This window comes from Mesorhizobium silamurunense, assembly GCF_014843905.1.
Taxonomy (GTDB): domain Bacteria; phylum Pseudomonadota; class Alphaproteobacteria; order Rhizobiales; family Rhizobiaceae; genus Mesorhizobium; species Mesorhizobium silamurunense.
Genome location: NZ_LPVS01000041.1, coordinates 1 through 55,851, shown reverse-complemented (window position 1 = coordinate 55,851; position 55,851 = coordinate 1). Strand labels below are relative to the sequence as shown.

Sequence of the window (55,851 nt, the reverse complement as noted above, 5' to 3'; positions counted from 1 at the left end):
CGCGGCAAGCTGAAGCTGGCGCAATTCTCGCGCAACCAGGAACTTCAGGCCGACGCCATCGGCATCAAGTCGATCGGCGAGGCTGGCTACGATCCCTACGCGGCCGGCCGCTTCCTGCAGTCGATGTCGGCTTATACCGATTTCCGCTCGGTCAGCGGCGCCACCGATGCCAGCCTCGACTTCCTGGCCACGCATCCCAACACGCCGCAGCGCATCGAGCTGGCGCAGCGCCTCGCCCGCAATTTCGGCCCGCCCGGTGTCGGCACGCGCGACCGCGACGCCTTCCTCGCTGGCATAGACGGCCTGCTCTACGGCGACACGCCGGAAGAAGGCTATGTGCGCGGGCAGACCTTCCTGCATCCGGGCCTTGGCGTGTCGTTCTCCGTGCCGGACGGCTTCGTCATCGACAATTCGGCGGCCGCCGTGACCGCGACCGGTCCGGGCGACATCGCCATCCGCTTCGACGGCGTGGCGATCAACAAGTCGGTCTCGCTGACCGACTACATCCGCAGCGGCTGGGTCGCCGGACTGGACGACTCGACTGTCCGCCAGGAAATGGTCAACGGCAACGAGGCGGCGATGGCGCATGCAACCGCGCAAGGGTGGCAGTTCGATATCGCGGTGATCCGCGCCGGCGGGCAGGTCTACCGGCTGCTGACCGCCGCACCTTCGGCCAGCACCGCGCTGGAGCCGGTCGCGCGCTCTGTCAGCGGTTCGTTCCGCACGTTGAGCGCAACCGAGAAGGCGGCGCTGAAGCCGCTGCATATCCGGGTGGTCACCGTGCAGCCCGGCCAGAACATGGGCACGCTTGCCGCCCAGATGGTCGGCGTCGACCGCAAGCTCGACCTCTTCCGCGTGCTGAATGCAATGTCGCCCGGCGCGACCGTGTCGGCCGGCGACAAGGTCAAGATCGTCACCGACAAATAGGGCCGGCGGCCGCGTTCGGGCAGCTTGCGCCGGGAAACGGCTCGACGCTGTCTATTCGGTCGGCCCCGCGCAGGCCATCGCTGCTGCTATCCGTCAGAACCCTGTGCTGACGCTGTCGAAACCGCTGGTGCTGCCGATATCAGAGGTGCCGGTGCTGCCGGTATCAGAGGTGCCGGTGCTGCCAGTATCAGAGGTGCCGGTGCTGCCGGTGTCGGAGCTGCCGCTGCTGCTGTCAGAGCTGCCGCTGTCAGAGCCGCCGCTATTGCCGCCGCGGGGTTCGGGATGATCGCCGCCACTGCCGCGCCAGAGCGCCGGTCCGGTATCTTTCTGTATTGGTTTGACCGGTGTCGAGGTGATCGGTGGCGTCGTTGGCGTGGGTATTTGGACCACCTTTATCTTCGTGATTATTTTCCGCACGACCTTGGGCTTGCACACCGCGACCACTAAGGCGCTGCGCGCGGGGAGACCGAGAATGCTCATCGAATACGCGTCTTGCCGCTCGATGCCGGCTCTGAGGAAAGCCAAGGCGCGGGCCGGGTCGGCGGGCACCCCATTGCGGCCCTCCTGGAAGATCACTGCCAGATCGTTCATGGCGTTGATCTGGCCCATCGCCGCTGCCTTGAGCAGCAGGTCCAAGCCCTTGCGTGTATCGCGCTCGACGCCGAGACCGTTGAACAAGGCGCGTCCCCAGGCGGCCATCGCGTAAGGGTCTCCCTTGTCGGACGCTTCCGAGTAGAAGCCGTTTGCTTTCGTGAAATCCACGGCCGTTCCAATTCCGGACGAAGCGACATAGCCGAGCTCGAAGACGGCCCGGACATGTCCCTTGTCGGCAGCATCCTGAATGGCCTTCCTGGCCTCGTCGACCTTGCCGGCTGCCAGCAGCGCCCGTCCGAGTGCGTAGTGGAAGCGGGCGACATCGGGATAGGCCTTCACTGCCGCCTCGCAGGCTTCCACTGCTCCGCCGCCGATCTCGTTCGGCAGCCTGCCGGGGGCGACGCCCTGCAGGTCGAGCGGCTCTCCCGCTGCCTGATCGCAAGGGTCGATGCTTGGCGACAGCTTCATCGTCGCCGGCTTGGACGCGTTGCCGGCGCGGATTTCGAAGCCGACCTCGACGGGAGCTGCCGAGCCGATCTGCGGTTCGTAACGCAAATGGTCGACTTCATCGGCCATCAGGCTTGAATCCGGAGACAAGGTCCGATCCGGCAGGGACAGCGTTCCGGTTGCCGGATAGTTCGCGAGCTTCAGGCTGACGGCGGGATCCTTGGTCGGGAAATCCAGCTTCAGCGGCACCGGCCCGACACCGACAGGGACGCTGACGTCACGGTTCTCGATTGCCTCGGCGACCCCGGTGATGCGGAGGCCGCGCTCCAATCTTTGTTGCTTCTGCTCGGCCTTGAGCGAGGCCATGATCTGCTGGCCCTCGGCATTCTCGCCGTTCTTGACCCGCAACAACAGGATGCCCTGGGATTCGCCGCCCCAGTCGTTATGGGTAATGTAGGCCAGCGTATCCACTTGCTCCGACGCGCCAACCACCTTGGGCGCGTCCATCTTCAGACGCGGCAAATCCTTGCCCTGTATCGGCCTGCCAATTGCGACCGGCTTGCCATCCAGCATCAGGCGTCCGAACGCCGGCGCCTTCTCGATGCTGACAGTCACCGCGGCGCCATCGACATCCAGCGGTTCCGGCAGGCCCAGCGCGACAGGCCCGACGCCCGACGGCACGACTTTCTCCAGCACCGGCGGCAGCGCTGGGCGGCTGGCGCGGCGCATCAGCACCACCTCGTCGATCAGCGAGGAATTCTCCCAGGGGACCTGCCTGCCTTTGGTGGCCGCGACCACGTCGCGACGTACGGCGGCCATCACCGTGCGGATCTCCTGGTTCGGCGCCAGCGCTCGGCGGGAAAAGGCGGACGAAAACGGGCTGAGGTCCCCCGTGCCGTCATAGGCGATCGCACCAGGCCCGGTGGCGAAGGCAATGAGCGTGTTTTGCGAGCTTTTCACCTCAGCGAGCCCTGTGCCGCTGGCAGCGATCAGCTGGTCCCTGAGCCAATAGTCCTTGCGCGGGAACGGATTGTTGCGACAGGCATCCAGGATGACGATCTGGATCTTCGATTTGGATCGCAGTTGCTCCAGTATGTCGTCGAGCTTGATCGCCTGGACTTCGATGTCCGCGGCTTCCTTGAGCGAGGCATCGACCGGGATCAGGAAATTCTCGCCGCCGATCTGCAAGCCGTGGCCGGAATAATAGACGACCGCCAAATCGGCGCCGTCCGCCGCGGCGAGATAGTTGCGGAACCGCTCCTCGAACTGAAGCTTGGTGACGTCCTTGGCGACGAACACCTGGAAACCGGCCAGACGGAACGTCTTCGAGACATCCTCGGCCTCCGTGTCCGGATTCCTGAGGGCCGGAATGTTTCGGTATTCGGAATTGCCGATCACAAAGGCAACCCTGCGATCGGCGTGAGCTTCGAACGCCGTGAAGCTCACGAGGATCAAGGCCGCAAGGAAGGCGCAACATCGCAGCATGGCAAATCCCCCATACACATGATCTGTTGATTCAACAAAGACCAGTTGCGGCACGCGGGTCTGTTAAAGAATTCACAATACGCACATATGGAAAAGAAGAAAACCTGCTGCGACGACGATATATTTTATTTGATAAAATATCTCACAGTAACAACTTGAAGTTGTTACTCAGGCTGCTTCCGCCAGGAATTCAGGGTTCTGTTTGACCAGTGCCGCCCGCAGCTTCTCCATGGCCCGCGCTTCGATCTGGCGGACGCGCTCCTTGGAGATGCCGAGCGCCTCGCCGAGCGATTCCAGGGTGGCGCCGTCGTCGCTCAGCCGGCGCTCCTCGATGATCCGGAGCTCGCGCGCATTGAGCGCGCCGAGCGCGCTCTTCAGCCAGACCGCGCGGCGCTCGATATCGATCGTTTCGCCGACGACCTCGTCGGGGAGCGGATCCTCCGAGACCAGGAAATCCATCCGCTCGGCGGCGCCGTTCTCGTCGGCGAGCGGGGTGTTGAGGGAGCTGTCGGGAGCCGAAAGGCGCGAATCCATCATCGCCACGTCGGCTTCCGGCACGCCGAGCGCGGCCGAGACCTCGCGATAGAGCGAGGCGTTGGAGATCGGCTCGGCGCCGTTGGCGAGCCGCGCGCGCAATCTTCTCAAATTGAAGAACAGCGCCTTCTGCGCCGAGCTCGTCCCGCCACGCACGATCGACCAGTTGCGCAGGATATAGTCCTGCATCGAAGCGCGGATCCACCAGGTGGCATAGGTCGAGAAACGCACTTCGCGGGCGGGCTCGAAGCGGGCCGCGGCTTCCAGCAGGCCGACATGGCCTTCCTGGATCAGGTCGCCGAGCGGCAGGCCGTAATGGCGGAATTTAGAAGCCATCGAAATCACTAGGCGCATATGGGCGACGGTGATCAGATGCAGCGCGTCCTGGTCGTTTTTTTCCCTCCAGCGTATGGCCAGGAGATGCTCCTCGTCGCGCTCGAGATAGGGAGCCTTCATTGCCGCCCGGACCAGTGTCCGCCCTGCCACATCCTCGATCATGCCGGCTCCTCTTGGAGGTCGTTGCGCCGATGGCGGTTGAAAAGACGCTGCCGCGCCCTACAACAGCCTGCAACGTGTCAGGCGCATGGATGGTTCCGTTGCGGCGGAGGCGCGCATGCAGTGCGCCACGCACGGTTTTGTTATCGACCCGGGGCGTTCGCCTGTTGTGATTTGCGTTGATATTGAGGACCAGATTTCTGGCTGAGCCAATTTTTGAAATCTGGTTCCTTATTTCGCGGACATCTATCTGTCAGTTTGCGGCTCTCACAATGCGCCGGGGCACCGGTCAAAACGGGATCACAGAAAAATGAAATGGCTCAAATCGCTCCTCGTCGCCGGAACGCTGCAGGTTCTGGCGGTTACAGCCGGTCACGCCGGCGCCAATCTCGACCAGATCAAGCAGGCAGGGGTCATCAAGGTCGGCACGGAGGGCACCTACGCACCCTTCACCTATCATGACGAATCCGGCGCGCTGGTCGGCTTCGACGTCGAGATCGCCAAAGCGATCGCCGAGAAGCTCGGCGTCAAGGCCCAGTTCCTCGAAGGCAAGTGGGACGGCCTGATCGCCGGTCTCGACGCCAACCGCTACGACGCCGTCATCAATGAGGTCGGCATCACCGACGCGCGCAAGGCCAAGTATGATTTCTCCGATCCCTACATCGCCTCCAAGGCGGTGCTGATTGTGCGCGGCGACGAAACCGAGATAAAGACCTTCGCCGATCTCAAGGGCAAGAAAGCGGCACAGTCGCTGACCTCGAATTTCGGCAAGCTCGCCGAGAAGAACGGCGCCGAGCTGGTCGGCACCGACGGCTTCGACCAGTCGATCCAGCTGCTGCTCACGGGCCGCGCCGACGCCACCATCAACGACAGCCTGTCCTTCCTGGACTTCAAGAAGCATAAGCCCGACGCCAATGTGAAGATCGCCGCTCAGGAAGAGAACGCCGATTATTCCGGCGTCATCGTGCGCAAGGGCGACCCGGAACTGGTGGCGGCGATCAACAAGGCGCTGGCCGACATCAAGGCCGACGGCACCTACAAGAAGATCGCCGACACCTATTTCGGCCAGGACGTCTCGCAGTAAGACACAGCTTCGTTCTTTTGATCCCGGCGGGTCGTCTTTGACGGCCCGCCGGTTTTTGCGTGATAGTCATCCAAATACCGGGCAGACGCTTTCGCATCCGGAAAAGAGAGGGCTTCGTGCCGCATTGGTTGCAATTGATGCTGGAATCATTGCCGACGCTGCTATGGGCGGCATTGATCTTCACCGTGCCGCTGACGCTGCTGTCCTTCGCCTTGGGGCTTATCGCCGGGCTGGCCACGGCGCTGATCAGGCTGTTCGGCCCGAAGCCGCTGGTCGCGCTCGCCCGGTTCTATGTCTGGATCTTTCGCGGCACGCCGCTCTTGGTGCAGCTGTTTTTGATCTTCTACGGCCTGCCGTCGGTCGGCGTCCTGCTCGATGCTTTTCCCGCCGCGCTGATCGGCTTCACGCTCAACATCGGCGCCTACACGTCGGAGATCATCCGCGCCGTCATCGGCTCGGTGCCGAAAGGGCAATGGGAGGCTTCCTACTCGATCGGCATGACCTGGAGCCAGGCGATGCGGCGCACGATCCTCCCACAAGCAGGCCGCGTCGCGGTGCCGCCGCTCTCCAATACCTTCATCTCGCTGGTCAAGGACACCTCGCTCGCGGCGGCAATAACGGTGCCCGAGATGTTCCAGGCGGCGCAACGCGTGGTCGCCACCACCTATGAGCCGCTGATCCTCTATGTCGAGGCGGCTGCGCTCTATCTGGCGATGAGCTCGGTGCTGTCGGCGCTGCAGGCGCGGCTGGAGGTGCGGCTCAACCGCTATGGCGGCTTCCTGGAGGCCAATGCATGATCGGCCTCACCAACATCGAGAAGCGCTTCGGCGACAATCTTGTCCTGAAAGGTGTCACCGTCAGCATCGACGAAGGCAGCGTCACGGCGCTGGTCGGGCCTTCGGGCGGGGGAAAAAGCACGCTTTTGCGCTGCATCAATCTCTTGGAGGTTCCGACCTCCGGCACCTTGCGCATCGGCGACGAGACGCTTGTGTTCCGGCCCGGCGGCAAGGTTCCGGCGGCGGATGTCCAGCGCGTGCGCCTGCAGACCGGCATGGTGTTCCAGAACTTCCAGCTCTTTCCGCATCGCACCGCGATTGAGAACGTCATGGAAGGGCTGGTGACGGTGCTGAAATGGCCGCAGGCGCGGGCGCGCGAGCGGGCGACGGCGCTGCTCGAAAAGGTCGGCATGGCGCACAAGGCCGATGCCTGGCCGGCGACGCTGTCCGGCGGCCAGCAGCAGCGCGTGGCGATCGCCCGGGCGCTGGCGCCATCGCCGCGCGTGCTGCTTTGCGACGAGCCGACCTCGGCGCTCGATCCGGAGCTGGCGCAGGAAGTGGTCGACGTGCTCGGCCAACTGGCCCGCGAAGGCACGACAATGGTGATGGCCACGCATGACCTGAGGCTCGCCTCCAAGATCGCGCAGGAGGTGGTGTTCCTCGATGCCGGTGTCGTCGTCGAGGAAGGTCCGGCCTCGGTCTTGTTCGACAGGCCAGAACGTGAACGGACCAAGCGCTTCATCGCCTCGCTACGGCAGGAGGAGGCGCAGAAGGAAGCCGGTGGCGGGGCGTAGTCTCGATCCTCAAGCCCGCAGAATCAAAAACCCGGCGCGAGGCCGGGTTTTTCGTGTTCGGTAGGCGAAAAAGCTCAGGCAGCTTCTTCCTGCTCGGCTTCCTCGTTGTCGGCCTTGGCGCCGCGCTTCGGGCCCTTGTTGAGGTTGACCTCGATAAGGCGCACCGCCTCGGTCTCCGACATGCGGTTGACGGCGGCGATCTCGCGGGCCATGCGGTCGAGCGCGGCTTCATAAAGCTGGCGCTCGGAATAGGACTGCTCCGGCTGGTTGTCGGCGCGATAGAGGTCGCGCACCACTTCCGAGATCGAGATCAGGTCGCCGGAATTGATCTTGGCGTCATATTCCTGCGCGCGGCGCGACCACATGGTGCGCTTGATGCGGGCGCGGCCCTGAACGACCTTCAGCGCGCGATAGACATAATCCTCTTCCGACAGCTTGCGCATGCCGATCGAGGTCGCCTTGGCGACCGGCACCTTGAGCCGCATCTTGTCTTTCTGGAAATCGATGACGAACAGCTCCAGCTTGTGACCCGCGACTTCCTGCTCGTCGATGGCCACGATCTGGCCGACGCCATGCGCCGGATAGACGATGAACTCACCGGTCTTGAACCCGTGACGGGCCGCGGTGGACTTCTTCTGCGGGGTGATCGTTGCCATTACGCCCTGAACTCCTTAGTTGTAGCGCCGGCATGGCGGCGCCGGCTGAAACTCAGACGATCGGCGGAAGCCGACCTTTAGCCGCACAAACAAGTGAACCCACCGGAATAAGCCGGGACCGGCAAACCGCATAAATGCGACCGCCTGCCCCAGATCGCTCTGGTCCGGATTGAGAAGCTCACCTTTCAGTGATTTGGGGCGTTAGCGCCATAAATCGACGTTGTGTCACCGGCATGTTTTGTAGATGTAACACAAAAAGTCGGAAGAATCAAGGTTTTGCTGCATTCGCTAACGCCAAGCGCCGTCGCTGCCTGTCAAGACAGCAATTGTATCGGCCCCGTTACGCTGCGTCATGCCGGCTAGGCCGGCCCTGCTGTCAGTCGCCTTCGCCAGGCTCGGCTGAGAAATATTTCTCGAACTTTCCGGTCTCGCCGTCAAAGGCCTTGGCGTCGGCCGGCGGCTCTTTCTTGGCGGTGATGTTGGGCCATTTCTCGGCGTATTCGGAATTGACCTGCAACCATTTGTCGAGGCCGGGCTCCGTGTCCGGCTTGATCGCGTCGGCCGGGCATTCAGGCTCGCAGACGCCGCAGTCGATGCACTCATCCGGATGGATGACGAGCATGTTCTCGCCTTCGTAGAAACAGTCGACCGGACAGACCTCGATGCAGTCCATGTATTTGCATTTTATGCAATTGTCGGTCACGACATAGGTCATCGCAGACTCCGGGACGTCCCGTTTTTGCTGGGCTTTTGAAGGTGAGGTAACGCCTTTGCCCGCCGCTGGCAAGGGCATGGCTTGCCGCCTGAGCCGGCGTCGCGGAATGGAATTCCGGCCGGGTGCCGCGACGAGGTTCCGCTTGTATCTTCAGTCGTCGCCGAGCAGCCGGTCGGTCTGCCGCCGCTCCCGCTTGGTCGGGCGGCCGCTGCCGGCCTCGCGCAGTGCCGGAATAGCGTCGGGGACCGCCTCGCCCTTGGGTGTAGGCGGCGGCGACATATCCTCATAAAGCAGCCGCGCCTCGTCGGCAGGACCACGCCGGGTGCCGCAGTTGAGCACCTTCCAGACCAGGATTCGGCGCTCGAGCGTGATGGTCAGCACATCGCCGGCCTTGACCAGATCGGAGGCCTGCGCTGCTTTGTCGCGATTGATGCGGACGCGTCCGGCAACCACCAGCTTCGCCGCCAGCGACCGCGATTTCACCGCACGTGAGAAGAACAGCCATTTGTCGATACGCTGGCGGCCTTCTCCGACCATCGCAACCGGCCGAGGCTATTTCTTCAGCTGGTCGCGCAAGGCGGCGAGCTTGGCGAAGGGCGAATCCGGGTCGAAGCGCTGCGGGCGCTCCTCGCGCGGCTTGCCCTGGAAGGCCGGCTTACCGGCATTGCCCTTGCCATCCTGCCTGTTGCCCTTCCAGTCCGGCCGCCCCTCGCGGCGGTCGGGGCGCTCGCCTTGTGGCTTGCCGTCGCGCCGCTCACCGTCACGTTCCGGGCGCGGCTTGAACTTCGAGCGATCGAAGCGCGGCTTGCCGGCGCCCTCGCGCTGGTCGCGGCGGGCCTCCTGGGCCGGCCGATCGCTGGCCTGGCTGGCTGCCGTCGCAGTTTGGCCGTCGCGCCCCGCCTGGCCGCGCGGGCGATTGTCCCGGCGGTTGTTGTGGCGATGGCGGGGCCGCTGATGATCGAAACGGGCCTGCCGCCACAGAAGGATCGGCTTCGGTTCTTCCTGTTCGACCGGCGTCTCGCCGGTGGCGGCTTCCGGTGCTGCCGTCACTTCGGCCGGCGTGGCTTCACTTGCCGCCGCAGCTTCGGGTTCAGCCTCAGCCTCAGCTTCAGTGGAGGCCTCACTAACCGGTGCCTCGTCTTGCGCCGTCGGCTCACTTACCGCATCGGCTGCGCTATGCGTTTCCGCTTTGGAGACGTGCTCCTCGCCTGCCTCGGCAACGGGCTCATCCACGCTTTCGGCCGGAGCTTCCGTCGCAGGCGCTTCAGCCTCCGATTCCGGTCCCTCGGCGGAAGTTTCGGCAACGGCATCGGCGGCTGTTACCTCGGCCGCCTGCGCGGCGCGCGCGGCCGCTTCCGCCGCCAACTTCGCCGCGGCGGCCTCGCGGGCCGCGTTGTCCAGCGCGTCGAGCTTCGCCTTGACCTCGGCTGCCGGCTTCGGTTCGGAACGATAGCCAAGGCCCTTCAGGATCTCTTCCATGTCGTCGGCGGTGGCGCCGAGGATCGACATCATCGGTGGTGTCACCATGAAGGCGTGGCCGTCATAGGCACCGTCCGGCCGTTGGCCGAGGCCGGGCTTCCAGTTGGTCGCCGGGCGGATAAGGTCGGCCAGCCGTTCGAGAATGTCGACGCGCACGGCGCGGCGGCCGAGATTGCGGTAGCCGGCAAGCTTGTAGAAGGTTTTGTCGAAGGCAGGGTCGATGACCACCGAGGTGCGGCCCGACGCCAGCGCATGCACCACGTCGCCGAAGCCCGGCTTGTCCTTGCCGTCGTTCTTCAGCGCCCAGAGCAGCGTGACCAGCCCCGCCGGCGCCGGCTTGATCAGCGCCGGCACGAAGACGTGGTAGGCGCCGAAGCGCACGCCAAGGCGCCGCAGCGCGGCGCGGCCCTCCTGGTCGAGCGATTTCATTTCTTCGGCGATGTCGCGGCGGTTAATGAGACCGAAATGCTCGACGAGCTGGAAGGCGATGCCGCGCGCGATGCCGGCGAGCTGCTCGGCATTCTTCAAATCGACCAGCGGCTTCAAAAGCGTTTCGATCTGGAAATTGACGAAACGCTCGGCGCGCGCCGCCACCTTGTCGCGGGCCGGCCCGGTGAGCTGCTCGTCGGCGAGCAATACGAGCCGCGGCTTCAATGCCTCGTCGCCGGCGACCAGCGTGCCAATCGGCGCGCCGATCCAGCGCAGGATGCCGTCCGAGCCCAACGCCAGATCGCCGTTGGCGCAGGCGGCGAAGCGCTCGGCGCGCGCCTCGAACTCCGCGCTGAGCGCCTTCTGGGCAGCGGTGCGCACCGCCTTGGCGTCCTCGCCGCCGGCGCTCTGGTCGGCGGTGAAGCGAAATCCTTGCAGCTCGCCGACGTGGTGGCCTTCGACGAGGACGGTTCCGGTTGGGCTGATTTCAGCTTCAGGCATGGTATTTTCTCTAAGGCGCCGCATGAGGACGGAAGTCCTGCGGTCTACGAAGCGTTTCGTCAACCGCTCATGCAGCGCATCCGACAATCTGTCTTCGATTTCGCGCGTCTTTTCCTGCCAGTGTAGCTGATCGGCCAGCCAGCCCGGTCGGTTGGAAACGAAGGTCCAGGTGCGGATCTGGGCGATCCGGTGCGACAGCGTGTCGATATCGCCATCCGTCGTGTCGGCTCGCCGCACCTGCTCGGCCATGTAATTCTCATCGACATGACCGCGGCGTGCAAGGTCCATGTAGATCGAGGCGATGAGGTCAGCATGCTGGGCGGGCGCGATCTTGCGGTAGTCGGGCAGCGCGCAGGCTTCCCAAAGCAGCGCCACGCGCTCCCTGCCGGTGGCGAGCGCCCTGATGTCCTCGTCGCGCGACAGGTGCTCCAGCGCCTGGGCGTCGACCGCCGGCAACGCTCGGGTCAGCCCTTCGACCGGAGCATTGGTCTCGATCGAGCGCTTCAAAGCGTCGAGGCTGGTGAAATCGAAATCGGCGGTGCGCCACTGCAGCACCTTCACCGGGTCGAAGTCGTGCCCCTCGATCTTCTTGACCAGATCCTCGTCGAACGGATCGACCTGGCCGGTGACGCCGAAGGTGCCGTCGCGCAGATGGCGGCCGGCGCGGCCCGCGATCTGGCCGAGCTCGGCCGCGGTCAGGTTGCGGTACTGGTAGCCGTCGAACTTGCGGTTCTGGGCGAAGGCGACGTGCTCGAGGTCGAGGTTCAGTCCCATGCCGATGGCGTCGGTGGCGACGAGATAGTCGACATCGCCGGACTGGAAGATCTCCACCTGGGCGTTGCGGGTGCGCGGGCTGAGCGCGCCGAGCACGACGGCTGCACCCCCCTGCTGGCGACGGATCAGCTCGGCGATGGCGTACACCTCGTCTGCCGAGAAGGCGACGATCGCGGTGCGCCGCGGCAGGCGGGTGAGCTTCTTCGAGCCAGCATAGGCAAGGTGCGACAGCCGCGGCCGCGTCACCACCGAGACGCCCTTCAGCAGGCGCTGCAGGATGCCGTGCATGGTGGCGGCGCCCAGAAGCAGCGTCTCCTGGCGGCCGCGCAGATGCAGGATGCGGTCGGTGAAAATGTGGCCGCGCTCGAGATCGCCCGCGAGCTGCACCTCGTCGATGGCGACGAAGGCGGCATCGGTCTCGCGCGGCATCGCCTCCACGGTGCAGACGGAATATTTCGCGCTCGCCGGAACGATCTTCTCTTCGCCGGTGATGAGCGCCACCTTGTGTGCGCCGACCTTCTCGCAGACGCGGGCATAGACCTCGCGGGCAAGAAGTCTCAGCGGCAGGCCGATGACGCCGGTCTCATGCGCCACCATGCGCTCGATGGCGAGATGGGTCTTGCCGGTGTTGGTGGGGCCGAGCACGGCCGTCACGTCACGGCCCGAAAGAATCAGCGGCTGGGTGTGTTTCGGCTGGATATTCATCGGCTCGGAAATAGGGGTTTCTGCCGCTTGTTGTCGGGGACGCGGCGGTGCCGTCGCGTGTGACAGCCGACACATAGGGATTTCAGACGCGAAGCGAAAGCGGAATGTTCCCATCAGGAGCAAAGACAGGCAAGGTCAGAATCCGCTGCCGATTAACCGTTGGAACGAGTCTGGAACGAATCGGCTACGAATCACTGACTCGGTCTGATTCAGGTTTTGTTCACGGCTATATTTGGATTTTTTAACGATGAGTCTCACCACATGCTGAATCCGGGAACTGGCCCGTTTCATGCTTGGCTCAGACGAGCTGCGAAGGGCTGTTAACTTTTGCCGGTGAACGATCGTCGCCGGCTTGGGCGTAGCGCCAAAATTATGAAATGGTTGACCTTTCCTAACCGCCGTTAATCTTTTCAGCGCCGTTTCCGGCTCTCAGCGTTAACTTTTCGGCCAAAGCCGGAACGAATCGGCGACGAATCAGCGATCCATGCATTTTCCCGGTTTGTTCACCCCTAGATATGGTGTTGTCCACAGCTTGTGCACCGAAAATCCACAGCTCGTGAACAAGGTTTCGCATAGGGCGAGTGGAGGCCGTTAACTTTTGCGTGCCGTATTGAGGCATGCGTCTCACCGGGGCCAAAGAAAACAGGCGGCCAGATATCCGGGCCGCCTGCTTATCGATGCCGAAAAAGCGTCAGGCGAAATATTGGCCGCCATTGGCGGTGATCGTCGAGCCGGTGATGAAGCCGGCCTCGTCCGAGGCGAGGAAGACGACGCAGCGCGCGATCTCTTCCGGCTCGCCGAGACGGCCGACCGGGATCTGAGCGATGATCGATTCCCGCACTTTTTCCGGCACGGCCATAACCATGTCGGTGGCGATGTAGCCCGGGCAGACGACGTTGACGGTGATGCCGGCGCGGGCCCCTTCCTGGGCAAGCGCCTTGGTGAACCCGATGTCGCCGGCTTTCGAGGCTGAATAGTTGACCTGGCCCATCTGGCCTTTCTGGCCATTGATCGAAGAAATGGTGATGACGCGGCCGAACTTGCGGTCGCGCATGCCGTTCCACAGCGGATGCGTCATGTTGAAGACGCCTGAAAGGTTGGTGTCGATGACCTCCTTCCACTGTTCGCGCGTCATCTTGTGGAACATGGTGTCGCGGGTGATGCCGGCATTGTTGACCAGCACCGAGACCGGGCCGAGATCGGCCTCGACTTGGGCGATGCCGGCGGCGCAGGCGTCGTAGTCGGCGACCGACCATTTGTACACGGGAATGCCGGTCTCGGCCTTGAATTTCTGAGCCGCCTCGTCATTGCCGGCATAGTTCGCGGCGACCGAATAACCGGCATTCTTCAGGGCCACCGATATGGCCGCGCCGATGCCGCGCGATCCGCCCGTGACGATTGCTACTTTGGTCATTTTGTTCCTCCTCCTTGTTCTTGGTGAATTGTCAAATAGTGAATGGTGAATGGTCGAAGACGGTCGGCTACCCGCCATTCACCATTTGCCATTCACCATTCACTTTTTGTCAGAGCGCTTCGACGCACATGGCGACGCCCATGCCGCCGCCGATGCAGAGCGTGGCGAGGCCCTTCTTGGCATTTCTGCGGCGCATCTCGTAGACCAGCGTGTTGAAGACGCGGGCGCCGGAGGCGCCGATCGGATGGCCGATGGCGATGGCGCCGCCATTGACGTTGACGATCGAGGGATCCCAGCCCATGCCCTTGTTGACGGCGCAGGCCTGCGCGGCGAAGGCCTCGTTGGCCTCGACGAGATCGAGATCCTTGACCGACCAGCCGGCTTTCTCCAGCGCCCTTTTCGAAGCCGGGATCGGGCCGGTGCCCATGATCGCCGGATCGACACCGGCGGTCGCCCAGGAGGCGATGCGGACCAACGGGGTGATGCCGCGCCGGGCAGCCTCGGCCTCGGTCATCAGTAGCGCGCCGGCGGCGCCGTCATTGATGCCGGAAGCGTTGGCTGCGGTGACCGTGCCGTCCTTGTCGAAAGCCGGTTTCAGCTTGGTCATGGCATCCAGCGTCGCGCCGTGACGGATATATTCGTCCTGGTCGACGATGGTATCGCCCTTCCTGCCCTTGATGGTGACGGCGACGATCTCGTCCTTGAACCTGCCGGCCTTCTGCGCGGCTTCGGCCTTGTTCTGCGAGGCGAGCGCGAACTCGTCCTGGTCGTCGCGGGTGATCTGGAACTGGCGGGCGACGTTCTCGGCGGTGTTGCCCATGTGGTAGCCGTTGAAGGCATCCCACAGGCCGTCCTTGATCATGGTGTCGATCATCTTGTAGTCGCCCATCTTGACGCCGGCGCGCAGGTGCTGGGCGTGCGGCGACAGCGACATCGATTCCTGGCCGCCCGCGACGATCACCCTGGCGTCGCCGGTGGCGATCTGCTGCATGCCGAGCGCGATGGCCCTGAGACCCGAGCCGCAAACCTGGTTGAGGCCCCAGGCCGTCGTCTCCTTGGGCAGGCCGGCATTGATCGAGGCCTGACGGGCCGGGTTCTGGCCCTGAGCGGCTGTCAGCACCTGGCCGAGGATGACTTCGTCGACGTCCGCTGCCTCGACGCCGGCCCGCGACAGCAATTCCCTGATGACCACGGCGCCGAGCTCGTGCGCCGGCGTTGCGGCGAAACTGCCATTGAAAGACCCGACCGCTGTGCGGGCGGCGCTGGCGACGACGATTGAATTGGAAGCGGACATTTTCTTCTCCAGACTTCGAGGTGTCGTGTTTTAGGCTATCGTTGAAGACTTTTCTTGCCCGTTCAAGTGCCTGAGTCAAACCGGAAATGGGCATGGCCGCCATGCGCGGCAAGCAGGTCGAGCGCTTATCGTGACAGCGCAGCCGTCGCTGCGCAGCACAATTTGCTCGGCCCATTCCGCATTAAATGATGCCGCACTGCACAAACCACTTGGAATTGTGGGGCTTTTGCGCATATCCTCGACAAATGGCGCAATCGTTACCGGCCGCTTACTCTGAACGCGCCGGTATCCTGGGGAGGATACGGATGGCCGCAAAAGACGACCCGATCGTCATCAAGAAATATGCCAACCGCCGGCTCTACAACACCGGCACCAGCACCTATGTGACGCTCGAGGACCTCGCCGACATGGTCAAGAAGGGCGAGGAGTTCACGGTGCAGGACGCCAAGACCGGCGACGACATCACGCATCCGGTGCTGACCCAGATCATCTTCGAGCTGGAGAACAAGGACGGGCAGAACATGCTGCCGATCCCGTTCCTGCGCCAGCTGATCTCCTTCTACGGCGACCAGATGCAGATGATCGTGCCGAGCTTCCTCGAACAGTCGATGATCGCCTTCTCCAAGGAGCAGGAGCGATTCCGCGAGCAGCTGAAGGGCGCGTTCGGCAAGACGCCGATCGACATGATGAAGACGCCGATGAAGGCGCTGGAAGAGCAGACGCGCCGCAACGTCGAGATGTTCCAGAACGCCATGCGCATGTTCACGCCGTTCCCATCGGCCGGGTCCAATTCCGCGGCGCCCACCGAGCCGCCGAAGAAGGACGAGAAATCCGACGACCTGCAGGAGCTTAAGGCGCAGATCGCTGCGATGCAGCGCAAGCTGGACGCGATGTCCTGACGGTTTTTGGCCGTCGTTACTGGCGGTCGCCAACGTTTGAGATGGCGGAAAAGGCCAATCCCTTCGTCATCCTCGGGTCTGCGTGCGTCGCTCCGCTCCTTGCTTCGCCCTAGCTAGGAAGACGGTTCGGACGCGTTCCGGCTAATCTTAGAAGCCATCATCCCATTCCGGCCGGCCCGTCATAGCGGGCGCGCGGCCTGATCGGCCTGTTGCTCGTCAACTGCTCGACGGCATGCGCCGTCCAGCCGACGCTGCGGCCGAGCGCGAACAGGCGGAAGGGGGCATCGGCGGGCAGCCGCAGGCCGCGCGTCAGCGCAGCCAGGGCAAAATCGATGTTCGGATGCATGCCGGTCGCGGCGAGGACGGCGTCGCGCAGACGCAAGAGCCCAACGTCGATCTTGAACTCAGAGAACAGGACCTGCGCGCGCGGATCGCCTTCGGGGTAAAGCTGGTGGCCGAAGCCGGGCAATGGCCGATCGTGGGCGAGCCAGCGGGCGACCGCCTCGTCCGGGCCCAGCCGCTCGGCGTCCTCGACAAGGGCGATCGCCGCGGCGCCGGCACCGCCATGGCGCGGTCCGGTAAGGGTGGCGAGGCCGGCAAGCAGGCAGGCCGCGATTGGCGCGCCGGTCGATGCCGCGACGCGGGCTGCAAAAGTCGAGGCGTTGAGCTCATGATCGGCAAGCAGCACCAGAGCCCTGCGGATGAGATCGGCGCCGTGGGCGTCGACCGACCAGCCGCGTGCCAGCCTTTCATGCACCGGCTCCGCCCCCGCGCTTGCGCCGAGGGATGTCGCGAGCACGCTTGTGGCGCTGGCGCCGTCCTGCTGCAGCATGCCCGGCCTGCGGCCGAGCGAAGGCCGGCCCGCGGCCGCAAGCGCCGATAATCTTGCAAAGGCCGTTGCAGTGCCGCTCTCCCGAACGGTCGACGGAGTCAGCGAAGCGAAGGATACCCTGCTGCCGGAGGCCCATAGCAGGCCTGCCGTCTCCTCCAGCGTCGCTGTCGCCGCAAGCGTCGCGGCGTCCTTGCCGCGATAGACGAGGCGGCCGTGCAGCACGGTCGAGATGGCGGTGGTGATTGCCGGCTCGCCCCAGGCGATGGCGCTTTCGGCGATCGCTTGCGGGCTTCGCCCGCGCGCCCGTCGTGTCGCAAGCGCGGCTATATCGTCGGCGCGGTATTGGCTGCGGCGCGGGTCGGCCCCGTCCGGCCGCATGCCGATGCGGCCGCGGCTGACATAGGCATAGAGCGTCTGCGGCCGGACGTTGAGCCGCGCCAGCGCTTCCTCCCGTGTCAGCCATTCGGACATGCCCAGGCGCCTCGCATTGATTCAATTGATCAAGATTGATGCATTGATTGCGCAGCATTAATTGCAGTGCACAAAAGGTCAAGGAGACAAGTCATGGCAAATGGACTTGATGATGTTGTGGCGGCGGACACGGTGCTTTCCGATGTCGATGGGGCAGGCGGGCATCTCACCATCCGAGGCCATTCGTTGACGGAACTCGCCGGCCATTGGCGCTACGGCCAGGTGGTCCGCCTCCTGTTCGACGGCTTTTTCGATGAGCTTCCCGGCGACGCCGAACTGGAGAAAGCGATCGGCAGTGCGCGAACCGATGTTTTCGAACGGCTGCAGCCGATGCTGGGCCAACTGGCGCCGCTCGATATCTACAGCGCCATGCGTGCCGGCATCGCCCTGTTGCCGGATGGCGAGGCGCTGGCCGATGCGCTCAGGCTGGTCGCGGCGCCGGCGGTGCTGACGCCGGCCCTGCTGCGACTTACCCGTGGCGAGAAGCCGCTTCCTCCGGATGCTCGCGCCGATCATGCCGCCGATATGCTCAAAATGCTCGGCGGCCCGTCAACGCCGGCGCTTGCCAAGGCCCTCGACACCTATCTGGTCACGGTCTGCGACCATGGGCTCAACGCGTCCACCTTCGCAACGCGGGTGGTGGCGTCGACGCAGGCGGGCTTGACCTCGGCAATCCTGGCCGGGCTCGGCGCGCTGAAAGGTCCGCTGCATGGCGGCGCGCCGGGGCCGGTGATCGAGATGCTCGACGCGATCAAAGCCAGCGGCGACGCCGCCGCCTGGCTGCGGGGCGAGATCGCGCGCGGCGAGCGCATCATGGGCTTCGGCCATCGCATCTACCGCGTGCGCGATCCGCGCGCCGACGTGCTGAAGGCGGTCGTGCGGCGGCTCGGTTCCCGCAAAGATACAGGAAGCCGGGAGACGGGCAGCCGGCTGGCTTTCGCCGAGACGGTGGAGCAGACGGCACTCGATGTGCTCAGGGTCGCCAAGCCCCAGCGCTCGATCCAGACCAATGTCGAATTCTACACGGCACTGCTGCTCGAAGCCGCCGGCTTCCCTAAGGAAGCGTTCTCCAACGTCTTTGCCGCCGGCCGCGTCGCCGGCTGGATTGCGCATGCACGCGAGCAGCAGGCGACCGGACGGCTGATCCGGCCGCAGTCGCGCTATGTCGGGCCGGTGCCCGATCTCGTCGCCTGACATTTGGATCAGGCCTTGATGCAACCTCTCCGTTTCCGGTCAGCGGAGAGGTTTTTCATGACCGAAATTTCAACCGATCACGCGACCGTGTTCGTGTTCTTGCCTTGGTTAGTCCTTATGTGCTGCACTGCAACATAGGCTGATGACCAACCGCTTCGCACCATGACGTTGGGGCAAGCCGGAGCATCGAGACAAGGAACGCCATGGCGAAGAACGGCAAGGCGGAGGACAAGAAGAAGATCAACATCGCGCTCCAGGGTGGCGGCTCGCACGGCGCCTTCTCTTGGGGCGTGCTCGACCGCCTGCTCGAGGACGGGCGGCTGGAGATCGCGGCCGTGTCCGGCACCAGCGCCGGGGCCATGAACGCGGTGGCGCTGGCCGACGGCTTCGTGCGCGGCGGCGTCGAGGGCGCGCGCAAGAAGCTCGACGATTTCTGGCGGGCCGTGGCCTCGAAGGGCCGCTTCAGCCCGGTGCAGCGCATGCCGTGGGATGTCGTGTGGGGCAACTGGTCAATCGAGAACACGCCCGGCTATCTCTTCTTCGACACCATGTCACGGGTGTTCTCGCCTTACGTCGCCAACCCGCTCGGCCTCAATCCGCTGCGTAACGTGCTCGAGAAGGAAATCGACTTTCGCAACGTGCACGCCTGCAAGTCGATGGAACTCTTCATCTCGGCGACCAATGTCGAGACCGGGCAGTTGCGCGTCTTCTCCGACGGGGAGATCGACGTCGATACGGTGATGGCGTCGGCCTGCCTGCCGCAATTGTTCCGCGCCGTCGAGATCAAGGGCGTGCCCTATTGGGACGGCGGCTATGGCGGCAACCCGGCGCTCTATCCTTTCTTCAAGACGGCGGCGACCGAGGACGTGCTCTTGGTGCAGATCAACCCGGTGGTGCGCGAGGGCACGCCGAAGAGCGCCAACGAGATCCAGAACCGCATCGACGAGATCACCTTCAACGCCGGGCTGCTGCGCGAATTCCGCTCGATCGCCTTCGTCAAGGAGTTGATCGCGGCCGGCCGCTTGCCGCACGGCGAATATCGCGACATCCGCATGCACCGCATCGATGCCGACGAGGCGTTCAAGGACCTCTCTGCTTCGTCCAAGGTCAATGCCGAATGGGCCTTCCTCGCCTACCTTCGCGATCTTGGCCGAAGCGCCGCCAGCGATTGGCTGGAGGAGAATTACGACGCCGTCGGCAGACAAGCAACGCTCGACCTGTCGGGCGAGCTCGACGACGGCTTCAAGCCGGTGCGAGGCCCGGCGCCGGGCCGGCGGGTCAAGGAATTCCTCGCCGCGCACATGAAGCCGGAGTCGGCGCGCCGCCGGGCCTAGCATATATCAGTTCGCGCTGAAGCTTCCCTAACGGCACTGGCGAGGCGCTGGATTCGGCCCGTTGAGCGATGTACGTTTACCTGCACGTAAACGGGAGGTGGCGATGCTGCAGACCAGACAGAACTCCCTTGGGGTCAGGTTTGAAGCGCAGTGCAGGGCCTTCGAGAAGGAGCCCTTTCCCGGCCTCGAGGTGCGCAAGGACCGGCTGAAGCGGCTGCTGGCGCTGACCGAAAGGCATGAAGCCGAGATCTGCGAGGCGATCGACAGCGATTTCACTGGACGGGCGGCGCAGGAAACGCGGCTTGCGGAACTGTTCGTCGTCCGCGCCGGCATCAGGCATGCCATTCGGCATCTGCGCGGTTGGATGCGCGAGCGCGGCGTCGCCACCAGCCTGCCGTTCCTGCCGGGGCGCAACCGCCTTTTGCCGCAGCCGCTCGGCGTCGTGGGCATCGTCTCGCCCTGGAATTATCCGTTCCAGCTCGCCATCGCGCCGGCGACCGCCGCGCTCGCAGCGGGCAATCGCGTGCTGCTCAAGCCGTCCGAGCTGACGCCGAAATTTTCGGAGCTGCTTGCCCGGTTGGTCGAAGAGCATTTTTCTCCCGACGAAATGAGCGTGGTGGTCGGTGATGCCGAGGTCGGCAAGACATTCGTGTCGATGCCTTTCGATCACCTCTTGTTCACCGGCTCCACCGCCGTCGGTCGCCAGGTGGCGCTGGCCGCCGCCGCCAATCTGACGCCGGTCACGCTCGAGCTCGGCGGCAAGTCGCCGGCGATCTTCGATGCGACCTGCGATCTCGATGCTGCGGTGTCGAGCGTCGCTTACGGCAAGCTCTTGAACGCGGGCCAGACCTGCATCGCGCCCGACTATCTGATGGTCCCGCAAGGGCAGGGTGCGGCGATCGCCACGAAACTTGCCGCCGCCATGGCGCGGCTCTATCCGCACTTGCGCGACAATCCCGACTACACGGCGATCGTCAGCGAACGGCACCATCAGCGGCTGAGCGACATGATCGCCGAGGCGCGCGAAAGCGGCGCCGATGTCACCGAGGTCAACCCGGCAAACGAAAAGCTTGGCGAGAGCGACCGCAAGATGGCGCCTGTTCTGGTCAGGAATGCCGGCGAAAACCTGCGGCTGATGCGCGAGGAAATCTTCGGGCCGCTGCTGCCGATCCTCGAATACGGCACGGTCGATGACGCCATCGAGCATGTGAACCGGGGCGAGCGTCCGCTCGCCCTTTATTGGTTCGGCAAGGACAGCGCCAATCGCCAAAGGGTGATGCGGGAAACCGTCGCCGGCGGCGTGACGGTCAATGACTGCATGATGCATCTGGTGCAGGAAAGGCAGCCATTCGGCGGTGTCGGCGAGAGCGGCATGGGCGCCTACCATGGCGAATGGGGTTTTCGGACCTTCAGCAAGGAAAAGCCGATCTTCGTCCAGTCCCGCTTAAGTGCCGGCGGCCTGCTCAGACCGCCCTATGGCGGGACGTTCGAGCGGCTGTTCCGGTTGCTGAACCTGATCACCTGACAGGATTTATTTTCGAAGTGGGCGCGTCCTCTGCGTTGTCTCGTGCCAATCCAGCAAGTCATTGCGCGAAAAAATTCCGCATCATACTGACGCCTGCTGCCACTGAGTGGTCGAACGAGCGAAAAATCTGCCCCGGACCGGGAAAAGCCGGGCAGTCGAGCGACCGAAAAGTGGAAAAAAGCCTGTCCGCCACGGCTGGAGGCGCAATGATGCTGCAATTTTTCTCACTATATTGCGCCGCTGCTTTGCGGTAGAAGCGCGTTTCGCCGATCACGGCAAATTGAACACGGCTCAGCGCTAACCCATATCGGCGACGCGCCCGCATCTCAAGACGCGGCCCGGCCGAACCCGTAGTGGAAAAAACGTCGATGCCGAAAATCAGGTTTCACAAGCTTGCAGCCATTGCTGTGCTCATCGGATTCGCTGCCTGGATGGCAACGGGCGAGTTCTCGTCCGTGGGCAGCGCCGCCGATCACCAGAAGGCAGGAGAAGCGGGCAAAGCCGCGCAGGCCGGGGCCGACAAGCCGAAGACGGCAGAGGCCGAGCCGAAGGCGGCATTGCGCACGGTCGCGGTGGTGACGCCGCCACGCAAGACCTACGCGCGGGCAATACGGATCTCGGGCCTGACCGAAGCCGACAAGCGCGCGGTGCTTGCCACCCGCGTCGCCGGCGTCATCGACAAGCTGCCGGTCAAGCAGGGCGATCACGTCAAGACGGGCGACCTGGTGCTGATGCTCGCCACCGAGGAAAAGATCTCGAACATCGACAACGCCAGGCAACTCCTGGCGCAGCGCCAAGCCGAACTCGACGCGGCGCTGCGGCTGATGAAAACCGGCAACCTGCCCGCGCTGCAGCTCGACACCGCCCGCTCGAACCTGACGGCGGCGCAGTCGATGCTGGAGACGGCGCAGGCCGAACTCGACCGCAATGAAGTGAAGGCGCCGTTCGATGGCGTCATCGACCGCGTGCCGGTCGAGCTCGGCAGCTCGGTGATGCAGGGCGGCGAGGTGGCCACCATCCTCAAGCTCGATCCGGTGATCGCACGCGGCGAGATCAGCGAGCGCGACCTGCGCTACATCAAGATCGGCAACGAGGCCAATGTGCGCCTGGTCAACGACCAGAAGGTCACCGGCACGGTGCGCTATATCAGCCGCGATGCCTCCTCGCAGACCCGCACCTTCCGTGTCGAGGTGGCGATCCCCAATGGCGACGGCTCCATCCCGGCCGGCATGACGGCCGAGATCACGCTCAGCGCCGAACCGACCAACGCCGTCATGCTGCCGCGTTCGGTGGTGACGCTGGGCGACAAGGGCGATCTCGGCATCCGCGCGGTCGGCAAGGACGACAAGGTGGCGTTCTTCCCGATCGATCTCGTCGACGACACGCCGCATGGCCTGGTGCTCGGCGGCATCCCGCAGGACGCGCGCATCATCGTCGCCGGCCAGGAGCTGGTGAAGGAAGGCGATCTGGTTAAGCCCGTCGAGGCCGATCAGGCGACCATCAACAAGCTGATCGGCGAAGCCACCGCCGGTACCCAGTAGCGCGACGACTCCCGACGCCGGGCTTGTCCGGCGTCGCTGGCCGTCATCGCAGCTCCCGAAAGAAACAGCAGGCATAAGTCATGGACATCGTCAGACTCGCCATCAACAACGCCCGCCTCACAATATCGGCGCTGATGTTCCTGCTCGTCGCGGGCTGGGTCGCCTATCAGTCGACGCCGAAGGAAGCGGAACCCGACGTTCCGATTCCGATGATGTATGTCAGCCTGATCTACCAGGGCATTTCGCCGGAGGACTCCGAGCGCCTGCTGCTCAGGCCAATGGAAAGCAAGCTCAAGAGCCTCAAGGGGCTCAAGGAGATGCGCTCGGCCGCCTTCCAGGGCGGCGGCTACGTGCTGGTCGAGTTCCAGCCGCAGACCAATCTGGCCACCGCGCTGCAGGATACGCGCAGCAAGGTGCAGGACGCCAAGGCCGACCTGCCGCAGGCGGCCGAGGAGCCGACCGTCACCGAAGTCAACGTGTCCGAATTCCCGGTTCTGGTCGTGACACTGTCCGGCGACGTGCCGGAGCGCGTGCTGACGTCTGCGGCGCGCGAATTGCGCGACCGCATCGAGGAAGTGCCGGGCGTGCTCGAAGGCTCGCTGCAGGGCGCGCGCGACGATCTGGTTGAAGTCGTCATCGATCCGGTAAAACTCTCCTCCTACGGGCTGCAACTCGACCAGGTGATCCAGGGCGTCGGCGCCTCGAACAGCCTGGTCGCGGCCGGCAATCTCGAAGGTTCCGAAGGCAAATACGCGGTCAAGGTGCCGTCGCTGATCGAGAAGCCTGAGGACGTCGCCAGCCTGCCGGTCGTCGCCACGCCCAATGCGGTGGTGCAGGCCAAGGACGTCGCCACCGTACGCTCGACCTTCAAGGACGCCGAGACGGTGACCCGCCTCGACGGCAAGCCGGCGATCGCCATCGAAGTGAAGAAGCGCATCGGCGCCAACCTGATCGACACGCTGACCCATGTCAGGGAGGTGTCGGACAATTTCATCAAGTCGATGCCGGAGGGCATGCACGTCACCTACACGCAGGACAAGTCGGTCTTCGTCAACCAGCTTCTGGGCGACCTGCAGAACCATGTGATGATCGCCGTCATCCTGGTGTTCATCGTCATCCTCTACGCGCTGTCGGGCCGTGCCTCGCTGCTCATCGGCCTCGCCATCCCCTCATCCTTCCTGATCGGCATCCTTTTGCTCGCGATGATGGGCTACACGATCAACATGATCGTGCTGTTCAGCCTCATCCTGGCGGTCGGCATGCTGGTGGACGACGCCATCATCGTCACCGAATTCGCCGAACGGCGCATGAGCGAGGGCATGCCGAAGGCGGACGCCTTCGCTTTGGCCGCCAAGCGCATGGCGGGCCCGGTCATCGCGGCGACGATGACGCGCATCGCCGCCTTCTCGCCGCTCTTGTTCTGGCCCGGCATCATCGGCGACTTCATGAAATACATGCCGATCACGCTGATCGTGACGCTGTCGGCCTCGATGCTCTATGCGCTGGTGTTCGCGCCGACGCTCGGCGCCATCTTCGCCAAGGCGCCGGCGCATCACGAGGAAGATCATCGCGACGGCTGGTACATGGCCGTGGTCAAGCAGGCGGTGCGCTTCCCGATCACCGTCATCCTGCTCACCGTCGGCCTGCTGGTGGGCGTCGGCTTCGCCTATTCGAAATACGGCGCCGGCGTCGAGTTCTTCCCCAGCGTCGAGCCGGATTACGGCCTGCTCTACGTGCATGCCCGGGGCAATCTATCGCTGGCCGAAATGGACGCCGCGACCAAGACGGCGGAAAGCCGGCTGCTCGGCTGGCCGGGCGTGAAGTCGGTCTATACCCGCGTCGGCAAGACGCAAGGCGGCGGCCAGGACATCCCGGAGGACGTCGTCGGCGTGATCCAGTACGAGTTCGTCGACTGGCGCGAGCGCAAGTCCGCCAACCAGATCCTCGACGACCTGCGCGCGGTGATGGCCGGCATTCCGGGCGTCGACGTCGAGGTGCGCGTGCCGGAAGCGGGTCCGCCGACCGGCAAGCCGATCCAGATCAGGCTTTCTGCCGCCGACCCGACCGGGCTCGACGACAAGGCGCGTGCGGTGGCGGCGCGGATCGCCAGGATCCCCAACGTCATCGACGTTTCCGACGGTCTGCCGCCGCCTGGCGTCGACTGGGCGCTCGAGGTCGACCGCGCCAAGGCGGCGCAATACGGCATCAGCCCGACCTCGGTCGGCACGGTGGTGCAATTGGTCACGAACGGCCTCAAGCTGTCGGAATACCGGCCGGCCGGCGCCGACGACGCCGTCGACATCCGCCTGCGTCTGCCGGAAGACCGGCGCACGCTGTCGACGCTCGACGAGCTCAGGGTGCAGACCTCGCAAGGGTCGGTGCCGATCTCGAACTTCGTGGTGCGGAAACCGGAGCCGACGGTGGGTATCCTCAATCGCATCGACGGCGCGCGGACCGTGGTGGTGCAAGCCAATGTCAGCGCCGGCGCGCAGGTCGCGGCGGTGCAGCAGGAAGTCACAAAGGCTGTCACCGACATGAATCTCGGCAGCGGCATCCGCTGGAAGCTCGCCGGCTCCAACGAGGACAGCGCGCAAGCCAGCGCCTTCTTGAGCAAGGCCTTCGGCGCCGCGATCTTCCTGATCTTCCTGGTGCTCTTGGCGCAGTTCAACAAGTTCACCAGCGTGTGGCTTGTTCTGTCCTGCGTGGTCATGGCGACCATCGGCGTATTCCTCGGATTGCTTCTGACAGGCGAAGCCTTCGGCATCGTCATGTCGGGCATCGGCGTCATCGCGCTCGCCGGCGTGGTGGTTAACAACAACATCGTGCTCATCGACACCTATGACCGGCTGCGCGAGGAAGGCTGGGATAAGATAGACGCGGTGCTGCAGACCTGCCGCGAGCGCGCCCGGCCGGTGGTGCTGACGGCGGTCTCGGCCATCCTCGGCGTGCTGCCGATCGCCTTCGGCCTCGGCCTCGAAATCTTCCATCACGAGACGACGATCAACGCGCCGTCGACGCAATGGTGGATTTCGCTGTCCTCGGCGATCGTCTTCGGCCTCTCCTTCGCCACCTTGCTGACCCTGGTGGTGACGCCGTCGATGCTGATGGTGTTCACCCGCGCCAAGGTGAAGCCCGGCGCGCGGCGCGGCTGGCTCAGCCGGCTGTTCGGCCGCGGCAAGGGCAAGGTGTCGACCGATCAACCGGCCACGGAGCCTGGCACCGATCCGGCGGTCGCCTTCCCAAAGGCCGCGGAATAGCTGGTTTTCGAAATCCAAATGCAAAAAGCCGCCCGGGAACAACCGGGCGGCTTTTTGCATTGTTCCCTCGAGGTTCAACCAGACGGCGAGGGCATTTTCATGACGATCGGCACACTTCTCGTAATAATCCTGATTCTGATCCTAATCGGCGCCGTGCCGGCATGGCCACATTCGCGCGCCTGGGGCTACGGGCCTTCGGGGATCGTTGGCGTAATTCTGGTCATTCTGCTGATTTTGCTGCTGTTGGGCCGGATCTGATCTTCAACGATCCATGGTCGGGCCTCCGAGGCCCGGCCGGTTCAGCTTTGGTGCTCAGCGTTGATCAGGCGGCCTGGCGCGAGGCCGCGACGGCAATGCCGATATCCTGCATGGCTTCCGCTACAGCCCGGTCGAGCGGGGTGTGCGGAATCTCGCGGATGATGCTCTCCAATCGCGTCGAGACCAGCCGGTGCGCCTCGAAGCGCAGATAGGACATCGAGACGATCTCGCGCCACATGGCCACGAACGGGCTGCCGGCGCGCAGCACCCACCACGGCATGAACGAGAGCTTCAGCTTGCGGCCGAGCGCCTTCTCGGCGGCGGCCTTGATCTCGAGGTCGGTGACGGCGTGGCCCGGGAAATTCAGCGCCTCGTAGAAGCCAAGCTTGTCGAGATTGCGCGCCAGCCCGACAAAGGCAACGGCGAAGTCGGGCAGATAGGCCCATTCATGCACGAGGTCGGCCGGTCCAGGCGCGGTGTAGGTGCCCTTTTCCATCTTGGCGGCGACGACGAGGTCGAACCACGAGCCGCTGCCGGTGCCGCCGAAGAAGTCGCCGGCCCGCAGAAGAATGGTGCGCACCCGGCCAGCATCGGCCTCGCGACCGGACAGCTCTTCCATGGCGCAGCGAATGCGGCCTTTCTCGGTCGTCGGATGGAAAGGCGTGTCCTCAGTGATCACCTCAGGCATCGGCGAGCCGTAATTGTAGACGGTACCGGGGAAGAGATGCAGCGCGCCATTCGCGCGGCAGGCGGCCATGACGTTCTCGGCCATTGGCAGGCATTTGCCCCAGTCGGTATAGATCGGGTTGAGCCCGTTGAAGATGATGTCGACACCTTCGGTGGCGCGGACCAGCGACTGTCTGTCCAGCGCATCGCCGGCGACCGCCGTGGCGCCCTTGAGCTCGGCCGGCACCTTGCCGGTGCGGGTGACGGTGCGGACGTCGAAACCGGCGTCGATGAAAGCCTTGGCGACCACGCGGCCGAGCCGTCCATTGGCGCCCAGAATTGCGATCTTGGTCATTGTTCGTCTCCGTTGATTGCGTTTGCCCCACCTAATCTGACCTCCCCGGAAACGAATGAAAATTGACTAAGATCGGCGATATGATATTCAAAAATGAATGAAAGAATTCGACTGGAACCTGATCAAGAGTTTCGTCGCGGTGGCCGAAACAGGCAGCCTGTCGGCTGCGGCGCGCAGACTGGCGGCGAGCCAGCCGACGCTCGGCCGCCACATCGCCGAGCTGGAGCAGGCGCTGGGCGTCACGCTGTTCCGGCGCGGGCGGCGCGGCTACGAACTGACGGAAGCCGGCAGCGCGCTCTACGAACGAGGGCAGGCGGTCAGCGAGCAGGCCAATGCCTTCTCGCTGCTGGCGCTCGGATCGGTCGAGGCGATCGAGGGCACGGTGCGCATTGCCGCCAGCGAAGTGGTCGCGGCTTGCGTGTTGCCGCAGATGACGGCGCGTCTTGGCGAGGAGGAGCCGGGCATCGAGGTCGAGATCGTCGCCTCGAACCAGGTCGAGAACCTGTTGCGCCGCGATGCCGACATCGCCATCCGCATGGTTAGGCCGGCGCAGAACGAGCTGGTGGCGCGCAAGGTCACCGACATTGCGCTTTGCCTGTGCGCGGCGAAATCCTATCTCGACTGGCGCGGCCGTCCGCAAAAGCCCGCCGATCTCTTCGACCATGCCCTGGTCGGGTTCGACCGCAGCGACGAGATCATTCGCGGCTTCACCGCTTTTGGTATTGCGGTCGGCCGCAGCGACTTCCGCTTCAGGACCGATAACCAGATCGTGCTCTGGGAAGCGGTGCGGGCCGGCAATGGCATCGGCATCGGCCAGGAGCCGCTGGCGAACCGCGATCCGGACCTGGAGAAGCTTTTGCCGGAGGTTCCCTTGCCCGTGCTACCAGTGTGGCTTGCGATGCATCGCGATGTGCGCACCAGCGTGCGTATCCGCCGGGTGGCGGATTTCCTGCATGAAGAGCTGAAGCGTTACTCCGCCGGCGCCGGATCGGCGGCGAATTCGGCCCGGTGAGCAAGGCTGGCCATCAACAACACGATGACCAGCAGGCCCGAAAGCGCGATGAAGATCGGGCCGAAGCTCGAGTGCTCGGCGACGAAGCCGATCGCCGACGGCGCCACCAGGATGCCGGAATAGCCCACGGTGGTGACAACGCTCATGCCGGTGCCCGAGGACATGCCTTCCTGGTTGCCGCCTGCCGAGAACAGGATCGGCACCATGTTGGCGATACCGAAGCCGCAGAAGGCGAATGCGGCAATGGCGAGATAAGGCGAAGGCGAGAGGCCGGCCACGAACATGCCGGCGGCGGCGACAAGCGCCGAACCGCGCAGCGTCGCCACCGCGCCGAAGCGGTTGCGCACGCCGTCGCCCAGGAAGCGCATCAGCGCCATGACGCCGGAGAAAGCGGCATAGGCGAGGCCGGCAATCGCAAGGTCGGCGCCGACCTCCTGGTGCAGATAAAGCGCCGCCCAGTCGAGCACCGCGCCCTCGGAGACCATGGTGAGCAGCGCCATCAGCCCGACCAGATAGACTATTGTGTGCCGGGGCAGCGTAAATTTCTGATGCTCGGCGGCCCGCGGTTTGTCCTCGGCGATAAGGTAGCGAACAGCAAGGCCAATAACGGCGAAAGCGATCGCGGTCACCACGATCGCATGGGAGAGGTAGCCGTAATTCTGGATCGAGTAGCCGCCGAGCGCGCCGCCGGCGAAGCCGCCGAGGCTCCAGAAGCCATGCGAGGACGACATGATCGCGCGCGACAGCCGCCGTTCGACGACCACGGCATTGGAGTTCATGGCGACATCCATGCCGCCGATCGATCCGCCGAAGATGAGCATGGCGATTGCCGCGAGCGGCACGTTGGGGGCGAGCGCCACGACCAGCAGGCCGAAACTGCCGCAGACGCCGAACCAGCGCAGCACGGTGCGCGACCCGTGCCTGGAAATGAGATGGCCGCACCAGGTCATCGCCATCACCGCGCCGACCCCGAACAGCAGGATCAGCAGGCCGAGCATGAATTTCGAGATGTCCAGCCGGGTGAGGAACACCGGGATCTGCGGCGCCCAGCTGCCGGTGAGGAAGCCATTGGCAAGGAAAATGCCGGCAACGGCCCAGCGGCCGCGCTTGCATTGTGGTTTGTATGTTCACGCTCTGAAATCCGGTGCGCCGGTGGCTCGCGGCGGCAAATTGGATCGATTCAATTGGCAGTCAAGCACCTCACCACCAAAGCTTGTGGGCCAAGTCGAAGGGTAGCGATGAAGCCGTTCCGCAGCGATCCTTCGCGCCCCCCTCTGTCCTGCCGGACATCTCCCCCACAAGGGGGGAGATTGGCTGTGCCAGCGCGCCGCTCATCCTGCAACGTTGGAGATTGGCGAAAGCCGACGCGACGTCTGATCTCCCCCCAAGTGGGGGAGATGGCCGGCAGGCCAAAGGGGGCGCTGTCCCGCCAGCGTTAGGAACCTATGCGCCGTCCCGATAATTCAGTGATCCTTCGGGCGCCTAGCCTCGAACTCGGCCTTCTTGGCGTCCGACGCTTCGGTCTGGTTGAGCGCCTGCCATTCGGCATAGGGCATGCCGTAGATGATCTCACGCGATTCGTCCTTGGAGAGCGCGACGCCGTCCGCCTCGGCGGCCTCGCGATACCAGTTCGACAGGCAGTTGCGGCAGAAGCCGGCGAGGTTCATCAGGTCGATATTCTGGACGTCGCCGCGCTCACGCAGGTGCTCGACCAGCCGGCGGAAGGCGGCCGCCTCGAAATCGCGTTTCTGTTCGTCGCTGAGTTCGGCCATTGCATGGAACTCCGTGAGCTTGAGGTCCGTCACACCGGCCCGGTGCGCGAGCCGAACATCTTCACCTGATGTATATCGGGACGGCGGTCGATGGCGTCAACGATCGGGGCCAGCCGTTCGACCCACGCAAGAGCGCCGGCGCGCTCGGCGATCAGGTCCTGGCGGATCTCGATCAGCGCATGGGCATAGCCGTTGACGATGGCGTGGCGGAACATGGTGTCGCCGCGTAGCGCGCCGTCATATGGCTCGTTGTCGCCAACGACGAGCGCTTTGTCCTCGGCCAGCATGTCGATCAGCGGCCGCGCCACGCGGTCGTCGCGGTCCCATAGGATGCCGACATGCCAGGGGCGGATGAAGCCTTGCATGCGCGGGGTGAAGGAGTGCACCGAGAAGATGAACGGCGCTTTCCCGGAAGCGTGCGCCACCGAGGAAATCATCGCGCCGACGGCGTCGTGATAGGGCCGGTAGAAGCGGTCGAGCCGTTTCTCCCGCTCCTCGGCCGCCATGGGATAGTTTCCCGGCACGATGGTGCCGTCATAGAGCTGGCGGATCAGCGTCGGGTCGTCCTCGCCCCGGTTGGGATCGATCAGAAGCCGGGAGAAGCCGGCAAGCAGGGCCGGCGCGTCGAGCGCCGCCGCCAGCTCGCGCGTCACCGTCTCGACGCCGATATCATAGGCGATGTGACGCTCGAACTCCTCCGCCGGTAGGCCGAGACTTCCATATTCTTCCGGCAGGTCGCGGCGGGCGTGGTCGGCGAGAAGCACGATGCCTTTCTTGCGGTCGCCCTCGATGATGTCGAAGGGCGCGAAAGCTGTGGATCGGGTCATCGGTTGAAAACGGTCTGTTCGCGAGTGTCCGGGCGGGGTGGTATCGTCATTCCACGAAGAGGACTGAGGCGCAATGCCGTTGTTTGGCCACGGTTTCTGCAAAAAATCCCGGATGGACGCCAAATCGCGCGCTTACAGCGCCGCGCGTCCTCTTGGACGCGCAAAGGACGCTGTAGCACTTTGATTTTGGCGCATGATCCTTTCCGAAAATCGATTCCGATTTTCGGGGTCATGCGCGAGCCTCTCTAAATCGATTGGAATTGAACAAAACGGCGCGTTGACATGCGCCCGGAGTTTGCTGAAAAGGGCTTCGAGAGATGCAGATGTGGTTCGCGAAGGGATTTGGGATGGGTTTCGCTGGCAGGCTGCGCAAGCGCCTGACCCTGCCGCTCCTGATCTTTGGCGCGGTTATCAGCGCGCTTTGCGCGACCTCGCCGGCGCGCGCCGACTTCCGCGTCTGCAACGCGACACAGAACCTGGTCGGCGTCGGCATCGGCTATCGGGCGAAGGCCGGCTGGATCACCGAAGGCTGGTGGCACATCGAAGGGTCGACCTGCAAGACGCTGATCGAGGGGCCGCTGTCATCAAGGTTTTACTATCTTTATGCAGAAGACGCCGAGCGCGGCGGGCGTTGGGACGGCCCGATCAACATGTGCGTCGCCGAGAAAGAGTTCAAGATTGCCGGCGTGAATGATTGCGTCGCCCGGGGCTTCCAGCGCGCCGGATTTCAGGAATATGACACGGGCGAGCAGGCAAGCTGGATGGTCCAGCTGACCGACGAGCCCGCAACGGGCGGCGCGCCAGCGACCCCCGCTCCGGGAACAAACAGTCAATGAGACGCAACCGCAAGGTCAAGATCCTCGCCACCATCGGTCCGGCTTCCTCGTCCGAGGAGATGCTGCGAAAGCTCTTCGAGGCGGGCGCCGATGTCTTCCGCATCAATATGAGCCATACCGACCATGAGCTGATGCGCACGCTCGTCGGCCGCATCCGCGCCGTCGAAGCGGCCGTCGGCCGGCCGATCGGCATTCTGGCCGATTTGCAAGGGCCGAAGCTCAGGGTCGGCAAGTTCGCCAATGTCAAGGAAGCGCTGGCTGTCGGCCAGACCTTCACGCTCGACGACAATCCGGAACCCGGCACGTCGAAACGGGTCTACCTGCCGCATCCCGAAATCCTGAGCTCGGTCGAGGCCGGCCACCGTCTTTTGATCGACGACGGCAAGCTGGAGCTCAAGGCGGTCAAGAGCGACGGCAAGTCGATCACCTGCACGGTCGTCGCCGGCACCGGCATTTCCGACAAGAAGGGCGTCAGCCTGCCCGACACCGACCTGCCGGTCGGCGCGCTCACCGAAAAGGACCGGGCCGACCTCGACGCGGTGCTGGCGGCGAGTGTCGACTGGGTGGCGCTGTCCTTCGTGCAGCGGCCGGAGGATTTGGCCGAAGCCCGCAAGATCGCGCGCGGCCGGGCGCTGATCATGGCCAAGATCGAGAAGCCGCAGGCAGTCGCTCGCCTGGCCGAGATCATCGAGCTCTCCGACGCATTGATGGTTGCGCGTGGCGATCTCGGCGTCGAGATGCCGCTGGAGGCGGTGCCCGGCATCCAGAAGCAGATCACGCGCGCCGCGCGCCGCGCCGGCAAACCGGTGGTGATCGCGACCCAGATGCTGGAATCGATGATCACCGCACCCGTGCCGACCCGCGCCGAGGTCTCGGACGTATCGATCGCCGTGTTCGAAGGCGCGGACGCGATCATGCTTTCGGCCGAATCCGCTGCCGGCGCCTATCCGGTCGAGGCGGTCGCCATGATGAACCGCATCGCCACCAAGGTCGAAACCGATCCGACCTATGCCGGCATCATCAACGCGCAGCGCTCCGAGCCGGAAGCGACCGGTGCCGACGCCATTTCGCTCGCCGCGCGTGAGATCGCCGAGACGCTGAAACTGTCGGCGATCATCACCTACACCGCCTCCGGCACCACCGGCCTGCGCGCCGCGCGCGAGCGGCCGCAGGTGCCGATCGTGGCGCTGTCGCCGATCGTCAACACGGCGCGCCGGCTCTCGCTTCTATGGGGCACGCATTGCGTGGTCTCGGAGGACGCGATCGACCTCGACGACATGGTCGACCGGGCCTGCCGCATCGCGCTCGACGAAGGCTTCGGCAAGCCGGGCGACCGCGTCATCATCACCGCCGGCGTGCCGCTGAGGACGCCCGGCTCGACCAACATGCTGCGCATCGCCTATGTCGGGTCGGAAACACACTGATCCGAAGCGTCAGCCCGGCGCGAGTTGGGCGTCCGGCACCTTGAGTTCCGGGCATCTGCCGGCGCCTTGCGTGTCACCGGCGATGCGGCTTTCCACGACGCTCGCCATCGCCTGCAAGTCGACCGGCGCGCCGGCAGCCCTTTCGATAGCGCCGACGACGAGATCGGGCGCGACCCAGTCCGGCTTGTGGCCGAGGTTGCGGACCCAGATGAGCTCCGCGCCGGGAATGTCGCGCTCCAGGCCGACGGAGTGGATGGTGGCGTAGACCACCTTGTCGCGATCGCCGGAGATGACGACCGTCGGTACCTTGATTTCACGGTAGCCGGGCGAGGCCGCGCGCACATAGTCATATAGCTGGGCCACATCGCGGGCGTTGGCGCGGAAGGCGCGCGGCCTCAACACCAAAGGGATCGCGGCCTTGTCGATATAGTCGTCAGGCGCATTGTTGGGCGAGAAGACGCAGGCCGTCGCGTCGCCGATTTGCAGCATGCCGGCGGGGTAAGCAATCGTCTCGGAAAACAGCCAGCCGATCACCGGAACGGCCGTCAGCTTGTAATACCAGGCGGTCGCGCCGCCCGGCCAAGGATGACTGACGGGCGCCAGGAAGACGAGGCCGAGCGTCTTGTCGGGATGCTGGCGGGCAAAGGCGGTGGTGATCGCGCCGCCGAAGGAATGGGCGACGATGATCGCTCTGCCGATGCGAAGGCGATCCATCAGCGCGGCGATGGTGTCTGCCTGCGCCGCAAGGGTTTCGTTGTTGCCCGCTCCGCGCTCCGACCAGCCGAAGCCGGGCCGGTCGAGAAAGAGCAACTCGGCGCGGCCTTCGAGCAGGGGCTTCAGCGGCAGCATCTGGTCCCTGAGGTTGGCGCTGGCGCCATGGATGAAGACGATCGGCGGCAGAGCGGCGCCGGCAGGCGCCGGAATATGGATATAGTGGATGCGCGCGCCGTTAACGTCGGCGAATTCACCGCCCGGCGAATTGCGGCGCTCGATCAGCCAGACGCCGGTGCGGGTAATGCCGGCGAGGGCGAAGATAAGCGCGATGAGGAAGAGAAGCGCGGCGCAGATGAGGTTCATGCGGAAGAGATACGGGTTACACGCCTGCGGCCAGCCCAACGGCAATGAAGTCGATGCGGGCCACGATCAAAAGCTTGAACATCCCGGAGCGGAATTAGTTTTGGAGGATGGCAGTAGGCAGTAGGCAGTAGTGGTATATTTCTGTCTACTGCCTAATTCCCTATTCCCTTCTCCATCAAATGCCTTCGCCGGCCAGCTCTTCCGAAAGCGCCGATACCTGGTCCTGGGCGCTGCGCATCATCGGATAGATGGCGAGCACTTTCTGCCAGGCTTCCAGCGCCGACTGCTTGTGGCCGGTTTCGGCCATGATCTGCGCGAGACCCGAGAGCGCGCCGAAATGGCGCGGTTCGAGATGCAGCGTATGGTCGATGTCCGACATCGACTTCCCGTAATTCTTCATCAGGAAATGCACGGTGGCGCGGCGGTTCCAGCCTTCGGCATAGTCGGGCTGTAAGGTCACCACCTGGTCGAGGAAGTCGAGCGCGACGTCGAATTTCTGGTCTTCCGTCGCCTTCTGCGCCCATTGCATCATCAGGTCGATCGAGGCGCTGCCGGACTGGTTCCACTCATTCCAGATGCGGCCGGCGATGCGCTCGGCGGCCTTTTCGTTGCGCTCGCGTTTGAGATCGGCAAAGAGCTGGTTGAGCCGTCCTTGCCTGGTCGAGGCGACGGGCGGCGGCGTGATGGCCGGTGGCGGCGAGGCGGCGGAGGGCTGCGTGTCCTGGTCCTCGGCCGATGCAGGCGAGGCAGCACAGGCGAAGAGGACGGCGGTGAAGAATGCAAAAAGAATCCGCATCGCCGGAATCTAACGCCGGACGGCGGATCGTCAAAATGATTTTAGCGTGAGAGGGCCGGCGAACCGGCAATCGACATCAGCGCGGCACGGCCTCTTTGTTCACGTCGTTCTCCCAAAACCGCTACGCAGTTTTGGGCGACATTCATCAGGCCGCGCGCAAGTCTCAGCCCTGGCGCGCCTTGTAGCGCGGAGCGGTCTTGTTGATGATGTAGATGCGTCCCTTGCGGCGAACCAGCCGGTTGTCGCGGTGACGCGCCTTGAGCGCCTTGAGCGAATTCTTGATCTTCATGGTCTTGCCTGTTCGGTCGGGGCCCGGTCCCGGGCCGAATTTTAAAGGCGCGCCCGGAAAAAACGCGCCTTTGAACTTGCGTGGCTCATAAACGAGGAGCCTTGCCCATGTCAACCGCAAGCGCGCAACTCTGATGCCGCAACCGGCGCGCTCATCAAATATTCGCCATCCGGATCGCGCCGCATTGCGCGACTCGGGAGCGGCTGGGATGCTGGGCCGACGCAAAGCGATTGGAGATCCAGCATGCGCCGTCTCTTCCTGCCAGCCTGTCTTGTCCTCCTGGCAACCGCCCCGGCGGCTTGGGGACAAGAATGCGACCGCAACGACGACAGCCAGTCGATGATGAGCATTTGCGCCAACACCGACTATGAGGCGGCCGATGCCAAGCTGAACGCCGCCTACAAGGATCTCGTCGGCGGCAATGACGAGAAGGCCAACAAGCTTCTGCAGACGGCGCAGCGCGCCTGGATCGCCTTTCGCGATGCCGAATGCGCCTATTCGACCGCCGACAGCGAGGGCGGCTCCATCCATCCGATGGAGGTTTCGCAATGCCTGACGAAGCTGACCAATGAGCGCACCAAGCAGCTCACTTCAGGTCCCAATTGCCAAGACGGCGATCCGACCTGCGCCAGCCCGGACGAGGACGAAGACCAGGATATGCAGTAGTTGGGGGATCAGTGCAGGCGGCTGATCCGCGTGAAATGCCCCATCTTGCGGCCGGGGCGCGAGTCGGCCTTGCCGTAGAGATGCAGCATCAGATCGGGCTCGGCGAGCAGCGCCGGGACCTTCAGCACGTCGTCGCCGATCAGGTTTTCCATCACGCAGTCGGAATGCCGGGCGGGCGAGCCCAACGGCAGGCCGGCGACCGCGCGGATATGCTGCTCGAACTGCGAGACGAGGCAGGCGGCCTCGGTCCAGTGGCCGGAATTGTGGACGCGCGGCGCCAGCTCGTTGGCCAGCAGCGAGCCGTCGGCAAGAACGAAGAACTCGACGCCGATGACGCCGACATAGTCGAGCGCCACGAGGATTTTTGAAGCCGCATCCTTGGCTGCCTCGGCCGTTTCAGACCGAATGGCGGCAGGCAGGGTCGAAGTTCGCAGAATGCCCTCGCGGTGGATGTTCTCGGCCGGATCGTAAGCGGCCGTCGAGCCGTCGTGTGCCCGCGCGGCGATGACCGAAATCTCGCGCTCGAAGACGACCAGCGATTCAAGGATCAGCGGCACGTTGCCCATCGTCTCGCAGGTGCCGGCAAACCCGCCGGTTTCCATGTTGCGGAAGACGCGCTGGCCCTTGCCGTCATAGCCCAGGCGGCGTGTCTTCAACACGCCGCTACCGCGGAACTTTTGCAACGCCACCGTCAACTGGTCGTCATTGTCGACCGGGCAGAATTCTGCCGTCGGAATGCCGATGCCGTTCAGGAAACTCTTCTCGGTCACGCGATCCTGCGCAACCTCGAGCGCGCGCGCCGGCGGATAGACCGGAACGCGCGCGGCGAGCGTCTCCGCGGCTTGAACCGGGACATTCTCGAACTCGTAGGTGACGACGATGCTGGCGGCAGCCAGTTCGGCAAGTGCCGCGGGGTCGTCATACGGAGCGACGATCTGCCGGTTGGCGACCTGGGCCGCCGGGCAATCGGGCTGCGGCTCCAGCACGATTGTGCGATAGCCGAGGCGGGCGGCGGCCATCGCCAGCATGCGGCCGAGCTGGCCGCCGCCGATGATGCCGATGGTCGATCCGGGAGCGAGGGTCACGGCGTATCCGCCGGCTCGTTTGCGACCTTGGCGGTCTGGGCGGCGCGCCAGGCGTCGAGCCGGGCGGCGAGCTTTTCATCGTTGAGCGCGAGCACCGCGGCGGCGAGAAGGGCAGCGTTGGCGGCACCGGCCTTGCCGATCGCCAGCGTGCCCACCGGAATGCCAGCCGGCATCTGCACGATGGAAAGCAGCGAATCCTGCCCTGACAGCGCCTTGGATTCCACCGGCACGCCGAAGACCGGAAGCGGCGTCATCGCCGCCGTCATGCCGGGCAGGTGCGCCGCGCCGCCAGCGCCGGCGATGATCACCTTGTAGCCGGCGGCCTTGGCGCCCTTGGCGAATTCGTAGAGGCGGTCGGGCGTGCGGTGCGCCGAGACGATCAGCCTTTTGTGCGGAATGCCCAGCGCATCCAGTGTTTCGGCCGCCTGGCGCATCGTCGCCCAGTCGGACTGGCTGCCCATGATGATGGCGACGTCGGCACGCTGATCGGTCAAGGTATCGCTCCCGGCGGCAAAGGCGCGCCTTAGCGGAATTCGCCGGCAGCCGCAAGGATAAGGTCCTGTGTGACAACGCGGTTGCGGTTACTGCCAGCCGCCCGAAGCGGCAATACGTTCGCCGGTAAGCCATGACGCTTCGTCAGAGGCGAGGAAGACCGCCACGCGAGCAATGTCCTCCGGCTGGCCGAAGCGACCGAGGGGAGTCCGCTCGACGATCTGCTTCTCAAGTTCGCTGCCCATGATACCGACACGCCTCAATCCTTCGGTGTCAATCACGCCGGGAGCAATGGCATTGACGCGAATGTTGCGGCGGCCGAGCTCCCTGGACAACGAAACCGTGATCGTGTCCACCGCCCCCTTCGTCGCGGCGTAAATAAGCGAATTCGGCTGTGGGTTCGAGCTGGCAATCGAGCTGATGTTGATGATGCTGCCGCCGACGGCACCGAAGTGTTTGGCCGCCTCCTGAATGGTGAGGATCGGTCCGAGCACGTTGATGTCAAACTGACGGTGGAATTGAGCCTCGGTAACCGCCTCCAGCGGCTCAAATTCGAATACTCCCGCATTGTTCACCAGAATGTCGACCGATCCGAACACTAACTTTGCTGTCTCGAAAAGGCGGCGCACATCGGCGACTATCGACACGTTGCCCTGGACGGACATGGCTTGGCCGCCTTGCTCCTTGATCTGGCCCACCACCTGATCGGCATCCATGCTCGACGAGGTGAAGTTGACGACTACGGCAGCGCCGGCCGCGGCAAGCGCCTTGGCAATGGCCGCGCCAATACCTTTGGAGGCGCCCGTAACGATCGCGACCTTGCCCACCAGTTTGCTCATCAAATCTCTCCTTGTGCCGATGACAGGTAGTATATGGACATGATTATGGCCGATTAGGCTTGCGTTGGTGCGTTCTTTTTTGCCTGGAATTCTGGAATGACAACTATCCTTGAGAAAACTGCAGGCTTGGTCGCCTTCGTAAGGACCGTCGAAACAGGGTCGTTCCAAGCCGCGAGCCGCATGCTTGGGTCGAGCCCGTCAGCGGTTTCGAAGAGCGTGGCGAGGCTCGAGCGACGGCTGGGGGTGCGGCTGATCCGTCGTTCGACGCGTCAGCTCGGGCTGACGAGCGAGGGGACCGCCTATTACGAGCGTGTCGCGCCTCTATTGAAGGCGCTCGACGATGCAGAAGACACCGTCCGCGTGGCCGACAAAGCGCGGGGCCTTTTGCGCGTCACCGCGCCCGTCGAACTTGGTCGCACCATGATTGCTTCTTGGGCGCAGATGTTCCTTGCGCAGCACAACGAAGTGAAGCTGGAACTCAGCGTAACCGATCGTCATGCCGACTTGATCCGAGAAGGCTATGACGTCGCGGTGCGGATGGGGGAATTGTCGGACGTCGGCTTGCTCGCGCAAAAGATTGCCGATCTGCCGGTCGTGCTGGTCGCGTCCCCGACCTACATCGACCGGAGGGGTTGCCCGAGCTCAACCGAAGACCTGCGAAACCACGACTTTGTTCGTCATCAGATGTTGGGCCGGCCCTATCCCATTACTCTTACCGACGGGAGCCGTGTTGTGCCGAACGGCCGTCTCGATACCGACGACGCCGGCGCCATTCGTCAAGCGGCGCTTGCCGGCGCGGGAATCGCACACCTCATGCAATTTGCGGTGCAGGACGATCTCAGCTCCGGCCGGCTGGTTCGCGTTCTGGGGCAAGTGAGCATGCCCGCCATACCTGTTCACGTCGTCCATGCATTCGGCCGGCAGGCGCCGGTCCGCGCCCGATTGTTTATCGACTTCCTGTCGAAGCAGATGGCCGTGCTGACGAGGCCGATGCGGCCAGACACTTGACTGGTGCTTCAAAGCTCCTCTTCCGGAGTGGCCACATGGCGGTGAGCAGCTGTGTCAATCCGGCCAGCGCAGCGCGCCGGCCGAATCTTTGCGCGCCGCTTTCATCGCATTGGCCGGCCGGTCCTTCGCCATCAGCACCGCCCGTAGCTGCTCGGCGACGATCTCCGCCTCGCCAGGATGGAGGTTGCACGGATCGAGGAAGAAGTGGCCGCGCTCGACCTCGTGGTTGCGCACGATGACCGGCGGCGAACCGGCGGCGAGCGCCGAGGCTAGGCCGGCGGCGGTGAAGCGGCTTTCCGGCCGCACGAACACCTGCAGGCGATCGAGCGGATTGGCGGTCGGATCGGGTATGATCTGCGCGCCGATACCCGGAATGCCCTGCAGCGCGTCCTTCCAGAGATTGAGCGCCGCCTCCTCGCGCCGGCGGATGCCGGCATGGTCGCGCTTCTCCCAGGCGTCGAGCGCCGCCATGGTGCCGGCAATGCTTTCCTTGCCGACCTTCATGGCCCGCGCGACGCCGCGGTTCTGCAGATAGGCGGCGCGCACCAGATCCTTGCGGCCGGTGACGATGCCGCTGGTCGGGCCGCTGAGGAATTTGTGGCCGCTATAGACGACGACATCGGCGCCACGCGCGAGGAAGCTGCGCAGGTCGTATTCGGAGGCGGCGTCGACAATCACCGGAATGCTCTTGGCGTGGCAGATCTCGCAGAACTCCTCCAGCGAAAGCATGCCGTATTGCACCGTGTGATGGGCAACTACGTAGAGCGCCGCCGCCGTGCGCTCGTTGATCGCCTCGCGCACGTGATAGTCCTGCGTGACACTGACGGTGCCGGCCGGAATGACCTTGGCGCCGGCGACGCGGATCGACTGGTCGATCGGCGCGCCGTAATTGACGATATGGCCGAGCTGGATGACAACCTCCGACTTCAGCCCTTCGGTGTCGTCCGGCAGGCGCTCGATTGCCAAAAGGTTCGTGCCGGTCATCGCCCCGGCGATCGCCATCGTGATGCCGCTGGCGCAGCAAGCGGTGATGAAGCCGGCCTCGCCGCCGGTAAGGCGCGCGACGACCGCGCTGGCGGCGCGCTGCAAATCGTCCATCTCCACCCATTGCGAGGCGATCTCGGTCATGGCGCTGATCGCCTCGGGAACGATGATCGAAGCGCCAAGCGATGTCATCGTGCCGGAGACGTTGATGATCGGCCTCAGCCCCAGCCGCTCGCGGATCGTGGTGTTGGAGCCGGTATCGGAATAGGTTTTCATTGCAGTGGACACTCCATGAAGTCAGGCGGCGATCTCGACAACCGCTTCGATTTCGACGGTGATGTTCCCGGGCAGCGAGCCGACGCCTATCGCCGAGCGCGCATGGCCGCCGATCTTGTCGAAGACATCGGCGAAGAGGTCGGAGCAGCCATTGACCACCTGGGGATGGTCGCTGAAGGTCGGCGTCGCGTTGACGAAGCCGAGCAGTTTCACCACGCGCACGATGCGGCCGAGGTCTCCCGCCGCCGCATGCATGACGGCAAGCAGGTTGAGGCCGGTGAGGCGGGCATGCTCATAGGCCTGTTCGACGGTCACGTCCTCGCCGACCTTGCCGGTGCAAAGCGTGCCGTCGGCGCGCAGCGGCCCCTGGCCGGAGAGGAAGATCAGGCGGCCGCTCTCGGCATAGGTGACGAAGTTGGCGATGGGCGTCGGCGGCTCGGGCAGCGTCAGGCCGAGTTCGGCGAGCCGGGCATAAGGCGTCATGGAAGAATGCTCCCTAGGATGGCTTCAGCCATCCGTTGTCCACAATGAATGGCGAAGGCCATCCGATGTCAGAAATGCGAGGCGCGGAAGCGCGCCAGAAAGGTGCGGAGGCGCTCGTTGGTGGTCTCCACGGCGAGGACCTCCTTCGGCGGACCGACTGCCGAGACGCCGCCATCGGCCATGAAGACGATGCGGCTCGACGCATCGCGGGCGAAGGCCATTTCATGCGTCACCATGACCATCGTCATGCCGTCCTCGGCCAGGCTGCGCACCACCGCCAGCACCTCGCCGACGAGTTCCGGATCGAGCGCCGAGGTGATCTCATCGAGCAGCAGAATCTTTGGTTCCATGGCGACCGCGCGCGCAATGCCGACGCGCTGCTGCTGGCCGCCGGAAAGCTCCGCCGGCAGGCTGTCGGCCTTGTGGGCGAGGCCGACGCGGCCCAGCCAATGCTCGGCGATCGAGCGCGCCTCCGAATTGCTCTTGCCGCGCACCTTGGTGAGGCCGAGCATGATGTTGCCGGCCGCCGTCAGATGCGGGAACAGGTTGAAGCTCTGGAAGACCATCCCGGTCTCGGCACGCATGCTGGCCAAGTCGCGCTCGCTGCGCCGTTGGCGCGCGCCGCCGTCGCGAAAACCGACCTCCTTGCCGTCGATGCGGATCGAGCCGCTGTCGTAGCTTTCGAGGAAGTTGACGCAGCGCAGCAGCGTGGTCTTGCCGCTGCCGGACGGGCCGATGACCGTGACCACCTCGCCCTTCGCCACCTTGAGGCTAACCGAGCGCAGCACCTCGACGGAGCCGAAGGACTTCGAGACTTCGGCAATATCGAGAAGCGCCGGGCTGTCGTTGGAACTGGTGGCCATCGTGCTATTCCCGGATGAAGGCGAAACGCTGCTCCAGCCGACGGCTGGCGAGCGAGAGCGCATAGTTGACGGCGAAATAGAGGAGAGCGCCGAGGATATAGAGCGGCATCGCCTCATAGGTGCGGCCGATAACCTGGTTGATGGCCTGCATGAGGTCGGTGATGCCGAGCAGCGAGACTAGCGCGCTGCCTTTCACCGCGTCGGTGACGCCGTTGATCCAGGGCGGCAGGAAGCGGCGGAAGGCCTGCGGGAAGATCACGTAGGCAAGCCGCTGGCGGAAGGTCAGGCCGATCGCCATCGCCGCCTCCGACTGACCCTTTGGAATGGAAGCGACCGCCCCGCGCAGATATTCGACGACCTGCGCGGTCTTGAACAGAGTGAGCGCCAGCACCGCAGCCCAGAAGGACTGCAGGTGAACGCCGACCGCCGGCAGTCCGTAATAGACGAAGAAGATCAGCACCAGGATGGGGATGCCGCGAATGGTGTCGCTGAAGATGCGAACCGCCCAGCGCAGCGGCGCCGGTCCGTAGACGAGACCGACGCCCAGGATGACGCCGGCAATCAGCGACAGCACCACGACCAGCAAAGACACCCAGAGCGTCAGCGCGAAGCCTTCGGCGAGGAACGGCAGGGCATAGGCGATCTGGCTGAGCATCAGCGCGCCGTCCTGTACCAGCGTTCGACCAGGCGGAGCGCGAAGAGCAGGACGTAGCCCGTCACCAGATACATCGCCGTCACGACGAGATAGACCTCGACGATGCGGAAGGTGTTGAAGTTGATCCACTGCGCGCCATAGGTCAGCTCGGGCACCGAGATGACCGAGGCGACCGACGTGTCCTTGAACAGCGAGATGAAGGTGTTCGACAGCGCCGGCAGGGTGATGCGCATCATTGTCGGCAGGCGCACATGGATAAGCCGTTGCCAGGGCGTCAGTCCGATCGCCTTGCCGGCGTCGATCTGACCGCGTGGCACGGCCTCGAGACCCGAGCGGAACACCTCGACCAGATAGGCGCCGCTATAAAGCGCAAGCGTCGCCACGAAGGAGGTCTGCGCGCTATAGGCGACGTCGATGACGGTCGGCAGGCCGTAGAAGACCAGATAGACGAGCAGGATCAGCGGCACGTTGCGGATGAATTCGACGTAAGCCGCGATGACGCCGCGCACGACGCGCCCGGCCGAGACGTACCAGACCGCCAGCACCAGGCCAATGACGATGCCGATGGCGATCGAGATCAAGGCGAGCTCGAGGCTGAGCAGCAGCCCGCCCGAAAGCTTGTCGAAATGCCGCCAGATCAGGTTGAAATTGAGCGTATAGCCCATGCGTCCGTCTCAATGGCCTGCGGTGACGGATCAAGCATCCGCCACCCACCAGGCCCGTGTCGAGGGAAAACGGGCGGAAGGACGTGCCCCTCCGCCGGCTTTGTCGGATGGGCCTGGTCAGATGACCGGGAAGCCCGGGTGGCGCGGCGGCGGCTCCTGGCCGAAATATTCCTTGAAGGCGGCGTCGTAGAGCGCCGTCTCGTGGCCGAACATGGCGATGGTGAAGGTCTGGTTGACATAGGTCAGCCAATCGAGATCGCCTTGCCGGAGCGCCGCGCCGTAAAGCATCGAATACCAGCTCTTGCCGGCATCGAAATATTTGTCCGGGTTGCGCGAGGCGAGCCAGCGCACGGTGGATAGGTCGACCGCGGCGGCGTCGACGCGCTTGGATTCCAGGGCCTGCAGCACGTTCGCCTGGGTGTCGATCTGCATCACCTGCGCCTGCGGCAAGGCATAATGCACCGAGCTTTCGGCATCGACATTCTGCAGGATCGAGACGCGCGTGGCCGAACCCGCTGCAAGCAGCTTGTCGAAGGTCTTGTTCTCGGAGCCGGGCAGCGTCAGCAGCGCGACGCCTTCGACGTAATACGGCCGCGAGAAGTGGATCAGCTGCGAGCGCTGCGCGGTCATGGTCATGAACTGGATGGTGATGTCGACCTTGCTGGTGGTGACGTTCGGGATGCGCTGCGCCGGATCCTGCATGACGAACTCGACCTTGGTCGGATCGTCGAACAGGCCCTTGGCGAGGATGCGGCCCATGGTGATGTCCATGCCGACCAACTCGCCGGCATCATTCTCGAAATGCCAGGGCGCATTGGTGCTGCCGGTGCCGACGATCAGCTTGCCGCGATCGAGCGCGGTGCGCAGCACGCTGTCGGATGCGGCCTGCGCGGCGGCTTTCTCGGCGCTGACCGCGGTGAGCGCGCCGGCCGTGGCAAGTCCCGCCATTCCCAATTTCAGAAAATCACGTCTTCCGGATGTGTCGTTCACGGCGACCTCCTTTCGTGTTGTGTTCCCCTTGCAAATACACGCGTCGGTAATCGACAAAGCAATTGTCTCTTACAAGAGACGAATGTATCCTGTACAAGACAGATACTAACACCGGGAATCGACAATGCAAGATGGCAAGACGCTGGCGGAGTGGCCGACCGGGGGCGTGGACGAGGAGAGGCCCGCGAAATCACGCGAGAAGGGCCTCAACCGCGTGCTTCACATTCTGGAATTCCTGCATGCCACCCAGCGCGCGATCGGCATCGGCGAGTTGGCCAAGGGGCTCAATGCCCCGCGCTCGACGACCTATACGCTGGTTCGCGAGCTGGTCGATGCCGGGCTCCTGGAGATGGCCGGCGACGGCAACCGCGTCTATTTCGGCAAGAAGCTCTACCTCTACGGAATGGCCTACATGCGCGGCAACGACCTGCTCAGGCGCGGACGGCAGGAGGTCGACACGCTGTCGCGCGAGACGGGGGAAACCTCGGAGCTCTGCATGCTGCAGAGCGGCCGCTACACGATCGTCCATTCGAGCCCGGGTATGAGGCCGTTCCGTATCAGCTCGGCCACCGGGCTGCAGATACCGCTGCCCTGGACCGCGTCCGGCCGGCTGCTGCTTGCCGGCCTCGACCGGAGCCGGATCGAGGCGATGATCTCTGAGGACGACCTCGTGCTGCCGGACGGCCGCAAGATCGAACTCGACGACTTCATCGACGACATCGCAAAAGCCCGCGTCACCGGCTATTGCGTGACCTCAGGCCTTGTCGACGCCTACACCAAATGCCTGGCGGCGCCGGTCTTTTCGGCACCCGGCAAGGTCGAGGCGACGATGTGCCTGGTGGTTCCGATCGACACGTCGGAAGCGCGGACAGGCGAACTGGTCGCGCTGCTGCGCGAGCGCGCCGCCAGGCTCTCAATCTCGTAGCGAAGGAAAGCTGGCGGTCAGGCGATGATGTCGGGGATGATGCGGTCTTCCAGCGCCATCAGCCGGTCCTTCAGCAGGAGCTTCTTCTTCTTCATGCGTTGGATCTGCAGCGGGTCGCAACCCATGGCGATCATCGCATTGATGGCGGCGTCGAAATCGGCGTGTTCCTGTTTGAGCCGGGAATATTCTAGGCGTATTTCAGCCTGTTCCTGTTCGGACATTCTCTACCGTCTGCGTATGCATCGCCCAAGGATGGGCCTGTCTGGGCGGGGCCGGTGGGGTTTTGTGACCGGCGCGCCGCTGATATCACATTTCACATTGTCGTGGAATGCTACCACACGGCATTCGACATCGAGATTGGTTGGTGGCAAACTGTCACCGTGCCGTCACAGTAGCGACCTGCGGTGGACGTGCCTGCGACGGCTGCAATCGAGGAAACCATGAAAGGGAGAACCAATCATGTCTCTTGCATCCCATCTTGATGAGCTGCAGCGAAAGCACGGCGACATCGAGCGTGAGATTATCGACGCGATGAATCATCCTTCGGTAGACGACCTCGAGATCGCCACTCTCAAGCGGCGCAAGTTGGCAATCAAGGACGAGATTGAAAAGCTGAAGGCGAAACCAACGGCGCACTGAAGCTCCTCTAGGCAACATCACGCGCCATTTACGGCGCAATCATCCACTCGGTAGCTTCGATGCCACCGGGGTTTGGGTGTTTAGTTTTAATTTTGACCAGTTTCGGTAGCGGCGGCGTGGTTTGGGCGCCTTCGCAGCCGGAGTTGGCTATCATGGTCTCGGCAACGGCTCAGGCAGCCGATTGGGCCGATCGTCCGCTCCTTGCCATTGACAAGCTTTCTTTGCTCCTCCACCTCATGCCCGGACCCTTGAGCATCTTTCTGCTCCAAGCTAAAGGCTGCCGGCCATGACCGGATATTTTTCTTCTCCTTTCCCGCGCCGTGCGTCGGTCGGCGTCGATATCGACGGCGTGACGGTCGGCGGCGGCGCGCCGGTCGTCGTGCAGTCGATGACCAATACCGACACTGCCGATGTCGACCAGACGGTCGCGCAAATTGCCGCGCTGCATCGTGCCGGCTCGGAGATCGTGCGCATCACCGTCGACCGCGACGAGAGCGCCGCCGCTGTGCCGCTCATCCGGGAAAGGCTGTTGAGGCTCGGCGTCAACGTGCCGCTGGTCGGCGATTTTCACTATATCGGCCACAAGCTGCTTGCCGATCATCCGGCCTGCGCCGAAGCGTTGGCGAAATACCGCATCAATCCCGGCAATGTCGGCTTCAAGGAGAAGAAGGACCGCCAGTTCGCGGCGATCGTCGAGATGGCGATCAGATACGACAAGCCGGTGCGGATCGGCGTCAACTGGGGCTCGCTCGACCAGGAGCTCCTGACCCGGTTGATGGACGAGAACCAGGCCCAGGGCTCGCCGCTCACCGCGCAGGAAGTCACGCGCGAGGCGATCGTGCAGTCGGCGATCCTGTCGGCCGAGATGGCTGAAGAGATCGGGCTTGGCCGCGACAAGATCATACTGTCGGCGAAGGTCAGCGGCGTGCAGGACCTGATCGCCGTCTATACCGAATTGGCGACGCGCTCCGATCATGCGCTGCATCTCGGCCTGACAGAGGCCGGCATGGGCACCAAGGGCATTGTCGCCTCTTCCGCGGCGATGGGCATCCTTCTGCAGCAAGGCATCGGCGACACGATCCGCATCTCGCTGACGCCGGAGCCGAATGGCGACCGCACGCGCGAGGTGCAGGTATCGCAGGAACTGTTGCAGACGATGGGGTTCCGGCAGTTCGTGCCGATCGTCGCCGCCTGCCCCGGCTGCGGCCGCACGACCTCCACGGTGTTCCAGGAACTGGCCCAGAGCATTCAGGCCGATATCCGCAAGAACATGCCGGTGTGGCGCGAGAAATATCCCGGCGTCGAGAACCTCAAGGTCGCGGTGATGGGCTGCATCGTCAACGGTCCCGGCGAATCCAAGCATGCCGACATCGGCATATCTTTGCCTGGCACCGGCGAGACGCCGACGGCGCCGGTCTTCATCGACGGCAAGAAGGCGGCGACGCTGCGCGGCCCATCGATCGCGCAGGATTTCGAAAAGATGGTCGCCGACTATATCGAGCAGCGGTACGGGCACGGCAAAGCCGCCGCGGAATGAGCCGATGCGGCGTTTGATAGAGCGGTTCACCGTTTCCCGGAAACGCCGAACCGCTCCATCTATTTGTTTTGACGCAATTCCGGACCGAAAACCGTTTCACACTTTTCCTGGAACTGCTCGGATCGCGACGCTGCTCCTGTTTTTCGGGCTAGGCTGCGTTGGTCAGGCGCTGGCCGACCCGCCGCAATCGGCCGCCAAACGCCTGATCGGCCGCGTCTGCGACCTGATCGAGACCGAGGCCGACAAGAACAGCCTGCCCAAGGATTTCTTCGCCAGGCTGATCTGGAAGGAGAGCCGCTTCGACCCCAATGCGGTCAGTCCGGTCGGCGCCGAAGGCATCGCGCAGTTCATGCCCGGCACGGCCAAGCTGCGCGGGCTTGCCGATCCCTACGACATCGGGCAGGCCATCCCGGCGTCAGCGAAATATCTTGCCGAGATGAAGGCGGGCTACGGCAATCTCGGCCTAGCGGCGGCGGCCTACAATGCCGGCGAGAACCGCGTCGCGCGATGGCTGGATTCCGGCGGCTTCCTGCCGATAGAGACCGAGAGCTATGTCTTTGACATCATGGGCGAGCCGGTCGACAAGTTCTCGGACACAGCTTATGCCGGCGCCATCCAGCCGCTCGATCCGAAGATGAGCTTCGCGGTTGCCTGCCGCAGGCTGCCGGTGATCATGTCGCAAACCGTCGCCATGGCCTCGATCAACGCCAAGCCGTGGGGCGTGCAGGTGGCCGGCAATTTCCGCCGCTCCGCCGCAATCGGCCAGTGGCTGCGCGTGCGTGGCCGATTCCCGGCCCTGCTGGCCAGCCATGATCCGGTGGTGAGCCGCGTGCGCACCCCGATTGGCCGGCGCGGCATCTATGCGGTCAGGATCGGCGCCGACTCGCGTGCCGAGGCCAACGGTATCTGCAACAAGCTGCAAAGCGTCGGCGGGGCGTGCGTGGTTATGCGAAACCGGTAGCTGTCCGGATAGAGAGGCCGGCGCGAAGGAACTCGGCGTCGGTCGTTTGTTCGTGGCCCCGTTCGTCTTTCAACTGCGCCTCACGCCCTCTTCGCCGTCACCGTCTCGCTGAGCCAGGTGCCGATCTTGGCGCCGAGGCGGTCGGGGGAAACCGGCTTCGGCAGGTAGTCGTCCATGCCGGCCTCGATGCATTTTTCGCGATCGCCCTTCAGCGCGTGCGCGGTGACGCCGATGATCGGCATATGGCTGCCGTTCTGCTCTTCGATCGCGCGGATGGCGCGCGTCGCCTCATAGCCGTTCAGCTCCGGCATGGAGACGTCCATCAGCACCAGCCGCGGCCGCAGCGAGCGGTACATCTCGACCGCGGTGCGGCCGTTGCCGGCGATTCGATAGCTGAGGCCGAGGCCGCTAAGGATCTGGCCGAAGACCAGCTGGTTCACGTCATTGTCCTCGGCAATCAGGATATCGATCGGGCCGCTCGGCGCGGCGGTCGATTCCGGCGCCACGGGCACCGGAACGGCCGGACCGCGGATCACCGTGAAGGCCGGCGGAGCCGGCTGGGCGACGACCGGCTCGCGCACGAAATGCGCCTTGGCGCCTTGCATGCGCGCCTTCTGGATGGCGGAGATCACGGTGCCGAGCAGCACTGCCGAACGCGCCGGCTTGGTGAGATGGGCGGCGATGCCGAAGTCGATCACCATTCTGCCGAAATCGACTTGGTCGACGGAGGTGAGCAGCACGACCGGAATGGACGTAAGGCGGCTGTCGGCGGCAATCGCCCTGGCGACATCGGCGCCATTCATGCCGGGCATCTGATAATCGAGGATGATGCAGTCGACCGAGGCGCCGAGCTGGCAGGCACGGTCGAGGAAGGCGAGGCCGACGGCGCCGCTTTCGGCCGCGGCGCAGTCGAAGCTCCAGCTCCGCAGCTGCTCCAGCAGGATCTCGCGATTGACCGGGTTGTCGTCGATGACCAGCACGCGGGCGCCGGTGACGTCGACCGGCACGATCTCGTCGCGCGCTTCCTGTTTGTGCACGGGCAGCGGCACGGCGAACCAGAAGACCGAGCCGCGGCCGATCTCGCTTTCGACGCCGATCTTGCCGCCCATCAGGTCGACGAGGCGGGCGGAGATGGCGAGGCCGAGGCCGGTGCCTTCGTGGCGCCGGGTGGACGAGCCGTCGACCTGGGCGAATTTCTCGAACACGCTTTGCAGCTTCTCGGCGGGGATGCCGATTCCGGTATCCTCGACGCGGACCTTGAGCTGGACGGTTCCGTCGACGAGGTCGCCGCCGACATCGATCAGCACATGCCCCTTCTCGGTGAACTTCACCGCGTTGCCGAGCAGGTTGGTGACGATCTGGCGGAAGCGTCCGGCGTCGCCGACGACGAAAGCCGGCAGGCGCGGGTCGACGCGCACGATAAGCTCGAGGTTCTTTTCGGCAACGCGGGCCGAAACCAGGGTGGCCACGTCCTCGACCGCTTCGGCCAGGCGGAAGGGAGCGGGGTCGAGCGTCAGCTGGCCGGCATTGATCTTCGAAAAGTCGAGGATGTCGTTGATGATGGTGAGCAGTGCGTTGCCGGATTTGACGATGACGTCGGTGAAGGTCTTCTGGCGCGGCGTCAGCTCGGTCTTGGCGAGAAGCTCGGCCATGCCGAGCACGCCGTTCATCGGCGTGCGGATCTCATGGCTCATATTGGCGAGGAATTCCGACTTGGCGCGGTCAGCAGCCTCTGCTTTGAACAGCGATGCGGCCGTTTCGGCGAAGGCGCGGCGGATCGCGTCCTCCATCGGCCGGAAGATCCAAATCGCCGCGATGGCGAGCACCGCGAGCAGCAGGCCGCTTGCCCACAAGAGCAGCCGGTCGTTGGAGGCGTCGGCGAGATGCCGTTCGTCGTCGAGCGCCGTGCGCACGCGCACCAGCATGGGCTGGGCGAAAAGATCGTTCTGGTTGCGGATCTCGCGATAGCTCCATTCGTCGACTTTCTGAGCGACAGACATCAGGTTGAAGTTGCGCACCATGTCGCGCGCCGACCAGAACAGATCGCCGTTCACCGAAGCGGATTCGAGCGCGTTGAGGGTGTTGTTCGACAGGCGCGGCCTGATCGCCGCGAGCTGCGCGTTCAGAATCTCGATCTCGCCCATCAGCCGTTCGGAATGGCCGCGCGCGGCGCTGGTCAGCGCATCCCGGGTCTCGGCCCGCCAGGCCGTTCCGGTCGTCTCGGCGAAATTGGTGGCGTTGCGAAGGTCGCGCGAGAAGATGACGAAATTGCCGCTGAGGGCGTCGACCTGGTGGCGGTATGAGTTCACGCGGTTGAGCGCGAACATGACGGCGGCGGAGGCCAACGCGATGACGAGCAATCCCGAAATGTAGCGAATCCGGATCGACCGGATGAAGGAGGTATACTCAGGCATGCGCAACCCCAACCCATACGCACAATTTTAATGGCCGGGATTACGCTTGATTTACATTAAGATTTCGTTGGTGGGGGATGTGCTTTATCAAATGATGACAGCTTTCGACGCGAAGCCGAGGCAGGGCTTCGCGTCGAAAAGCAGGCGCGCCCTTCTCCTGTTGTGAAGAGGGTCGGTGCAGCGCTGAAGCTGCGTGAGCGGAACTAAAGATCCCGACGGCGCTTTACGTATGCAGTGTCGGACGGCCAAGCCGGTTCTCCAGGAGGCTAGCCCGATGCGGAACCGTTTGGCGACACCATCCGTAGGGGGTGGAGGCGGATTTGGCAGTTGGAGATGTCGCGCGTTCGAACAGCGGCATTCGCCTCACGGTGATTGCGGTTGCGGCATTGCCGTTGCTGTTCCTGTTGAGCGGTCTTGCCATCCGCTATGCCGCATTTGCGTCGGTGTCACCGGATCCGAGCCTCGCGGCCTGTGTCCGCGCGTTCTGCAAGTGGGATTGCACCTGGTATGTGGACATTTCCGAGCAGGGCTATGAGCGCTTTCCCATTCCGGGCCACAGCAATGTCGGACGTTGGGGGTTCTTTCCGCTCTATCCGATGCTGGTGGCGACGGTCCGCACCATTCTCCCTTTCTCCACCATCGCGATCGCGACGGCGGCATCGTTGGCATGCGGCTACGTCTCGTGCCTGGTGGCATGGCCGCTCATGGACAAAAACATGCGGGCCTATGCGCTCTACTGCGCATTCCTGCTCAGCGGCCCGTTCTCGTTCTATTTTGCCACCTTCCTCACCGAGCCCCTCTTCCTGCTTTTGACGTCATGCCTTTTCCTGGCGCTCAAACGCTCCAGCTATGTCGCCGCTGGGCTGTTCTGCGCGCTGCTCTCGGCAACGAGGGTCGTGGGCGTGCTCGCCGTGTTCGCGATAGTTATTCGCATGTTCGAGGAGCATCGCGCGAAGGGCGGATCGGTCATCGGCTTTCCCCGGTGGCTGCTCGGCCGGCCGGATCTCATCATCGCCATACTCATCTCGCCCGTCGGCCTGTTCGGCTACATACTCTACCTTTACGCCACCGTCGGAGACGGCTTTGCATTCGTCCACGTCCAGCGCGCGTTCGGGCGGGTGGCGGGCAATCCGTTGCTGTTCCTCTGGGCAGGCCTGTCCTACCACCCCCTGACCGGCTTTCTGCCCACCGCGCCGCAATGGAGCGCGTTGACGGCAATCGTGGGACTGGCGCTGTCGGCTGTTCTGGCGGCTCGCAGACAATTTGGGGCGGCCCTCTTCTGCGCGATGGCCCTCATCCTGCCTTTGACCTCGAACCTGGCTTCGATGGTCCGCTATGTCGTCGGCCTCGCGCCGCTGGCGATGCTGATGGCCATGCTGCTGTCGGCCTCGAAACCGACATTCGTCGCAGTGCTGATCCTCTTTGTCGCCACCTGCTACTTCATGACCGTGGCGTGGCTTGGAGGCTATCTTGCGCTGGTCTGAGCTGACGAAATCGACCACGCCCGCAATCCTGTCTGGCGGCTACGCGCTGGCGGGCGCTCTTGCGGCGGCCGAGATCGTCATACTCGCGCTTGCCCTCAGCCCGAATGTCAACGACGACTACCGCGCCTATTACATCGACAAGACCACGACCTGCCTCAACCGCGATTCCGTCGGACGCTACACGCCGGGCCGGACCGTGTCGTTCCGTTCCGACGGTGCCCGGGAGACAACAGGCATGAGAGTCTGCGGTTGGTCGGGGCCGGTGGCCGACGGCACCCATTCGCTGGGCGAGCGCTCGCGCCTGCGGCTCGCCCTGCCGCCGCCTCGCGACGGGCTTCGGGCGACGCTCGAACTCGCCGCCGTCATTCGCCCGTCGCGGACCTCGCAAAGGATCGTCATTTCGGCGAATGGCACCGAGGTGCATCGGGCGATCTTGTCGGGCGCCGCGCCCACGACGGTGTCCTTCGTCATTCCGCACACCGTGCTGGCCGGCAGGGCGACGCTGGACATGGCCTTTGACTATCCCGACGGCGTCCCGCAAAGCGCCGATGCGAGCAACATCTACAACCGCGCCATCAAACTGAGGTCTTTCCGGCTGGATGCGCTTTGAAGACTCGCTCAGGCGGGCCCGTCGTCCTGCCGGCGCCGCTCGGCAAAGACCCAGCGGTCGAGCATGAGAAGATTGAGCGCCGGGATGGCCAGGCAGGTGAGGAGAACCGGAACGACGAGGGGTAGGCCGAACGTCACCGTCAGCAGCCACGGCGCCGCATAGGCCACGGCGAGGCCGGCGAGCGTCAGCAGCACGAAACGCGGCCCCTGCGAGCGGTGCGACCCGGCGGACATGAAGGTGAAGGATCTGTGCGCCAGATAGGAAAACACGGCGGCTGCCGCGTAAGCCGCGAGCGAGGCCTCCACTGGCGCGAGGCCGAGCCAGTCCGATCCGGCAAAGACTGTGGTCAGGACGGCATAGAGGATTGTGGCGACAAGGCCCACCGAAGCGAAGCGCGCCAGGAGTTTCAGACCGGCCACAACACGATGCTCAGGCACGCGCGACACAGGCATATTGCGCTCCGAGCGGCAGCCCGGCTAGCGCGCGCTCCAGCTTGCCGGCAAGCGGCCTCGCCGACGGCAGGAGCAGGAAATGCTCGCAGCGGACATCGCGGAAGTCCGCCTGCCCAAGCAGCGATGCCGCCTTGCGGGCGCTGAGCAGGACGGCGTCCTTGTCGAAAGGACACCTCAGCACCGCCATGCGCGTCAGCGGGTTATAGGGATTGTGCTCGATGATGCAGGCAAGCCCGCCTCGCCGCACGACGCGCCGCATCTCGCGGAAGAAATCCAGCCACGACGCAGGCGGCACGTGGTGAACAACGCAGCTGGCGAACGCCAGGTCAAACATGCCATCCGCGTAAGGCAGGCGCGAGGTGGTGCACGTACTGTAGGCGACACTCGGGTTCTCCCTGCTGGCGCGCGAGAGCGACTCCTCCGACACGTCGCAGCCGTCGAGGCGATCGAAGACATCGGTGAGATGGGGATGAAGCGAGCCCACGCCGCAGCCGACGTCGAGCGCGCGCACGCCTGCATTGCCCCGCCGAAGGTCCTGCTCGACGATCAGGCGGCGCAGAAGCTCTGCCTTGGCATGCAGGAAGAAATCATGCCGAAGCCCGGAGAACCGGATCGACCCCTCGACCGCCTCGCCGTAGCTGGACCTATAACTGTCGAAGAGCTCGGACATCCGCCTTGACCCCGTTCCCGGACTTACGAAACGATGCGTGCTTGTCGCGGGACGCGACGCGCGTCGGTCGGTCGAAGCCGCTCAGCCTTTCGACGACATAGAGCGGGCGCCGTTTCACCTCCGCATGGATGCTGCCGACATAAAGCCCGATCACGCCGGTCATGAAGAGATTGATGCCAATGAGCAGCGACACGATCACCACCGTGGATGTCCAGCCGGCAATCACGCCGGTCTCGAGGACCCAGGCCAGGATGGCGTAGGCGCCGAACATCAGGGCGAGAGCGGAAATCGCCAATCCGGTCAACAGCGCCAGTTGCAGAGGCCGCTCTGAAAAGCTGATGATGCCGTGGATCGCAAGCCGCATCATCTTCCAGAACGGATATTTGGTTTCGCCAAGTGTCCGCGCCGGGCGCTCGAACGGCACCGCCGCCTGGCTGAAGCCCATCCAGCCGAACATGCCCCTGACGAAGCGGTCATGCTCGGGCATGCGCTTGAATGTGTCCAGCGCCTTGCGGCCGACGAGGCGGAAGTCGCCGACATCGCGCGGGATGTCGACAGGGGTCATCTTCTCCAGCAGGCGGTAGAAGAGGCTGGCGGTGAAGCGCTTGAACCAGGTTTCGCCCTCGCGCCTGACGCGCCTTGCGTAGACGATCTCGAAACCCTCCTTCCACTTCGCCACCAGGTCGTGAACGACTTCGGGCGGGTCCTGCAGGTCGGCATCCATGACGATGACGGCTTCGCCGGCGGCCGCTTCCATGCCGGCGGTGATGGCGATCTGGTGTCCGAAGTTGCGTGAGAGCTCGATCAGGCGGAAGCTTGGTTCGGCGGCGACCATGCGGCGCAGGTACCGCACGCTTCGATCGCTGCTGCCGTCGTCGACGAAGATGACCTCGGTCTCTCCGTCCAGTTGTGCGACCAGCGCGCTGATCCGCTCGAGCAGCCGGGGCAACACCTCTTCCTCATTGTAGATCGGCAGCACCAATGAGTAGCGTGGGGACGGTGCCCGCGTTCGGATGCGCTGGACAGCTTCTTGCATTCGGTTGCAATGGAACACCAGCCAGAAGGTTCCATAAGCAAGCGCTAATTGTGGAAGAGGCGCGGTCGCTCGATTGGCCGGGCCGGGCGGTCCAGCCGCATGGACGCGTTGTCGCCGTCGATCATTTCGGCCAGTGGGCGCCGGCAGTCTTGCTAAGCTCGCCAACCACCTGATTGTCGCCAGCAGCATCTGCGCCGTCGCGGACGCGCTGCTTGTCAAAGGCTACGCGATGCCGAGAAGATGTCCGATTGTCTATTATGGGGCCTTGCTCAGCTAACCCTTCGATCAGGCCCACTCGGTTGTAGCTATTCGATCGGCGTCGAGTCGCCACACTGAATGACCCGCTTCAGTGGTGCAACACAGCCCGCGATGCGCTGGACTCGTCGGCCGCTTTCCAACCCAGCCATCACGTAAACGGACAGGCCGCTTTCGCGAAGAGTTTCGGGCGCCGGCAGGCGTACGAAAGTCCCCGAGGAAGGAACCCGCGGGCCACAGGCGACGGCTATGGAGATTTCGATCTGCGGCTGATGTCGGCGATGGCTGGGATGTCGCCAGGGAGGGCGGAGATGGATGCCGACAGGCCGCTTCGTTGCGCCTTCAGGCGATGTTGTCGGCCCGGCACGCTGCTGGGCGCGGCTCTGTCGGCGTT

The 55,851-nt window shown here is 64.2% G+C and carries 52 protein-coding genes (1 of these 52 only partly in view); 22 read left to right on the top strand and 30 right to left on the bottom strand.

What is annotated here, in order from left to right; genetic code table 11:
* On the top strand, positions 1-927 hold the 3' portion of the coding sequence (locus AU465_RS11885) for a M48 family metalloprotease (protein WP_192247124.1). The gene continues 516 nt to the left of window position 1, outside the view; the window shows 927 of its 1,443 coding nt (coding positions 517-1,443); the start codon falls outside the window, past its left edge; the stop codon is at positions 925-927.
* 93 nt (positions 928-1,020) lie between these two features.
* Here the strand turns inward: AU465_RS11885 and AU465_RS11880 are convergent, their stop codons facing one another.
* Both AU465_RS11880 and AU465_RS11875 read right to left on the bottom strand, forming a co-directional pair.
* Positions 1,021-3,453, bottom strand: coding sequence for a caspase family protein (locus AU465_RS11880; protein WP_192247123.1), 2,433 nt, complete (start codon positions 3,451-3,453; stop codon positions 1,021-1,023).
* 168 nt (positions 3,454-3,621) lie between these two features.
* On the bottom strand, positions 3,622-4,485 hold the full coding sequence (locus AU465_RS11875; RefSeq protein ID WP_192247121.1) for an RNA polymerase factor sigma-32: 864 nt from the start codon (positions 4,483-4,485) through the stop codon (positions 3,622-3,624).
* A gap of 307 nt (positions 4,486-4,792) precedes the next feature.
* Between AU465_RS11875 and AU465_RS11870 the strand changes: the two genes are divergently transcribed.
* The 3 genes from AU465_RS11870 to AU465_RS11860 all read left to right on the top strand — a co-directional run bounded on the left by AU465_RS11870 (position 4,793) and on the right by AU465_RS11860 (position 7,136).
* On the top strand, positions 4,793-5,566 hold the full coding sequence (locus AU465_RS11870; protein WP_192247118.1) for an amino acid ABC transporter substrate-binding protein: 774 nt from the start codon (positions 4,793-4,795) through the stop codon (positions 5,564-5,566).
* Positions 5,567-5,682: 116 nt separating this feature from the next.
* Positions 5,683-6,363, top strand: coding sequence for an ABC transporter permease subunit (locus AU465_RS11865; RefSeq protein ID WP_192247116.1), 681 nt, complete (start codon positions 5,683-5,685; stop codon positions 6,361-6,363).
* Positions 6,360-7,136: an amino acid ABC transporter ATP-binding protein gene (locus AU465_RS11860; RefSeq protein ID WP_192247114.1), complete on the top strand. Its 777-nt coding sequence runs from the start codon at positions 6,360-6,362 to the stop codon at positions 7,134-7,136. Before AU465_RS11865 ends, AU465_RS11860 begins: the two co-directional genes overlap by 4 nt.
* A 74-nt stretch (positions 7,137-7,210) precedes the next feature.
* Here AU465_RS11860 and AU465_RS11855 read toward each other — a convergent pair whose 3' ends face one another.
* From AU465_RS11855 to AU465_RS11830, 6 genes are all read right to left on the bottom strand, one after another.
* Positions 7,211-7,792 carry a CarD family transcriptional regulator gene (locus AU465_RS11855; RefSeq protein WP_192247112.1) on the bottom strand — a complete coding sequence of 194 codons (582 nt, stop codon included), beginning with the start codon at positions 7,790-7,792 and terminating at the stop codon, positions 7,211-7,213.
* A 376-nt stretch (positions 7,793-8,168) separates the two neighbouring features.
* Positions 8,169-8,507 (bottom strand): ferredoxin FdxA, encoded by a 339-nt coding sequence (fdxA, locus tag AU465_RS11850; RefSeq protein ID WP_192247110.1) that lies wholly within the window; start codon positions 8,505-8,507, stop codon positions 8,169-8,171.
* 150 nt (positions 8,508-8,657) lie between these two features.
* Complete coding sequence (locus tag AU465_RS11845) at positions 8,658-9,044, bottom strand: RNA-binding S4 domain-containing protein (protein ID WP_192247108.1); 387 nt, start codon at positions 9,042-9,044, stop codon at positions 8,658-8,660.
* Positions 9,045-9,059: 15 nt separating this feature from the next.
* Positions 9,060-12,395 (bottom strand): helicase-related protein, encoded by a 3,336-nt coding sequence (locus tag AU465_RS11840; RefSeq protein ID WP_192247106.1) that lies wholly within the window; start codon positions 12,393-12,395, stop codon positions 9,060-9,062.
* A 691-nt stretch (positions 12,396-13,086) separates the two neighbouring features.
* The gene (locus AU465_RS11835; RefSeq protein WP_192247104.1) at positions 13,087-13,809 is read right to left on the bottom strand and encodes a beta-ketoacyl-ACP reductase; all 723 of its coding nucleotides are present in this window, start codon (positions 13,807-13,809) and stop codon (positions 13,087-13,089) included.
* A gap of 109 nt (positions 13,810-13,918) precedes the next feature.
* On the bottom strand, positions 13,919-15,103 hold the full coding sequence (locus AU465_RS11830; RefSeq protein ID WP_192247101.1) for an acetyl-CoA C-acetyltransferase: 1,185 nt from the start codon (positions 15,101-15,103) through the stop codon (positions 13,919-13,921).
* A 305-nt stretch (positions 15,104-15,408) separates the two neighbouring features.
* On the opposite strand from AU465_RS11830, the gene phaR reads away from it, so the two are divergent.
* Positions 15,409-16,002, top strand: coding sequence for a polyhydroxyalkanoate synthesis repressor PhaR (gene phaR, locus AU465_RS11825; protein ID WP_192247099.1), 594 nt, complete (start codon positions 15,409-15,411; stop codon positions 16,000-16,002).
* Positions 16,003-16,159: 157 nt separating this feature from the next.
* Here phaR and AU465_RS11820 read toward each other — a convergent pair whose 3' ends face one another.
* Positions 16,160-17,305, bottom strand: a complete 1,146-nt coding sequence (locus AU465_RS11820; protein ID WP_192247097.1) for a citrate/2-methylcitrate synthase — start codon at positions 17,303-17,305, stop codon at positions 16,160-16,162.
* Positions 17,306-17,398: 93 nt separating this feature from the next.
* Here AU465_RS11820 and AU465_RS11815 point away from each other — a divergent pair, with 93 nt between their 5' ends.
* From AU465_RS11815 to AU465_RS11790, 6 genes are all read left to right on the top strand, one after another.
* Positions 17,399-18,499: a citrate synthase/methylcitrate synthase gene (locus AU465_RS11815; protein ID WP_192247095.1), complete on the top strand. Its 1,101-nt coding sequence runs from the start codon at positions 17,399-17,401 to the stop codon at positions 18,497-18,499.
* 203 nt (positions 18,500-18,702) lie between these two features.
* Entirely contained in the window at positions 18,703-19,833 is a 1,131-nt protein-coding gene (locus AU465_RS11810; protein WP_192247093.1) for a patatin-like phospholipase family protein, read from the top strand.
* A gap of 103 nt (positions 19,834-19,936) precedes the next feature.
* Complete coding sequence (locus tag AU465_RS11805) at positions 19,937-21,358, top strand: coniferyl aldehyde dehydrogenase (RefSeq protein WP_192247091.1); 1,422 nt, start codon at positions 19,937-19,939, stop codon at positions 21,356-21,358.
* Positions 21,359-21,726: 368 nt separating this feature from the next.
* Positions 21,727-22,899, top strand: a complete 1,173-nt coding sequence (locus AU465_RS11800; RefSeq protein WP_192247089.1) for an efflux RND transporter periplasmic adaptor subunit — start codon at positions 21,727-21,729, stop codon at positions 22,897-22,899.
* 80 nt (positions 22,900-22,979) lie between these two features.
* Entirely contained in the window at positions 22,980-26,156 is a 3,177-nt protein-coding gene (locus AU465_RS11795) for an efflux RND transporter permease subunit (protein ID WP_192247087.1), read from the top strand.
* Positions 26,157-26,255: 99 nt separating this feature from the next.
* On the top strand, positions 26,256-26,414 hold the full coding sequence (locus AU465_RS11790; protein WP_192247150.1) for a DUF3309 family protein: 159 nt from the start codon (positions 26,256-26,258) through the stop codon (positions 26,412-26,414).
* A 64-nt stretch (positions 26,415-26,478) separates the two neighbouring features.
* Here AU465_RS11790 and AU465_RS11785 read toward each other — a convergent pair whose 3' ends face one another.
* Complete coding sequence (locus AU465_RS11785) at positions 26,479-27,435, bottom strand: SDR family oxidoreductase (protein ID WP_192247085.1); 957 nt, start codon at positions 27,433-27,435, stop codon at positions 26,479-26,481.
* Between the two features lie 97 nt (positions 27,436-27,532).
* Between AU465_RS11785 and AU465_RS11780 the strand changes: the two genes are divergently transcribed.
* The gene (locus tag AU465_RS11780; protein ID WP_192247082.1) at positions 27,533-28,447 is read left to right on the top strand and encodes a LysR family transcriptional regulator; all 915 of its coding nucleotides are present in this window, start codon (positions 27,533-27,535) and stop codon (positions 28,445-28,447) included.
* On the opposite strand, the gene AU465_RS11775 is transcribed toward AU465_RS11780, so the two are convergent.
* The 3 genes from AU465_RS11775 to AU465_RS11765 form a co-directional block, all read right to left on the bottom strand.
* Complete coding sequence (locus tag AU465_RS11775) at positions 28,405-29,529, bottom strand: MFS transporter (RefSeq protein ID WP_192247148.1); 1,125 nt, start codon at positions 29,527-29,529, stop codon at positions 28,405-28,407. The two genes, AU465_RS11780 and AU465_RS11775, sit on opposite strands and share 43 nt — an antisense overlap.
* A 381-nt stretch (positions 29,530-29,910) precedes the next feature.
* The gene (locus tag AU465_RS11770) at positions 29,911-30,219 is read right to left on the bottom strand and encodes a DUF1244 domain-containing protein (RefSeq protein WP_192247080.1); all 309 of its coding nucleotides are present in this window, start codon (positions 30,217-30,219) and stop codon (positions 29,911-29,913) included.
* A gap of 29 nt (positions 30,220-30,248) precedes the next feature.
* The gene (locus tag AU465_RS11765; RefSeq protein ID WP_192247079.1) at positions 30,249-31,046 is read right to left on the bottom strand and encodes an N-formylglutamate amidohydrolase; all 798 of its coding nucleotides are present in this window, start codon (positions 31,044-31,046) and stop codon (positions 30,249-30,251) included.
* A gap of 347 nt (positions 31,047-31,393) precedes the next feature.
* Between AU465_RS11765 and AU465_RS11760 the strand changes: the two genes are divergently transcribed.
* Both AU465_RS11760 and pyk read left to right on the top strand, forming a co-directional pair.
* Positions 31,394-31,882: a DUF1036 domain-containing protein gene (locus tag AU465_RS11760; protein WP_192247146.1), complete on the top strand. Its 489-nt coding sequence runs from the start codon at positions 31,394-31,396 to the stop codon at positions 31,880-31,882.
* Complete coding sequence (gene pyk, locus AU465_RS11755) at positions 31,879-33,306, top strand: pyruvate kinase (protein ID WP_192247077.1); 1,428 nt, start codon at positions 31,879-31,881, stop codon at positions 33,304-33,306. Before AU465_RS11760 ends, pyk begins: the two co-directional genes overlap by 4 nt.
* A 9-nt stretch (positions 33,307-33,315) precedes the next feature.
* Here the strand turns inward: pyk and AU465_RS11750 are convergent, their stop codons facing one another.
* The 3 genes from AU465_RS11750 to ykgO all read right to left on the bottom strand — a co-directional run bounded on the left by AU465_RS11750 (position 33,316) and on the right by ykgO (position 35,468).
* Entirely contained in the window at positions 33,316-34,383 is a 1,068-nt protein-coding gene (locus AU465_RS11750; RefSeq protein WP_192247075.1) for an alpha/beta fold hydrolase, read from the bottom strand.
* Positions 34,384-34,558: 175 nt separating this feature from the next.
* Positions 34,559-35,179 (bottom strand): tetratricopeptide repeat protein, encoded by a 621-nt coding sequence (locus tag AU465_RS11745; RefSeq protein ID WP_192247073.1) that lies wholly within the window; start codon positions 35,177-35,179, stop codon positions 34,559-34,561.
* Between the two features lie 163 nt (positions 35,180-35,342).
* Entirely contained in the window at positions 35,343-35,468 is a 126-nt protein-coding gene (gene ykgO, locus AU465_RS11740; protein WP_040974291.1) for a type B 50S ribosomal protein L36, read from the bottom strand.
* Positions 35,469-35,711: 243 nt separating this feature from the next.
* Between ykgO and AU465_RS11735 the strand changes: the two genes are divergently transcribed.
* A complete protein-coding gene (locus AU465_RS11735) occupies positions 35,712-36,134 on the top strand; it encodes a lysozyme inhibitor LprI family protein (protein WP_192247071.1) in 423 nt (140 codons plus the stop codon).
* A gap of 8 nt (positions 36,135-36,142) precedes the next feature.
* Here the strand turns inward: AU465_RS11735 and AU465_RS11730 are convergent, their stop codons facing one another.
* From AU465_RS11730 to AU465_RS11720, 3 genes are all read right to left on the bottom strand, one after another.
* Positions 36,143-37,219, bottom strand: coding sequence for a 5-(carboxyamino)imidazole ribonucleotide synthase (locus AU465_RS11730; RefSeq protein WP_192247069.1), 1,077 nt, complete (start codon positions 37,217-37,219; stop codon positions 36,143-36,145).
* Complete coding sequence (gene purE / locus AU465_RS11725; protein WP_192247067.1) at positions 37,216-37,713, bottom strand: 5-(carboxyamino)imidazole ribonucleotide mutase; 498 nt, start codon at positions 37,711-37,713, stop codon at positions 37,216-37,218. The genes AU465_RS11730 and purE overlap by 4 nt, the downstream gene beginning before the upstream one ends.
* 87 nt (positions 37,714-37,800) lie before the next feature.
* Positions 37,801-38,550, bottom strand: coding sequence for a glucose 1-dehydrogenase (locus AU465_RS11720; RefSeq protein WP_192247065.1), 750 nt, complete (start codon positions 38,548-38,550; stop codon positions 37,801-37,803).
* A gap of 96 nt (positions 38,551-38,646) precedes the next feature.
* Here AU465_RS11720 and AU465_RS11715 point away from each other — a divergent pair, with 96 nt between their 5' ends.
* Complete coding sequence (locus AU465_RS11715; RefSeq protein WP_192247063.1) at positions 38,647-39,558, top strand: LysR family transcriptional regulator; 912 nt, start codon at positions 38,647-38,649, stop codon at positions 39,556-39,558.
* Positions 39,559-39,612: 54 nt separating this feature from the next.
* Here the strand turns inward: AU465_RS11715 and AU465_RS11710 are convergent, their stop codons facing one another.
* The 6 genes from AU465_RS11710 to AU465_RS11685 form a co-directional block, all read right to left on the bottom strand.
* A complete protein-coding gene (locus AU465_RS11710; protein WP_192247061.1) occupies positions 39,613-40,818 on the bottom strand; it encodes an aminotransferase class V-fold PLP-dependent enzyme in 1,206 nt (401 codons plus the stop codon).
* A 21-nt stretch (positions 40,819-40,839) separates the two neighbouring features.
* Positions 40,840-41,301: a RidA family protein gene (locus AU465_RS11705; protein ID WP_192247059.1), complete on the bottom strand. Its 462-nt coding sequence runs from the start codon at positions 41,299-41,301 to the stop codon at positions 40,840-40,842.
* Positions 41,302-41,369: 68 nt separating this feature from the next.
* Entirely contained in the window at positions 41,370-42,164 is a 795-nt protein-coding gene (locus AU465_RS11700; protein WP_192247057.1) for an amino acid ABC transporter ATP-binding protein, read from the bottom strand.
* A gap of 4 nt (positions 42,165-42,168) precedes the next feature.
* Positions 42,169-42,819 carry an amino acid ABC transporter permease gene (locus AU465_RS11695; RefSeq protein ID WP_192247055.1) on the bottom strand — a complete coding sequence of 217 codons (651 nt, stop codon included), beginning with the start codon at positions 42,817-42,819 and terminating at the stop codon, positions 42,169-42,171.
* Positions 42,819-43,484: an amino acid ABC transporter permease gene (locus AU465_RS11690; protein ID WP_192247052.1), complete on the bottom strand. Its 666-nt coding sequence runs from the start codon at positions 43,482-43,484 to the stop codon at positions 42,819-42,821. The genes AU465_RS11695 and AU465_RS11690 overlap by 1 nt, the downstream gene beginning before the upstream one ends.
* 117 nt (positions 43,485-43,601) lie before the next feature.
* Positions 43,602-44,474, bottom strand: a complete 873-nt coding sequence (locus AU465_RS11685) for a transporter substrate-binding protein (protein ID WP_192247050.1) — start codon at positions 44,472-44,474, stop codon at positions 43,602-43,604.
* A 124-nt stretch (positions 44,475-44,598) separates the two neighbouring features.
* Between AU465_RS11685 and AU465_RS11680 the strand changes: the two genes are divergently transcribed.
* A complete protein-coding gene (locus AU465_RS11680; protein ID WP_192247048.1) occupies positions 44,599-45,399 on the top strand; it encodes an IclR family transcriptional regulator in 801 nt (266 codons plus the stop codon).
* Positions 45,400-45,416: 17 nt separating this feature from the next.
* Here AU465_RS11680 and AU465_RS11675 read toward each other — a convergent pair whose 3' ends face one another.
* On the bottom strand, positions 45,417-45,620 hold the full coding sequence (locus AU465_RS11675) for a YdcH family protein (protein ID WP_027166663.1): 204 nt from the start codon (positions 45,618-45,620) through the stop codon (positions 45,417-45,419).
* 238 nt (positions 45,621-45,858) lie between these two features.
* Here AU465_RS11675 and AU465_RS11670 point away from each other — a divergent pair, with 238 nt between their 5' ends.
* The 3 genes from AU465_RS11670 to AU465_RS11660 all read left to right on the top strand — a co-directional run bounded on the left by AU465_RS11670 (position 45,859) and on the right by AU465_RS11660 (position 48,536).
* Positions 45,859-46,038: a YdcH family protein gene (locus AU465_RS11670; protein ID WP_192247046.1), complete on the top strand. Its 180-nt coding sequence runs from the start codon at positions 45,859-45,861 to the stop codon at positions 46,036-46,038.
* A gap of 286 nt (positions 46,039-46,324) precedes the next feature.
* Positions 46,325-47,575, top strand: a complete 1,251-nt coding sequence (gene ispG, locus AU465_RS11665) for a flavodoxin-dependent (E)-4-hydroxy-3-methylbut-2-enyl-diphosphate synthase (protein ID WP_192247044.1) — start codon at positions 46,325-46,327, stop codon at positions 47,573-47,575.
* Between the two features lie 4 nt (positions 47,576-47,579).
* Positions 47,580-48,536 (top strand): lytic transglycosylase domain-containing protein, encoded by a 957-nt coding sequence (locus tag AU465_RS11660; RefSeq protein ID WP_192247042.1) that lies wholly within the window; start codon positions 47,580-47,582, stop codon positions 48,534-48,536.
* Positions 48,537-48,616: 80 nt separating this feature from the next.
* Here the strand turns inward: AU465_RS11660 and AU465_RS11655 are convergent, their stop codons facing one another.
* Entirely contained in the window at positions 48,617-50,950 is a 2,334-nt protein-coding gene (locus AU465_RS11655) for a response regulator (protein ID WP_192247040.1), read from the bottom strand.
* A gap of 320 nt (positions 50,951-51,270) precedes the next feature.
* Here AU465_RS11655 and AU465_RS11650 point away from each other — a divergent pair, with 320 nt between their 5' ends.
* Together AU465_RS11650 and AU465_RS11645 are read left to right on the top strand one after the other, a co-directional pair.
* Entirely contained in the window at positions 51,271-52,434 is a 1,164-nt protein-coding gene (locus AU465_RS11650; RefSeq protein ID WP_192247038.1) for a putative hexosyltransferase, read from the top strand.
* Entirely contained in the window at positions 52,421-53,044 is a 624-nt protein-coding gene (locus AU465_RS11645; protein WP_192247036.1) for a hypothetical protein, read from the top strand. Before AU465_RS11650 ends, AU465_RS11645 begins: the two co-directional genes overlap by 14 nt.
* Before the next feature lie 8 nt (positions 53,045-53,052).
* Here AU465_RS11645 and AU465_RS11640 read toward each other — a convergent pair whose 3' ends face one another.
* Genes AU465_RS11640 through AU465_RS11630 form a run of 3 tightly spaced genes read right to left on the bottom strand, consistent with a single transcriptional unit; the run spans position 53,053 to position 55,202 of the window.
* The gene (locus AU465_RS11640) at positions 53,053-53,496 is read right to left on the bottom strand and encodes a GtrA family protein (RefSeq protein ID WP_192247034.1); all 444 of its coding nucleotides are present in this window, start codon (positions 53,494-53,496) and stop codon (positions 53,053-53,055) included.
* Positions 53,474-54,166 carry a class I SAM-dependent methyltransferase gene (locus AU465_RS11635; RefSeq protein WP_192247032.1) on the bottom strand — a complete coding sequence of 231 codons (693 nt, stop codon included), beginning with the start codon at positions 54,164-54,166 and terminating at the stop codon, positions 53,474-53,476. Before AU465_RS11635 ends, AU465_RS11640 begins: the two co-directional genes overlap by 23 nt.
* Positions 54,141-55,202 (bottom strand): glycosyltransferase family 2 protein, encoded by a 1,062-nt coding sequence (locus AU465_RS11630; RefSeq protein ID WP_192247030.1) that lies wholly within the window; start codon positions 55,200-55,202, stop codon positions 54,141-54,143. Before AU465_RS11630 ends, AU465_RS11635 begins: the two co-directional genes overlap by 26 nt.
* Positions 55,203-55,851 lie beyond the last annotated feature (649 nt).

What these genes read in the sequence shown, in the direction of transcription:
- ykgO (WP_040974291.1), bottom strand. Translation starts at nt 35,468, where the DNA reads ATGAAGATCAAGAATTCGCTCAAGGCGCTCAAGGCGCGTCACCGCGAC.
- ispG (WP_192247044.1), top strand. Translation starts at nt 46,325, where the DNA reads ATGACCGGATATTTTTCTTCTCCTTTCCCGCGCCGTGCGTCGGTCGGC.
- AU465_RS11765 (WP_192247079.1), bottom strand. Translation starts at nt 31,046, where the DNA reads ATGACCCGATCCACAGCTTTCGCGCCCTTCGACATCATCGAGGGCGAC.
- fdxA (WP_192247110.1), bottom strand. Translation starts at nt 8,507, where the DNA reads ATGACCTATGTCGTGACCGACAATTGCATAAAATGCAAATACATGGAC.
- AU465_RS11845 (WP_192247108.1), bottom strand. Translation starts at nt 9,044, where the DNA reads ATGGTCGGAGAAGGCCGCCAGCGTATCGACAAATGGCTGTTCTTCTCA.
- AU465_RS11635 (WP_192247032.1), bottom strand. Translation starts at nt 54,166, where the DNA reads ATGTCCGAGCTCTTCGACAGTTATAGGTCCAGCTACGGCGAGGCGGTC.
- AU465_RS11675 (WP_027166663.1), bottom strand. Translation starts at nt 45,620, where the DNA reads ATGTCCGAACAGGAACAGGCTGAAATACGCCTAGAATATTCCCGGCTC.
- AU465_RS11690 (WP_192247052.1), bottom strand. Translation starts at nt 43,484, where the DNA reads ATGGGCTATACGCTCAATTTCAACCTGATCTGGCGGCATTTCGACAAG.
- AU465_RS11695 (WP_192247055.1), bottom strand. Translation starts at nt 42,819, where the DNA reads ATGCTCAGCCAGATCGCCTATGCCCTGCCGTTCCTCGCCGAAGGCTTC.
- AU465_RS11810 (WP_192247093.1), top strand. Translation starts at nt 18,703, where the DNA reads ATGGCGAAGAACGGCAAGGCGGAGGACAAGAAGAAGATCAACATCGCG.
- AU465_RS11790 (WP_192247150.1), top strand. Translation starts at nt 26,256, where the DNA reads ATGACGATCGGCACACTTCTCGTAATAATCCTGATTCTGATCCTAATC.
- AU465_RS11715 (WP_192247063.1), top strand. Translation starts at nt 38,647, where the DNA reads ATGACAACTATCCTTGAGAAAACTGCAGGCTTGGTCGCCTTCGTAAGG.
- AU465_RS11795 (WP_192247087.1), top strand. Translation starts at nt 22,980, where the DNA reads ATGGACATCGTCAGACTCGCCATCAACAACGCCCGCCTCACAATATCG.
- AU465_RS11770 (WP_192247080.1), bottom strand. Translation starts at nt 30,219, where the DNA reads ATGGCCGAACTCAGCGACGAACAGAAACGCGATTTCGAGGCGGCCGCC.
- AU465_RS11640 (WP_192247034.1), bottom strand. Translation starts at nt 53,496, where the DNA reads ATGCCTGTGTCGCGCGTGCCTGAGCATCGTGTTGTGGCCGGTCTGAAA.
- AU465_RS11670 (WP_192247046.1), top strand. Translation starts at nt 45,859, where the DNA reads ATGTCTCTTGCATCCCATCTTGATGAGCTGCAGCGAAAGCACGGCGAC.
- AU465_RS11820 (WP_192247097.1), bottom strand. Translation starts at nt 17,305, where the DNA reads ATGTCCGAATGGCTGACACGGGAGGAAGCGCTGGCGCGGCTCAACGTC.
- phaR (WP_192247099.1), top strand. Translation starts at nt 15,409, where the DNA reads ATGGCCGCAAAAGACGACCCGATCGTCATCAAGAAATATGCCAACCGC.
- AU465_RS11870 (WP_192247118.1), top strand. Translation starts at nt 4,793, where the DNA reads ATGAAATGGCTCAAATCGCTCCTCGTCGCCGGAACGCTGCAGGTTCTG.
- AU465_RS11800 (WP_192247089.1), top strand. Translation starts at nt 21,727, where the DNA reads ATGCCGAAAATCAGGTTTCACAAGCTTGCAGCCATTGCTGTGCTCATC.
- AU465_RS11785 (WP_192247085.1), bottom strand. Translation starts at nt 27,435, where the DNA reads ATGACCAAGATCGCAATTCTGGGCGCCAATGGACGGCTCGGCCGCGTG.
- AU465_RS11655 (WP_192247040.1), bottom strand. Translation starts at nt 50,950, where the DNA reads ATGCCTGAGTATACCTCCTTCATCCGGTCGATCCGGATTCGCTACATT.
- AU465_RS11830 (WP_192247101.1), bottom strand. Translation starts at nt 15,103, where the DNA reads ATGTCCGCTTCCAATTCAATCGTCGTCGCCAGCGCCGCCCGCACAGCG.
- AU465_RS11760 (WP_192247146.1), top strand. Translation starts at nt 31,394, where the DNA reads ATGGGTTTCGCTGGCAGGCTGCGCAAGCGCCTGACCCTGCCGCTCCTG.
- AU465_RS11880 (WP_192247123.1), bottom strand. Translation starts at nt 3,453, where the DNA reads ATGCTGCGATGTTGCGCCTTCCTTGCGGCCTTGATCCTCGTGAGCTTC.
- AU465_RS11805 (WP_192247091.1), top strand. Translation starts at nt 19,937, where the DNA reads ATGCTGCAGACCAGACAGAACTCCCTTGGGGTCAGGTTTGAAGCGCAG.
- AU465_RS11630 (WP_192247030.1), bottom strand. Translation starts at nt 55,202, where the DNA reads ATGCAAGAAGCTGTCCAGCGCATCCGAACGCGGGCACCGTCCCCACGC.
- AU465_RS11680 (WP_192247048.1), top strand. Translation starts at nt 44,599, where the DNA reads ATGCAAGATGGCAAGACGCTGGCGGAGTGGCCGACCGGGGGCGTGGAC.
- AU465_RS11735 (WP_192247071.1), top strand. Translation starts at nt 35,712, where the DNA reads ATGCGCCGTCTCTTCCTGCCAGCCTGTCTTGTCCTCCTGGCAACCGCC.
- AU465_RS11700 (WP_192247057.1), bottom strand. Translation starts at nt 42,164, where the DNA reads ATGGCCACCAGTTCCAACGACAGCCCGGCGCTTCTCGATATTGCCGAA.
- AU465_RS11750 (WP_192247075.1), bottom strand. Translation starts at nt 34,383, where the DNA reads ATGAACCTCATCTGCGCCGCGCTTCTCTTCCTCATCGCGCTTATCTTC.
- AU465_RS11745 (WP_192247073.1), bottom strand. Translation starts at nt 35,179, where the DNA reads ATGCGGATTCTTTTTGCATTCTTCACCGCCGTCCTCTTCGCCTGTGCT.
- AU465_RS11720 (WP_192247065.1), bottom strand. Translation starts at nt 38,550, where the DNA reads ATGAGCAAACTGGTGGGCAAGGTCGCGATCGTTACGGGCGCCTCCAAA.
- AU465_RS11815 (WP_192247095.1), top strand. Translation starts at nt 17,399, where the DNA reads ATGGCAAATGGACTTGATGATGTTGTGGCGGCGGACACGGTGCTTTCC.
- AU465_RS11860 (WP_192247114.1), top strand. Translation starts at nt 6,360, where the DNA reads ATGATCGGCCTCACCAACATCGAGAAGCGCTTCGGCGACAATCTTGTC.
- AU465_RS11710 (WP_192247061.1), bottom strand. Translation starts at nt 40,818, where the DNA reads ATGAAAACCTATTCCGATACCGGCTCCAACACCACGATCCGCGAGCGG.
- AU465_RS11660 (WP_192247042.1), top strand. Translation starts at nt 47,580, where the DNA reads ATGCGGCGTTTGATAGAGCGGTTCACCGTTTCCCGGAAACGCCGAACC.
- AU465_RS11855 (WP_192247112.1), bottom strand. Translation starts at nt 7,792, where the DNA reads ATGGCAACGATCACCCCGCAGAAGAAGTCCACCGCGGCCCGTCACGGG.
- AU465_RS11705 (WP_192247059.1), bottom strand. Translation starts at nt 41,301, where the DNA reads ATGACGCCTTATGCCCGGCTCGCCGAACTCGGCCTGACGCTGCCCGAG.
- AU465_RS11840 (WP_192247106.1), bottom strand. Translation starts at nt 12,395, where the DNA reads ATGAATATCCAGCCGAAACACACCCAGCCGCTGATTCTTTCGGGCCGT.
- AU465_RS11835 (WP_192247104.1), bottom strand. Translation starts at nt 13,809, where the DNA reads ATGACCAAAGTAGCAATCGTCACGGGCGGATCGCGCGGCATCGGCGCG.
- AU465_RS11875 (WP_192247121.1), bottom strand. Translation starts at nt 4,485, where the DNA reads ATGATCGAGGATGTGGCAGGGCGGACACTGGTCCGGGCGGCAATGAAG.
- AU465_RS11780 (WP_192247082.1), top strand. Translation starts at nt 27,533, where the DNA reads ATGAAAGAATTCGACTGGAACCTGATCAAGAGTTTCGTCGCGGTGGCC.
- pyk (WP_192247077.1), top strand. Translation starts at nt 31,879, where the DNA reads ATGAGACGCAACCGCAAGGTCAAGATCCTCGCCACCATCGGTCCGGCT.